Below are 57,671 nucleotides of genomic sequence, written 5' to 3'. Positions count from 1 at the left end.
TGACCGCCGGGCCGGCATCGGCGGCGACGGGCTGCTGCGCGTGGTGCGCTCCGCCGCCGACCCGGCGGCCGCCGGGCAGGCCGACCAGGCCGAGTGGTTCATGGACTACCGCAACTCCGACGGCTCGATCGCCGAGATGTGCGGCAACGGCGTCCGGGTCTTCGCGCGCTACCTGGTGCACGCGGGGCTGGTCGAGCCGGGCCCGATCGCGATCGCGACCCGGGCCGGGGTGCGGCGGGCGGTCATCGCCGAGGACGGCGCCGACGGGACGCCGGGCGCGGTCACCGTGGACATGGGCCGCGCGCTGCTGCCGGGGCCGGACGGGATCGAGGTCTCGGTCGGCGACCGCAGCTGGCCCGCGCGGAACGTGAACATGGGCAATCCGCACGCCGTCGCCTTCGTCGACGACCTCGCGCAGGCGGGCGAACTGCGGACGGCGCCGCGCACCGCACCCGGGAGCGCGTACCCCGAGGGCGTCAACGTCGAGTTCGTGGTGGACCGGGGGCCGCGGCACGTCGCGATGCGGGTGCACGAGAGGGGGTCGGGGGAGACGCTCTCCTGCGGCACCGGAGCCTGCGCCGTCGCGGTCGCCGCGGCACGGCGGGACGGGCTCGACCCGGCGGTCACCGGCGAGGCGGTCTCCTACACCGTGGACCTCCCGGGCGGCAGCCTGGTCATCACCGAGCACCCGGACGGCCGGGTCGAGATGACCGGCCCCGCGGAGATCGTCGCCGCCGGCACCATCGACCCGGCCTGGCTCGGCGCGCTCCCGCTCCGCTGAGAGCGGAGCCCGCTGGTGCGAGCGGTGAGTTCCTTGCGGGTGGTTCCTCCGGGGCGGAGGGCTGCGCGGGTACCCCGGCACCTCCGCAGCTCACCACGGGCCGGAGCGCACCGCCGCAGGGGAACCGAGCGGGACGCCGGGCGGTGGTGTGCCGTGCCCCTGCGGGCGCTTCGCTTTGCCCCGTAGCGGGGTAGCCGAATCCGCCCGATCGGGTGATCTCGGTGACGGGTGGGAAGCAGGGCATCGCGGAACGTGTTGTGCTCGGTAGCATGGACCACCGGGGTCGGGAGCCGCTCCGGTGATCGCTGCCGGAGGTGCAGATGACCATCGACGCAGGCCGACCCCTGATCGGCCCATCCCCGCTCGGCCGGCCCGTCATCGACAGCCACGGCGCGCCCGCGGGGCCGCCCGCCCGGGTTGGCCGGGCCTCGTTCGGCCGTGCCGCGCTCGGCCGGGCCGGCCGGGCCGCCCTGCTGGCCACCGGCCGTACGCCGGTCCCCGACGCGATCGAGCCGATCGTGGAGGCGCACCGCCGTCACCACCCGCACGCCGACCTGACCCTGCTCAGCCGCGCCTACCGCACGGCCGAGGCCAGCCATCGGGGCCAACTCCGCAAGAGCGGTGAGCCGTTCATCACGCATCCGCTCGCGGTGACGATGATCCTCGCCCAACTCGGCGCCGGCACCACCACCTTGGTGGCCTCGCTGCTCCACGACACCGTGGAGGACACCGAGATGACACTCGCCCAGGTCAGTGCCGGGTTCGGCCCTGAGGTGGCGTATCTGGTCGACGGCGTCACCAAGTTGGAGAAGGTGGACTTCGGTGCCGCGGCCGAGGCCGAGACCTTCCGCAAGATGCTGGTGGCCACCGGGGACGACGTCCGGGTCATGGTGATCAAGCTGGCCGACCGGCTGCACAACATGCGGACGATCCGCCACATGAAGCCCGCCAGCCGGATCAGGATCGCCAAGGTCACCAGGGACGTGTTGATCCCGCTGGCCGAGCGGCTCGGGATCCAGGTGCTGAAGGCCGAGTTGGAGGACATCGTCTTCGCCACCCTGCACCCGGAGGAGCACGCCCGCACCCGTGCCCTGGTGGCGGTGCACGAAGCGGAGCCGGACACCGTGCTCCAGCCCTTCGCCCAGGCGCTCACCCGGCAGCTGGCCGAGTCGGGGGTGGCGGCGAGCGTCACCGTCCGGGCCAGGCACTGCGTCTCGGTGCACCGGCTCCTGCTCAAGCGCGCCGCCGCCGCGGGGCCGGGCGGCGGGCCGCAGGGCTTGCGGCCCGCCGACTTCGGGCGGCTGCTGGTGACGGTCGAGGAGAACGCCGACTGCTACGCCGTCCTCGGTGAGCTGCACACCTGCTGGACGCCGCTGCCGGGCGAGTTCAAGGACTTCGTCGCGGCGCCGAAGTTCAACCTCTACCAGTCCCTGCACACCGCCGTGACGCTGGCCGGCGGCGAGGTGGCGGAGGTGCTGGTGCGGACGCGGCAGATGCACCGGGTGGCCGAGTTCGGCGTGGTCGCGCTGGGGGACCCGCCGGTCCCCGGCGGCCAGCCCGGCGAGCCCGAGCGGGCGGAGGGGGCGGATCCGGCCCGCCCGGGCTGGCTGAGCAGACTGCTCGAGTGGCAGCAGGAGACCCCGGACCCGGACACCTTCTGGTCAGCCCTCACCGCCGACCTCTCCGACGACCGCGAGATCACCGCCGTCACCGAGGACGGCCTGACCCTCCAGCTGCCCGCCGGGGCCAGCTGCGTGGACGCCGCGTACCTGCTCGGTGAGGAGACCGGCCACCGCTGTCTCGGTGCCCGGGTGAACGGGCGGCTGGTCGCCCTCTCCACGGTGCTGGGGGACGGCGACGTGGTCGCGGTCCTCACCGAGCAGGCCGGTCCCGGCCCCGGCGCCGAGCCTTCGGGGCCGGCTCCCGGGTGGCTGGAGTGCACCAGAACGCCTGCCGCCCGGCTCGCCATCGAGCGCTGGCTGGCGGAGCATCCGGCCGGCGCCCGCGAGCCCACCCCGGAGCCCGCCCCGGCGGTCGGTCCGCCCCCGGGGCGCCCGCCGGGGTTCCCGCCCGCCCCGGTCACCGCCCGCGGCGAGCGGTCCCCGGTGGCGGTGCCCGGCCGTCCGGGCGCACCGGTGCGGCTCGCCCGGTGCTGCACGCCGGTGCCGCCGGACGCCGTGGTCGGGTACGAGATCAGGGGCGGCGCCTTCGCGGTGCACCGGGTCGGCTGCCCGGCGGGGGAGCGGTTGCGGGAGGCCGGCCGCAGCCCGGTCGTGCCCGACTGGGTGCCGGGGGTCTGTCCGCCCTGCGGCTTCCGGGTCACCCTGGAGGCCCAGGCGCTGAACCGGCCCCGGCTGCTCGCCGACCTGACGGCGGTGATGTCGGCGGAGGGCATCGGCATCGTCTCGGCCGCCGTGGAGCCCCCGCAGGACCTCCGGGTGCGGCACAGCTACACCATCGAGCTGCCGACCCCCGGCACACTGCCGCTGGTGATGCGGGCGATGCTGCGGGTCTCCGGGGTCTACGACGTCTACCGGGCGGGGCTGCCGAGGCTCAGCCCGGCCGGCCGGGGGGAGTGAAGCGGAGGGGCGGGCGCCGCCGGGTGAAATGGGGATGACCCACCCAGGTCGGGCGTGCGACCATTCAGGGGAATTCACGGCCGGTCCACGGCGTTCACCAGTACGCAGTAGTGCCGGTGCGGACCGTGGCCTGCAGGGGTAGCTCATCATCTTCGTCCGGTAGCAGGGGCGGGTTTCTGGGCAGGCTCCGGGGTGCGCAGGGCTGCGCACCGGCCCTCCCGACACGCAAAGGATGAGATGACCTCCACGTTCGACAGCCGCAGCCATTCCGACAAGTCCGCGAGCCGTCTGTACGGCCTGCGGGCCGGAGCCCTCATGGACGAGGACCTCGCGGCGATCGACGAGGACCTCGACCAGCACTTCGACGGCGAGCAGTACGACCGCAGCGAGCGTGCCGCACTCCGCCGTGTCGCCGGTCTCTCCACCGAGCTCCAGGACGTCACCGAGGTCGAGTACCGGCAGCTCCGCCTGGAGCGGGTCGTCCTCGTCGGCGTCTGGACGGACGGCACGGCGGAGGAGGCCGAGAACTCCCTGGCCGAGCTCGCGGCGCTGGCCGAGACGGCCGGTTCCGTGGTTCTGGACGGCGTGATCCAGCGCCGTGACAAGCCGGACGCCGCGACCTACATCGGCTCCGGCAAGGCGCAGGAGCTGCGCGACATCGTCGCCGCCTCCGGCGCCGACACCGTCGTCTGCGACGGTGAGCTCACCCCGGGCCAGCTGATCCACCTAGAGGACGTCGTCAAGGTCAAGGTCGTCGACCGGACGGCCCTGATCCTGGACATCTTCGCCCAGCACGCCAAGTCCCGGGAGGGCAAGGCGCAGGTCTCGCTCGCGCAGATGCAGTACATGCTGCCGCGACTGCGCGGCTGGGGTCAGTCGCTCTCCCGGCAGATGGGTGGTGGTGGCTCAGGCTCCGCCGGCGGTGGTATGGCCACCCGTGGTCCCGGTGAGACCAAGATCGAGACGGACCGCCGCCGGATCCGCGAGAAGATGGCGAAGCTCCGCAGGGAGATCGCCGAGATGAAGAAGGGCCGGGACACCAAGCGTCAGGAGCGCAAGCGTCACCAGGTCCCCTCGGTGGCCATCGCGGGCTACACCAACGCGGGCAAGTCCTCGCTGCTCAACCGGCTCACCGGCGCGGGCGTACTGGTGGAGAACGCGCTGTTCGCCACCCTGGACCCGACCGTGCGCCGGGCGCAGACCCCGAGCGGCCGGATCTACACCCTGGCCGACACCGTCGGCTTCGTCCGGCACCTGCCGCACCACCTGGTCGAGGCCTTCCGCTCGACCATGGAGGAGGTCGCCGACGCGGACCTCATCCTGCACGTGGTGGACGGCTCGCACCCCGAGCCGGAGACCCAGCTGGCCGCCGTCCGCGAGGTGATCGTCTCGGTCGAGGCACAGAACGTGCCGGAGATCGTGGTGATCAACAAGGCCGACGCCGCCGATCCGCTCGTGCTGCAGCGGCTGCTGCGCCGCGAGCCGCACGCCATCGTGGTCTCGGCCCGTACCGGGCAGGGGATGGCGGAGCTGCTGCAGCTGATCGACGACGAGCTGCCGCGCCCCGCGATCGAGGTCCAGGCCCTGGTGCCGTACACCAGGGGCGACCTGGTCTCCCGGGTGCACGCCGAGGGCGAGCTGCTCGACACCGAGCACACGGGTGACGGGACGCTGCTGCGCGCCAAGGTCTCCGCCGAGCTGGCGGCCGAGCTGGAGCGCTTCGCGGTCGTCGCCCAGGGCTGACACCGGCGGGCAGAGACGACGAGGGCCCAGGCCCGTCCGCACTTGGACGGGCCCGGGCCCTCGGTGTCTGTCAGCCCTGCCGCTTGCTGATGAAGTCGAACACCGACTTCGCCTCGTCACCCAGCGAGGGACCGGCCATCCAGGCCGCCGGGCGCGGGCCGATCGAGTTGTTGCTGATCAGCGCGGGCTTGCCGTCCTTCACGACGAACCAGCCGCCACCGCTGGCACCGCCGGTCATGGTGCAGCCGATGTTGTACATGGTCGGGCGGCTGGCGTCGAAGGAGAGCCGGGCCGGCGGGACGCTGGAGTCGCAGTGCTCCAGCTCGCGGCCGTCGAACGGCGCGGCCTGCGGGTAGCCGTACGAGGAGACGGCGCTGATCTGGTTGCGCGGGGCGTTGAACCAGACCGGTATCGAGCCGCCCACGGTCTCCTCCAGCGACTTGCCGCCGCCCTCCTCGTCGTGCACCCGGATGACCCCGAAGTCGTACTGGCTGACCGGACCGCCGTGCTCGCCGCCCTCCTCGGTCCACTGCGGCGAGACGACGGCGTAGTCGGCGTCCCACACGCCGTACGGGACGACCTGCTGCTGGGAGCCGGTCTTGCCGTTGCTGGCGGCGCCGCTGCGGTTGAAGGACGGCATGAAGCTGATCTTCTTGAACCAGTCCTTGCCCTTGCCGCCGTGCAGGCAGTGGGCCGCCGTCCAGACCAGGTTGCTCTTGCCCGGGTGGGCCGGGTCGCTGACCACGGTGCCGGAGCAGACCGCGGCCTCCTGGTCGTCGACCTGCATGTAGATCTTGCCGAGCACGGCGGTGTTGGTGGAGTACGGGTGCGGCTGCGGCTTGGCCTGGATCGGGGTCGGCGCGGGGTCGTTGTCGGACGCCGTCCGGCTGGACTGGACACCGGCCTCCTGGTTCTCCATGCCCTTGGCGGCCTGCATCTTGGCCTGGTCCCAGAAGCCCTTGATCACCTCGGGCTTGAAGCCGTGCTGCTCGGCCCACTTGGCCCAGTCGTCCATGCTCCAGTTCTTGAGGTTCTGCAGGGCCTTGGCCAGGTCGATGCCGCCCTTGCTCGCGGCGGCGGTCGCGGTCACCGACGGCGAGGCGGCGGCCTGCGAGGAACTGTCCTTCTTGTCCGGGCCGCAGGCGCTCGCGGTCAGCACCAGGGCGGTGGCGACGGCGGCGGTCAGCCCGGCGCGGCGGCGCGGGCTTGTGCTGTGCGTAGAGGTGGTGTTCATGAGGTTCCCCGTTTGCCGATGCTGATTCGAGCGGTCAAGTCCCGCTCGTCGGTTACTTCTTGCTGATGTAGTCGAGCGCCTGGCTGGCCACGCCCTCCAGGTAGGGGCCGCTGAGCGAGGTGTGGTCAAAGGCGCCGAGCGAGGTGTTGCTGACCAGGGCCTGGCGGCCGTCCGGCATGGTGGCGAACCAGCCGCCGCCGCTGGCACCGGCGGTCATGGTGCAGCCGATGGTCAGCATCGGCGGCCGCTTCGGGTCGAAGGAGAGCCGGACCGGCTTCCCGCCGTCGCACCGGTCCAGCTCCTGACCGTCGAAGGGCTTCACGGCCGGGTAGCCCCAGGCGGAGACGGACAGTTGGTCACGCGGCGCGTCGAACCAGACCGGCAGCGCGGTGCCCACCGTCTCCTCCAGCGACCTGCCGTCGCCGTCGGGGTTGTGCACCTTCAGCACCGCGAAGTCGTACTGGTTGGCCGCGTTTCCGCCGTGACCGCCCTCGGCCGTCCACTGCGGCGAGGTGATCACGTTGTCCGCCCACCACATGCCGAGCGGCGCCACGTCCTGCGGAGCGGGCTTGTGGCCGGCACTGGCCGCCCCCGAACTGTTGTAGGCCGGGACGAAGACGATGTTCTTGAACCAGTCGCCGCCCTTGCCCTCGTGGACGCAGTGCCCGGCCGTCCAGACCAGGTTGCTCCTGCCCGGGTGGGCCGGGTCCTGGACGACGGTGGCCGAACACTGCCCGGTTCCCCCGCCCGGGGCGGTCGAGAAGACCTTCCCGGAGGCCGCGTACCTGGTGTAGGGGCGGGGCACCGCCACCGCCTGGACCGGAGCCGGCTCGGGGTCGGTCAACTCGGAGTCGGCCGGCGGCTTGGTGGTGACCGGCTCAGGCTGCTGGGGCTGGGCGTTCTTCATCCGGTCCGGGTTCCACAGGTCCCGGATGACCGGATTGTTGAAGACGTGCTTGGAGGCCCAGCGGTCCCAGTCGTCGTACTTCCACTTCTTGAGCTCGTCCCAGCTCTTCGGCAGCCCGTCCAGCAGACCCGAGGGCAGGTCGGACGGCAGGTGCAGCCTGGCGCCGGGGCCCGCGCCCGCCGTGTCGCCCGGCGCGGGCGAGGCGTTCGAGGACCCGTCGCCGCCGCACCCGGCGACCGTGAACAGGGCCGCCGCGGCGAACAGCGCACAGGCCGCACGACGTACCGATGTCATAGCCATTCCCCCCGTGGCTTCTGGACCAGCGGCCCCGGACGCGCCTCGGGCCCTGTGGATTTTCCCACCCCGGAGCATGACGGGCGCGACCACCCCCTGGTTTCCGGCACTGACGAATGGTCATCGATCCGTGACCCGACTGGTCCGTCGGTCAGTCAAGCCCGGCGGCTCACCCCCAGGGATGAGGGTTCCGGTGGTATTCACCGGAACGAGTGAGTGGATCTTGTGATCACCCGTCAGGGATAGGTACCCCTTACCTGTCGCCTGCCGGAAGCGCGCCGCACCACCCCCGCGCACCCCCATGACTCCCCGCGCCCCGACCGCTCGCGTCCGCAGCCCCCATGCGCCCCAAGGAGCAGCCTTGAGCACCGCCCTCACCGGAGCCCCACCCGCCGACGCCCCCCACCGGGTCACCGACAGCGACCCGCTGCTCCACCCCGATCCGGCGGTCGCCGCCGAGCACGCCGCGGTGGAGAGCCTGCTGCGCTGCTGGGCCCGGGAGACCGGGGCGGCGCCCGGGGCGGACGGGCTGCTGCGGATCCCGGTGCTGGGCGGGGCGGCCAGGCTGACCGCGCCCGTACGGTACTGGTCGGCCTGCGGCTGGCACCGCTTCGACCCGGCCACCCTTGAGGGCGGGGCCACCCCCGTCGACGCGGTCACCCTCGCGGCACTGGTCGCCGGCGCCGCCGCCACCCGCCCCGACTCCGGACAGATCGCCGACCTGGCCGCCCGGGTCGCCGACTCCGTGGGCCGCACCGCCGACGTGCTCGCCCACCGCCGCCGGGTCGCCGAGGCCGTCGACTGGCCGTTCCTGCAGGCCGAACAGGCGCTGCTGCTCGGCCACCCCCTGCACCCGACCCCGAAGAGCCGCGACGGCCTGGGCCCGGCCCAGAGCGCGGCCTACTCGCCCGAACTGCACGGCGCCTTCCGGCTGCACTGGTACGCCGTGGACCGCGAACTACTGGCGGCGGACTCGGCCACCGGGCGGCCAGCCGAGGAGCTCACCGCCGAACTGCTCGGCGACGAGCGCCTGTTGCCGCCCGGCACCGCCGCGCTGCCGCTGCACCCCTGGCAGGCCAGGGAGTTGGCGCTGCGCCCCGAGGTGGCCGGGCTGCTGGCCGACGGACTGCTCCACGACCTCGGCGCACACGGCGGGTCGTGGCACCCCACCTCCTCCGTCCGCACCGTCTGCCGCCCGGGTTCGCCCTGGATGCTCAAGCTCTCGCTCGGCCTGCGGATCACCAACTCCCGCCGGGAGAACCTGCGCAAGGAACTGCACCGGGGCGTCGAGGTGCACCGGCTGCTGGAGAGCGGCCTCGGCGCCGAATGGCGCGCCGCGCACCCCGGCTTCGACATCGTCCGCGACCCCGCGTGGATCGGCGTCGACCTCCCCGCGCTCGGCGATCCCAACGGCCTGGACACGGTGCTGCGCAGCCAGCCCTTCGGCCCCGCCGAACGGGTGCTCTGCGTGGCCGGACTGGTCGCCGAGCGCCCGCTCGGCCCGGGCGGAACGCTGCCGTCCCGGCTGGGCGACGTGCTGCGCGGCCTGGCCGCCCGCAGTGGGCGGCCGGTGCAGGCGGTGGCCGCCGAGTGGTTCCTGCGCTACCTGGACACCGTGGTGCTGCCGGTGCTCTGGTTGGACGGCCGAGCGGGCATCGCCCTGGAAGCACACCAGCAGAACAGCCTGGTCCTGCTGGACGAGGACGGCTGGCCGGCCGGCGGCCGCTACCGCGACAACCAGGGCTACTACTACCGTGCCTCGCACGCCGGGAAGCTGGCCGCCCGGTTGCCCGGCATCGGCACGCACAGCGACACCTTCGTCGACGACGGGGTGGTCGACCAGCGTTTCGCCTACTACCTCGGCATCAACCACGTGCTGGGACTGATCGGCGCCATGGGCTCCCAGGGCCTGGCCGAGGAGGACGCCCTGCTGGCCGCCCTGCGCCGCTTCCTCGCCGGAGAGCGGGCCGCGGCCACCGGTTCGGGCCTGCCGCGACTGCTGCTGGACGAGCCCGTCCTGCGGTGCAAGGCCAACCTGCTCACCCGGCTGAACGGCATGGACGAACTGGTCGGCCCGGTGGCCACCCAGTCCGTGTACGTGGGCATCCGCAACCCGGTCGCGAGCCGATGAGGCCCCTGAGTGCGGCCCGTGGCGGGCTTGAGGAGATCCCCTCCCGTGGACCGGTGGCGACCGGTGCCGGGGAGTTCCGGCTCCGCCCGGTCCGGCTGCCGCAGGACCTGCCGCAGCTGACCGCCTGGATGAACGACCCGGAGGTGGCCGACTTCTGGGAACTGGACGGGCCGGCCGAGGTCACCGCGCGGCACCTGCGAGCCCAGCTCGACGGCGACGGCCGCAGCCTCCCCTGCCTGGGCCTGCTGGACGGCCTCCCGATGAGCTACTGGGAGATCTACCGCGCCGACCTCGACCCGCTCGCCGAGCACTACCCCGCCCGGCACCACGACATCGGCATCCACCTGCTGCTCGCCGGCACCGCGCGCGGCCGCGGCCTCGGCAGCGTGTTGCTGGCCGCGCTCGCCGCCCGCATCCTCGACGCCGAGCGCGCCTGCCGGCGGGTCGTGGCCGAACCGGACGTCCGCAACACCAGGTCCGTCCGGGCCTTCACCGGCGCCGGGTTCGAGCTCACCGCCGAACTCGACCTGCCCACCAAACGCGCGGCCCTGATGATCCGCGCCCGCTCCTGACACCCCCTTGGACACCATGGACAACCTGCAGCCCGAGCCGTACGACCTGCTCGGTGTCGGCCTCGGCCCGTTCAACCTGTCCCTGGCCGCGCTGGCCGACCAGGTCAGCGGCCTCAGCTCGCTGTTCTGCGAGGCCAGAGCGGAGTTCAGCTGGCACCCCGGGATGCTGGTGGACGGGGCGCGGATGCAGGTCCCGTTCCTGGCCGACCTGGTCTCGCTGGTCGACCCCACCAACCCCTGGTCCTTCCTCAACTACCTGCGCCAGCAGCAGCGGCTCTTCCCCTTCTACTTCGCCGAACGCTTCCAGCTGACCCGCCGCGAGTACGACCACTACTGCCGGTGGGCCGCCGAACGCCTGCTCAACTGCCGCTTCGGCACCGCCGTCACCGCCCTGCACTGGTCCGCCGAGGAGGAGCTGTTCCGGGTCGAGACCTCGGCCGGCCCCTTCCGGGCCCGAAACGTCGTCCTCGGCGTCGGCACCCGGCCCGTGCACCCCGAGCCGTTCGCCCCGCTGCGCGGCAACCCCCGGATCTGGCACTCCGCCGACTACCTGGCCAAGCGCCACTCACTCGCCGGAGCGCGGGACATCACCGTCGTCGGTTCCGGCCAGTCCGGCGCCGAGGTCTTCCTCGACCTGCTGCGCACCCGGGGAGCCGACGGCACCCGGCTGCGCTGGCTCACCAGGACCAGGGCGCTCGCCCCCATGGAGTACTCCAAGCTGGGCCTGGAGCACTTCACCCCCGACTACACCCGCTACTTCCACACCCTCGCGCCCGCCGTCCGCGACCGCCTGGTCCAGTCCCAGTGGCAGCTGCACAAGGCCGCCAGCGCCGAGACCCTGGCCGAGATCCACGACCGCCTCTACGAGCGCACCATCGGCCGCCCGATCGACGCCGACCCGGTCGAGATCGTCCCCGGCACCGCCGTCACCGAGACCCTGGCCGGCCCGTGCGGCGGCTTCGAGCTGCTCTGCCGCCACCTGGACTCCGGCACCGAGCACACCGTCCGCACCGACGCCGTGGTGCTCGCCACCGGCTACCGCGCCGAACGCCCCGCCGCCCTCGACCCGATCGCCGAACTGATCGACTGGGACGAGCAGGGCCGGTACCGGGTCGACCTCGACCACCGGATCGCCACCAGCCCCCGGCTGAGCGGCGGCCTCTACGTCCAGAACGCCGAGCTCCACACCCACGGCGTCGGCACCCCCGACCTCGGCCTCGGTGCGCACCGCGCCGCCGTCATCCTCAACGCCGTGGCCGGCAAGACGGTGCACCAGCTGCCAGAGCGCGCCGCCTGGACCAGCTTCGCGCCGCCCACCGCCACCACCGTCCTTCCCCGACCCCAGGAGCGGAACCGTGCCGCAACACCAACCCGCTGACCGACCCTCCTCGCCGGACATCGGCCGGGAACACCCGTCCCCCGGCCTCCGGTCGGACGGACCCGTCCCCCAGCCTCCGGCCGGGGGGACCCCCGAGGCCCGGAGGGCGGGGGGCGAGGGGTCCTTGCTCCACCGGCCGGCCGAGCTCACCGAGGAGCACTGGCAGCGGGCCTGCCGGGCGATGCTGGCCAAGATGCTCGGCGAGTTCGCGTACGAGGAACTGATCACTCCGGCGCCGGTCGCGGACGGCTACCGCCTGGAACTCCCCACCGCCGACTACCGCTACACCGCCCGGCGTGGCGCCTACGGCAGCTGGCAGGTCGACCCGGAATCGATCACCTCCACCGCCGGTGTGGACCCGCTGCGCTTCGTCCAGCACGCCCGGCACACCCTCGGGCTCACCGGTGACACCCTCGGCCACCTGCTGCGCGAGCTCACCGCCACGCTGCTCGCCGACACCCGCCAGCTCGCCACCGAACTGACCGCCGCGGAACTCGCCGACCTCGGCCACGCCGAGCTCGAGGGCCGGCAGACCGGCCACCCCTGGATCGTTCCCAACAAGGGTCGGATCGGCCTCTCCGCCGGCGACGTCGCCGAGTGGGCCCCCGAGGCGCGCACCCCCAAGCGGCTGCCCTGGCTGGCCGTCCACCGCAGCCTCGCCCAGTACCGGGGCCCCGCCGACCTCTACCGCAGAGAGCTGGACAACCTGGCGGAGCTCCGGGCGCCGCTCGGCGAGCGGGCCGAGGAGTACCACCTGCTGCCCGTCCACCCCTGGCAGTGGGACGAGGTGATCCTTCCGCTGTTCGCTCCCCAGATCGCCGCCGGACTGATCGTCCCGCTGCCCGGCGACGGCGACCTGCGGCTGCCCCAGCAGTCCATCCGCAGCTTCTTCAACCTCAGCCGCCCCGAGCGCTGCACCGTCAAGCTGCCCCTCTCCATCCTCAACACCCTGGTCTGGCGCGGACTGCCGACCGAGCGCAGCCTCGCCGCCCCCGCGGTCACCGCCTGGATCCACCGCCTGCGCGACAACGACCCCTTCCTGCGCGACGAGTGCCGGGTGATCCTGCTCGGCGAGATCGCCTCGGTCACCGTGGACCATCCGATCTACCGCGAACTGCCCGAAGTCCCCTACCAGTACAAGGAACTGCTCGGTGCGATCTGGCGCGAACCGCTGGGTCCGGGGCTGCGACCCGGCGAGCGGGCCCGCACCCTGGCCGCGCTGCTCTCCATCGGCTCCGACGGCCGCGCCCTGGCCGCCGAACTGGTCGCCCGCTCCGGCCTGCCCGCCCGGGACTGGCTGCGCCGGCTGTTCGCCGTGATGGTGCCGCCGCTGCTGCACTTCCTCTACCAGTACGGCACCGTCTTCTCCCCGCACGGCGAGAACGCCATCGTGGTCTTCGACGATTGCGACCGCCCGGCGCGCCTGGCCGTCAAGGACTTCGTCGACGACGTCAACATCAGCGACCAGGACCTGCCCGAGTTCGCCGACCTCCCGGCCGAGGTGGAGGCCGTACTGCTCCGCCAACCCCCGGAGTACCTCTGCCAGTTCCTGCACTCCGGCCTGTTCATCGGGGTCTACCGCTACCTCGCCCCGATCGCCGAGCACCAGCTGGGCGTCGCCGAGGGCGAGTTCTGGACCCTGCTGAGCGAACGGATCCTGGCCCACCAGCGCCGCTTCCCCGAGCTGGCCGACCGCTTCAAGCTCTTCGACCTCTTCACCCCGCGGATCGACCGGCTCTGCCTCAACCGCAACCGTCTGCTGCTGGACGGTTACCGGGACCGCCCCCAGCGCCCGCACGCCGCCGTGTACGGCCAGGTCGACAACGCCCTGAACCCCGGCGGCCCGAGCGCTCCCGCCTGCCAGCGAGACCGGACTGTCACTCCCGCGCCGTAGGGTTGGAGTGCCATGACCAACGACTCCGCACCCCAGCCCCTGCCCGGCGCATCCGAGGCCCCGGAGCCCGTCTCCCGCGCGCTCGTCCCGCAGCTGCTGCACGCCGCCGTCACCGCCGTCGGCGGTGTCGAGCGCCCCGGCCAGGTCCAGATGGCCGAGGCCGTCGCCGACGCCGTCGAGCACGCCGAGCACCTGCTCGTCCAGGCCGGCACCGGCACCGGTAAGTCCCTCGCCTATCTGGTGCCCGCCCTCGCCCACGGCGACCGGGTGGTGGTCGCCACCGCCACCCTGGCGCTGCAACGCCAGCTGGTGGAGCGTGACTTGCCCCGGACGGTGGAGGCGCTGCACCCGGTGCTGCGCCGCCGGCCGCTGTTCGCGATGCTCAAGGGCCGCTCCAACTACCTCTGCCTGCACCGGGCCAACGAGGGCACCCCGAGCGACGAGGGTGAGGGCCTGTTCGACCCGGTGGAGGCCCTCGGCGGCCCCACCGGCAAGCTCGGCCAGGACGTGCTGCGGCTGCGCGAGTGGGCCGAGGAGACCGAGACGGGGGACCGCGACGACCTCTCGCCCGGTGTCTCGGACAAGGCCTGGGCCCAGCTCTCGGTCACCTCCAAGGAGTGCCTGGGCGCGACCAAGTGCGCCTACGGGCAGGAGTGCTTCGCGGAGAAGGCGCGCGAGCGGGCCAAGCTGGCCGACGTCGTGGTCACCAACCACGCGATGCTGGCGATCGACGCGATCGAGGGCGCGCCGGTGCTGCCCGAACACGCCATGCTGATCGTGGACGAGGCGCACGAGCTGGTGAACCGGGTGACCGGCGCGGCCACCGCCGAGCTGACGGTCGGCGCGGTCAACCGGGCGGTCAAACGGGCCGCCAAGCTGGCCAACGAGAAGGCGGTGGACCAGCTCCAGGCCGCCGCCGAGAACTACCACGGCCTGATGGAGACCGCGCAGGCCGGCCGGGTCGAGGAGCTGCCCGAGTACCTGGTCTACGCGGTCGCGGGGATCCGGGACGCCTGCCGCCAGATCATCACCTCGCTCGGCGAGACCAGGGACAAGGGGCTCACCGACGAGGACGCGGTCCGCAAGCAGGCGATGGCCTCGGCCGAGACGCTGCACGAGACGACCGAACGGCTGCTCGAGGGGTCCTCGTTCGACGTGGTCTGGATCGAGCGCAGCGACCGCTACGGCCTCGGGCCCGCCTCGCTGCGGGTGGCCCCGCTGAGTGTCTCCGGCCTGCTGCGGGAGAACCTCTACAAGGAGCGCTCGGTCGTGCTGACCTCCGCCACCCTCAAGCTGGGCGGCGACTTCAACGGCGTCGCCGCCTCCGTCGGCCTGCCGGCGGAGGGTCGGCTGCCGGACGCCCGCGGCGTGGACGAGCCCGAGCCGGAGCTCGGTGAGGACGCCCCGCCGTACTGGCGCGGCATCGACGTCGGCTCGCCGTTCTCGTACCGCAAGCAGGGCATCCTGTACGTCGCCAAGCACCTGCCGCAGCCCGGACGGGAACCGGACCGGCCGGAGATGCTCGACGAGCTGGCCGAGCTGATCGGTGCGGCCGGCGGCCGGACGCTCGGCCTGTTCTCCTCGATGCGGGCCGCGCAGGCGGCCGCCGAGGCGCTGCGTGGCCGGCTCGACAACCGGATCCTGCTGCAGGGCGAGGACACCCTGGGCGAGCTGATCCGGGAGTTCGCGTCCGACCCGGAGACCTGCCTGTTCGGCACGCTCTCGCTCTGGCAGGGCGTCGACGTACCGGGCTCCGCCTGCCAGCTGGTGGTGATGGACCGCATTCCGTTCCCACGCCCGGACGACCCGCTGATGAGCGCCCGTCAGAAGGCGGTCGAGCAGGCCGGCGGCAACGGCTTCATGGCGGTGGCGGCCACGCATGCCGCGCTGCTGATGGCACAGGGCGCCGGTCGGCTGGTCCGGGCGGCCGACGACCGGGGTGTGGTCGCGGTGCTCGACTCACGGCTGGCCACGGCCCGCTACGGCGGCTTCTTCCGATCCTCGATGCCGGACTTCTGGTACACCACGGACCGCAACCAGGTCCGCCGCTCCCTGGCCGCCATCGACGCCTCGGCGCCGCCGATCCGTCCGGTCGCCAAGCGCGGCGCCTAGGACCTGTTCTGGCGACGGCACGTTTCAAGCAGGGGCGGGGAGAGCCCGGTGCCTCCGGTGGCTCTCCCCGCCCCTGCTGAAAGGGCTTGCGCTGTGGTGCCGGCGGCGCCGTTCAGAGCCGGCGGAGGACTGCGACGACCTTGCCGAGGATGGTGGCGTTGTCCCCGGGGATGGGCTCGTACGCCGGGTTGTGCGGCATCAGCCAGATCCTGCCGTCCTCGCGCTTGAGCCGCTTGACCGTGGCCTCGCCGTCGATCATGGCGGCCACGATGTCCCCGTTCTCGGCGACCGGCTGGCGGCGTACCGTGACCCAGTCGCCGTCGCAGATGGCGGCCTCGATCATCGAGTCACCGCGCACGGTCAGCGCGAACAGCTCGCCGTCGCCGACGAGTTGACGGGGCAGCGGGAAGACGTCCTCGACCGTCTGCTCGGCCAGGATGGGCCCGCCGGCGGCGATCCGGCCGACCAGTGGGACGTACGAGGTGGAGGGCCGGCCGGCGGCCTCGGCGGTGTTGGGCCGGGCGACCTCGACGCCGCGGACCTCGTACGCCCGGGGGCGGTGCGGGTCGCGGCGGAGGAAGCCCTTGCGCTCCAGGGCCATCAGCTGGTGGGCGACGGAGGAGGTGCTGGAGAGGCCGACCGCCTGGCCGATCTCCCGCATGCTCGGCGGGTAGCCGCGCCGCTGGACGGAGTCCCGGATCACCTCGATGACCCGGCGCTGGCGCTCCGTCAGCCCGGCTTCGTCGGTGCGGATGCCGGGCGGCCGGCCGGGGAGCGAGCGGGTGGGGGCCGCGACGCCGAGCTGGGAGTCCGGGGCGGCGGCGTGTTCGATCGGCTGGTCCGGGAGGCGGCCCGATCCGGTCGGACCGGCCAGGGTGGCACCGGCCAGGCGCTGGTCTTCGCTACGGCTCATGCTGACGTCCACGCTCTGCTGGTCCATGGTGCGCTCGGAACGCTCCTGCACCGGGATGGAGTTGCTCTTGGTATCGACGGTGTTCATGGCGGCCCCTCTTCTCGACAGGCGTTCTCCCTCTTGTCCAGCTCAACTGGTGCACCTATCGAAAGGTTGCGCCAAACACACGTTCGAGTGAATTATTTCGAAGTGGGCTGACTCGATCAAGGTTTTGGGTGTACATCGATTAAATGTTCGATGGCGACAGTCTATTTCACTCCCTGTGAAGATCTCGACCCGCAGCGGCGTGGCGAGCGTCCAGACCTAGATCTTGTGGCTAGTGTCCTCGCCTGGGCCCACAAGTTGTGGTTCAGCCTCCTCTATCGCGTACAGTGGTCCAGGTCTGCTGTCACGCCTGGTTGGGAGTCCTCGGGATGCATTGCCCCTTCTGCCGGCACCCGGACAGCCGTGTTGTGGACAGCCGCGCCAGTGACGACGGGAGCTCGATCCGCCGTCGTCGCCAGTGCCCGGACTGCAGCCGCCGCTTCACCACGGTGGAGACGGCCACCCTGATGGTCATCAAGCGCAGCGGTGTCACCGAACCGTTCTCTCGGGAGAAGGTCATCTCCGGCGTCCGCAAGGCGTGCCAGGGCCGACCGGTCACCGAGGACGCGCTGGCCCAGCTCGGCCAGCGGGTCGAGGAGTGCGTCCGGGCCAGTGGCAGTGCCGAGCTCTCGACCCACGACGTGGGTCTGGCCATACTCGGCCCGCTCAAGGAACTGGACGTGGTCGCGTACCTGAGGTTCGCCTCGGTCTACCGCGCCTTCGACGATCTCGAAGACTTCGAGGCCGCCATCGCGGAGCTCCGCGCCGAGCGGCCCTTCGCCACGGACGGCGCCGGAGCCGTGCCGTCCCCCGCTGCCGCGCCCTAGTACGGCCGGTCGGCACCAGTTGGCCCGTCGTGGCCGACGCGCGCCCGAAAACGGTGCGCAGAACAACACAAACCGTGCACAGGCTGCCGACACCTCCGGCTGCCCGCACACCAGGAAAAGCGAGCCAGCGATGCCCGGAAGCATCGGGGCATCCGGGGCGTTTGCCCAGGAGGAGGAGAAAGTGACAGACACGACGAGCGGTTCCGCACGCGGGTCGAAGTCCGAGAAGGCGACCAAGGCGGCCGGCAAGGGCCCCAAGGACGGCCTCCGGATCGAGCGCATCTACACCACCCCTGGCGTCCACCCCTACGACGAGGTCACCTGGGAGCGGCGTGACGTCGTCATGACCAACTGGCGTGACGGCTCGATCAACTTCGAGCAGCGGGGAGTCGAGTTCCCCGACTTCTGGTCGGTCAACGCCGTGAACATCGTCACGTCCAAGTACTTCCGCGGCGCCGTCGGCAGCCCGCAGCGCGAGTGGAGCCTCAAGCAGATCATCGACCGCGTGGTGCTCACCTACCGCGCCGCCGGTGAGAAGCACGGCTACTTCGCCACCTCCGAAGACGCCGAGATCTTCGAGCACGAGCTGACCCACGCCCTCCTCCACCAGGTGTTCAGCTTCAACTCGCCGGTCTGGTTCAACGTCGGCACCAAGCAGCCGCAGCAGGTCAGCGCCTGCTTCATCCTGTCCGTCGACGACTCCATGGAGTCGATCCTCGACTGGTACAAGGAAGAGGGCATGATCTTCAAGGGCGGCTCCGGCGCCGGCCTGAACCTCTCCCGCATCCGCTCCTCCAAGGAGCTGCTCTCCTCCGGCGGCAACGCCTCCGGTCCGGTCTCCTTCATGCGCGGCGCCGACGCCTCGGCCGGCACCATCAAGTCCGGTGGCGCCACCCGCCGGGCGGCCAAGATGGTCGTGCTCGACGTCGACCACCCGGACGTCGAGGCCTTCATCGAGACCAAGGTGAAGGAGGAGGAGAAGATCCGCGCCCTGCGCGACGCCGGTTTCGACATGGACCTCGGCGGCGACGACATCACCTCCGTCCAGTACCAGAACGCCAACAACTCCGTCCGCGTCTCGGACGAGTTCATGACGGCGGTCGAGAACGGCGACACCTTCGGCCTGCGCGCCCGGATGACCGGCGAGGTCATCGAGACCGTCGACGCCAAGAAGCTGTTCCGCAAGATGGCCGAGGCCGCCTGGGCCTGCGCCGACCCGGGCATCCAGTACGACTCGACCATCAACCACTGGCACACCTGCCCGGAGTCCGGCCGCATCAACGCGTCCAACCCCTGCTCCGAGTACATGCACCTGGACAACTCCAGCTGCAACCTGGCCTCGCTGAACCTGATGAAGTTCCTGCGCGAGGACACGGCGTCCAACGGTGTGCAGGGCTTCGACGCCGCCACCTTCGCCAAGGTCGTCGAGCTGGTCATCACCGCGATGGACATCTCCATCTGCTTCGCCGACTTCCCGACCGAGAAGATCGGCGAGACCACCCGCGCCTTCCGCCAGCTCGGCATCGGCTACGCCAACCTCGGCGCCCTGCTGATGGCCACCGGCCACGCCTACGACTCCGAGGGCGGCCGCGCGCTGGCCGGTGCCATCACCTCGCTGATGACCGGTACCGCCTACCGCCGCGGTGCCGAACTCGCCGGTGTGGTGGGCCCGTACGACGGCTACGCCCGCAACGCCGCCCCGCACCAGCGGGTCATGCAGCAGCACGCGGACGCCAACTCCGCCGCCCGCGCCCACGACGACCTGGATGCCCCGGTCTGGGCCGCGGCCAGCGAGACCTGGCAGGACGTGCTGCGCCTCGGTGCGCAGAACGGCTTCCGCAACGCGCAGGCCTCGGTGCTCGCCCCGACCGGCACCATCGGCCTGATGATGGACTGCGACACCACCGGCGTCGAGCCCGACCTGGCCCTGGTCAAGTTCAAGAAGCTGGTCGGTGGCGGCTCGATGCAGATCGTCAACGGCACCGTCCCGCGCGCCCTGAAGCGCCTGGGCTACCAGGACGAGCAGGTCGAGGCGATCGTCGCCCACATCGCCGAGCACGGCAACGTGGTGGACGCCCCCGGGCTGAAGGCCGAGCACTACGAGGTGTTCGACTGCGCGATGGGCGAGCGCTCCATCTCGCCGATGGGCCACGTGCGGATGATGTCGGCGATCCAGCCGTGGATCTCCGGCGCCATCTCCAAGACGGTCAACATGCCGTCCACCGCGACCGTCGAGGACGTCGAGGAGATCTACTTCGAGGCGTGGAAGCTGGGCGTCAAGGCGCTCGCGATCTACCGCGAGAACTCGAAGGTCGGCCAGCCGCTCTCGGCCAAGAAGGCCAAGGAGGAGAAGGCCGCCGAGCCCACGGTCGAGAAGGTGGTCGAGTACCGCCCGGTGCGCAAGCGCCTCCCGAAGGGCCGCCCCGGCATCACCACCTCCTTCACGGTGGGCGGCGCCGAGGGCTACATGACCGCCAACTCCTACCCGGACGACGGCCTGGGCGAGGTCTTCCTGAAGATGTCCAAGCAGGGTTCGACCCTCGCGGGCATGATGGACGCCTTCTCCATCGCGGTCTCGGTCGGCATGCAGTACGGCGTCCCGCTGGAGACGTACGTCTCGAAGTTCACCAACATGCGCTTCGAGCCGGCCGGTCTGACCGACGACCCGGACGTGCGGATGGCGCAGTCCATCGTGGACTACATCTTCCGCCGCCTGGCGCTGGACTTCCTGCCCTTCGAGACCCGCTCCGCGCTCGGCATCCACTCCGTCGAGGAGCGCCAGCGTCACCTGGAGACCGGTTCCTACGAGCCGATCGATCCCGAGGACGTCGACGTGGAGGGCCTGGCCCAGTCCGCGCCGGTCGCGGCCAAGCCCGTCGTCCAGCAGCCGGTGGCCGAGCAGCCGAAGGCCCCCAAGGCCCAGGCCCACAACTCCACCGAGCTGCTGGAGATCCAGCAGGGCCTCAACGCGGACGCACCGCTCTGCTTCTCCTGCGGCACCAAGATGCGCCGGGCCGGAAGCTGCTACCTCTGCGAGGGCTGCGGCTCGACCAGCGGCTGCAGCTGATCACTTCCGGATCCGCTGAGCTGAACCCGTCCTGAGGGGCGGTTCCGAGGGCGGGGCGAGGACTTTCGAGTCCTCGCCCCGCCTTTTCGCGTTCGCCGGCAGGAGATTCGTCAACCTTGGTTGACATAGCGGGTTGTGTCAACCTAGGTTGACGGTATGAGCGACACGAAGCAGCTCGCGGCCGACGCGAGCAGCCGGGATCCGGCCGTGGGCCTGCGGGCGGTGCGGGCACTGCGCGATCTGGCGGACCGGCTGGAGGATCTGCAGGTCGGCAACGCGCGGGGGCTGGCGTGGTCCTGGCAGGAGATCGCGGCCTGCCTCGGGGTCAGCCGGCAGGCGGTGCACAAGAAGTACGCCAAGCGTTTCGGGGCGGGGAGGGACTGAGGATGTTCGAACGGTTCACTGAAGGGGCGCGGCGGACGGTGGTCCTGGCGCGTGAGGAGGCGATGAGGCTGCGGCACGACTTCATCGGGACGGAGCATCTGATGCTCGGAGTCCTCGGTCAGCCGCAGGACCGGGCGGCGGCCGTGCTCGCGAGGGCCGGGTTCGACCTGGTGACCGCGCGCGGAACGGTGACACGGCTGCTGGGCGCCCCGCATCCGGATGTCGACAGTGCGGCGCTGGCCTCAATCGGGGTCGACCTGGATGCGATCAGGGGGGCGGTGGAGGCGAGCTTCGGGCCGGGCGCGCTGGATGCCGCGCCCGTGGCGGCGAAGCAGCGGCGGAGGATCGGTGTGCCCCGGTTCACCGACCGGGCGAAGCGGGCACTCTCGCTCTCACTCCAGGAGGCCGGCCGGGCGGGCGGTGGCCGGATCGAGGCCGGGCACATCCTGGTGGGGCTGCTGCGTGAGGGCGGCGGCGTCGCGGTTCTGGCGATCCGGGAGTACGGCCTGGATCCGGCCGCGGCGGAACAGGAGGTCATCCGGGCGCTCACGGCACAGGCGGCTTGATCCCCCGTCCCCTGGTGGCAAGTCGGGTCCGGCCGGGTTTCGATACGGAGCGCTAGCGAGCGAGACGGTCTGTCAACTGGACGGTTGAGCAAATAGGGTGAATGGATATGATCTGTCGACCGCGTGTATTTGTCGACTGTTCGGAGCCTTCCCCCGTCGGGCCCCGGACAGTGGCGCGCTGTCGTTCGGTCCGCACTGACGCCCGCCCCCGAGGATCAGGTTGATGAGAGCTCGCACGCGCCTCTACCGCGTGGCGCACCCGCACCCGAACGGCAGAACCGCGCTCTGGGCAGCGGCCGGGATCCTGGTGGGAGCGGCCACCGGGGCCGTCGCCGTCGCGGTCGTCCCGGACGCCGAGCGGACCGCGGTCGCCGCGACCGTGGCGGGCGGCATGGTCCTGTGGTCGGCCCTGGTCGTGGTGGCGTGCCGACAGGCCGAGCGCTTCCGCCGGATCCGCGAAGAACTCGCCACCGCCCGTTACGAGCTGACGGACATCCGCTCCCGGTCCACGGCGCTGCAGTCGGAGCTGGCCACCACCCGGGCCTCCGTGACCGCACTGCGCACCAACCTCACCGCAGCGCAGAACGACGCCGAGTCCGTCCGGGCCGAACTCGCCGCAGCCGGCACCGCACTGGCGGACGCCGAGGCGGCGACGGTGGAACTGCGCGAGCGGAGCGAGGTCGAACTCGCGGCGCTGCGCGAGCGGATGGACGAGACGGCGGCCGAACTGCGCGAGCGCACCGAAGCCGACGAGCACGAACGCGCCGAACTGGCCCGGCTCACCGACGAGGTGCTGCCCGAGGTGGTCGCCCGGCTGCGCTCCGGCAGCTCGGTGGACTCCGTACTGGCGCCGCACACCGCCGTCACCCACGCCGGGCTGCTGCGCACGGTGGCCGAGGAGGTCGGCCGCGGCGAACGCCAGCGGGCGGCGGCCCTCGCGGTGTGCGCCACGGCCGCCGGCCGGGTGCAGGCGTTGGCCACCAGCATGCACGCCGAGCTGCGCGAGATGCAGCACCAGCACGGCGAGGACGTCCTCGGTGACCTGCTCAGCCTGGACCACTCCACCGCCCAGGTCGGCCGGATGGCGGACAGCATCGCGGTGCTGACCGGTGCCCGCTCCGGGCGGCGCTGGACCAAGCCGATCGGCGTCGAATCGATTCTGCGCGGTGCGCTCGGCCGGATCGGTGCCTACCAGCGGGTGCGGCTGCACTCCGCCAGCACCGCCGCGGTGGCCGGTTTCGCGGCCGAGGGCGTGATGCACGCGCTGGCCGAACTGCTCGACAACGCCGCCAACTTCTCGGCTCCGCCGGCCGAGGTGCACGTCTACGTCGAGGAGGTCCACTCCGGCCTGGTGATCACCGTCGAGGACGGCGGTCTCGGGCTGAGCGAGAGCTGGCTGCGCCGCGCCGAGCAGGCCGTGTCGGCCGCCCCGCTGGACCTCACGCAGCTTTCCGCCGGTACCCGGCTCGGCCTCGCGGTGGTCGGTTCGCTGGCGCGTAAGCACGGCCTGTCGATCTCCTTCCGGCCGTCCGCCCGGGGCGGGACCGGCGTGGTCATGCTGATCCCCGAGCGGCTGGTCACGCACCCGGGCCCCGCCGCAAGCCGGGCTCTGGCGGCCGCCCGTACCGGTGCGGGAGACGGGCTGCAGAGCCGGGCCGAACACGGCCGCACCGAACGGCCGCGGGCCGAGCAGGTCCGGCCGGAGCGGGTGCGCCCCGCGCTCGAACCGAGCCGTTCGCCCTCCGCCCTCACATCGGGTACCCGCTCCGAGCAGGGGCGGTCCGAGTCGGCGGCCGGTACCACGGCCACCGGTGACCCGGGGACGAGTGACGGCCGGCCCGCCACGGCCGGCAGCCTGCCGCAGCGCCGCCGGGGCCAGACCCTGGCGGCGGCCCAGCCGTCGGCCAAGCCGTCCGCGCCCGCGCTGTCGGCGCAGCCCGTACCAGCCGACTCGGCCGTCTCAGCGGCCCGGTTCGGCGCCTTCCGCAGGGCCCTCCAGCAGGGGCCCGACACCACCGACGCCCTCCCGAAGGATGACTCCCGATGAGCAGCAGCACCGACCGCGACCTCGACTGGCTGTTGGAGAACCTGCTGTCCGGTACGCCCGGCGCCCGGCACGCGCTGGTGCTCTCGGCCGACGGTCTCAAGCTCTGCCACACCTCGGGTCTTGGCGTCGACCAGGCCGACCAGCTGGCGGCGATCGCCTCCGGGATGCAGAGCCTGGCCCACGGGGCGTCGATCGAGTTCGGTGACGGCACCGGCGGGGTCCGGCAGTCGATGACGGAGTTCCACGGCGGGATCCTGTGCATCGTGGCGGCCGGCGAGGGCGCGCACCTGGCCGTGGTCACGGACGACGACGCGGACGTCGGCGTGGTCGGCCACAACATGCACGGTCTGATCGAGCAGATCGGCACGCTGCTGAGCGCGCCGCCCCGGACGGACGTGACCGGGAACGAGGCCGCGGTGTGACCGGGCGGCCTGGACTTCCGGGCCTGCCGGGCCGTGACGAGGACCCGGACCGGCTCTACACCGTCACCCGGGGACGCAGCCGCCCGCCGGAGCACGCCTTCGACCTGGTCACGCTGATCGTCAGCGAGCAGGCGCCGGTTCCAGGCATGCAGTCCGAGCACGTCCGGATCCTTGAACTGTGCCGGACTCCCACGGCCGTGGTGGAGATCGCGGCCGAGCTCGCCCTGCCGGTGAGCATCGTCAAGATCCTGCTGGGGGACCTGCTGGAGACCCACCGGATCACCGCGCGGCACCCCCGGTTCGCGCCGACCAAGGCCCGGCTGCCCGACCTCGACACGCTGAAGCAGGTGCTGCATGGACTCCAACGGCTCTGACACCCACGGCAGAGAGCCGCGCGGCATCACCCCGCTGCGCAGCACGGCGGAGAACGGTCTGAAGATCGTCGTGGTGGGTGGTTTCGGTGTCGGCAAGACCACCCTGGTCGGTTCGGTGAGCGAGATCCGTCCGCTCACCACCGAGGAGACGATGACCAAGGCGGGCGAGGGCATCGACGACCTGTCGGGGATCCAGGGCAAGCGCTCGACCACGGTCGCCTTCGACTTCGGCCGGATCACGCTGAACGACCGGAACGTGCTGTACCTGTTCGGGGCCCCGGGCCAGGAGCGCTTCTGGTTCCTCTGGGACCGCCTGTTCACCGGCGCCCTCGGCGCCGTGGTGCTGGTGGACACCCGGCGGCTGGAGGACTCCTGGTACGCGATCGACCGGCTTGAGCACCACGGCACGCCGTTCATCGTGGCCCGCAACAACTTCACCGGGCCCGAGCACACGCTGCAGGAGGTCCGGGCGGCGCTCGACCTCCCGGACGAGGTGCCGCTGGTGGACTGCGACGCCCGGGACCGGGAGTCCAGCAAGCAGGTGCTGATCGAGCTCGTCCGCCATCTGTACCGCCTGGCGGGTGCCGGAGCCGAGCTGCCCGCTTCGCCCGCGCTGTCGGCCGAGCCTGAGCCGGTGTCCGACCGGCCGGTGGGGCCGTTCGCCGGGACGCCTGCAGAGTTCCCCGCTGATCTGCCCGCCGAGTTCCGCCTAGAGGAGTGCACCCCGTGACCGAGCCCGCGATCACCCCGCCGCCGGGATGCCCGGCGCACGCGAACGCGGCCCCGCTGTACGGTCCCCGTTTCCAGACCGACCCCGGGCAGCTCTACCAGGAGCTGCGCGGGACCCACGGTCCGGTCGCGCCGGTCGAGCTGGCGGGCGGCGTGCCGGCCTGGCTGGTGATCGGGTACCGCGAGCTGCAGCTGGTGACCAGCCAGCCCAAGGTCTTCGGACGGGACTCCACCCGCTGGAACATGTGGTCCAGGATCCCGGCGGACTGGCCTCTGAGGCCGATGATGGAGCCGGCGCCCTCGCTCCTCTACGTCGAGGGCGAGGAACACCAGCGCCGGAAGGCCGCGGTGACGGACGCGCTCGCGGGCGTGGACCCGTACGAGCTGAAGAAGTACTGCGAGGAGATCGCCGACGGCCTGATCGACGAGTTCGCGGGCCGGGGCGAGGCGGACCTGGTCGCGGAGTACGCGCACCGGCTGCCACTGCTGGTGCTCTGCCGTCTCTTCGGGCTGGGTGAGGACGAGGCGCCGAGGCTGATCAGCAGCCTGCTCGCGATGCTGGACGGCGGCGTGGACGCGCTGGCGGCGGCGCAGGAGCTGCTGGACATCATGCTGCGACTGGTGCGGGAGAAGCGCGAGCGTCCGGGAGCGGACGTCACCTCGTGGCTGCTGGCCCACGAGGCCGGGCTGAGCGACGAGGAGGTCATGCGCGACATGCGGGTGATCCTGATCGCCGGCCACCAGCCCAACGCCTACTGGATCGCCAACGCGATGCGGTTGATGCTGACCGACGAGCGCTTCGCCGCCTCGCTCTCCGGCGGCCGACGGAGCGTCAGCCAGGCGCTGGCCGAGGCACTCTGGGAGGACACCCCGACCCAGATCTTCGCGGGCCGCTGGGCGACCAGGGACACCCAGCTGGGCGGTCAGCGGATCGCGGCCGGGGACATGGTTCTGCTCGGCTTCGCCGGAGCCAACGCCGATCCGACCGTCCGGCAGGAGAACGGTGTCCCGGCGGAGGGCAACCGGGCGTACATGAGCTTCAGTTACGGTCCGCACAGCTGCCCCTTCCCGGCGCAGGAGGCGGCCGAGGTGATCGCCGCGACGGCCATCGAGGTGTTGCTGGACCGGCTGCCGGACGTACGGCTGGCAGCGGCCGAGAGCGCCCTGGTCTGGCGGCCCTCCGCCTGGGTACGGGCGCTGGTGGCACTGCCGGTGGCCTTCACCCCGGGGCACGCGCTCGGTTGAGCACGGCCGCCCGCCCGATGCTGTCCGGGGCGGCGTGCTCCGATCCGGGCCGCTGATCCGGCCGACCCGGGTCGGTCCGTCCGAACCACCTCGTCCGATTCCGTCTGTCCACCCGAGGATCGCCTACCTGAGGAGAGGGAGCGGATGACCGCCCCGATAGTGATGGACCCGTTGGCCCGTGACAATGCGGCCGAAGGTGCGCTGCTGCGTGCGGCAGGGCCGGTGGTGCCCGTGGAGTTGATGGGGGTGCGGGGTTGGGCGGTCACCCGGCATGCCGCCGCGCGTGATCTGCTGACGGATCAGCGGCTGGTGAAGAGTGCCGAGCACTGGGCGGCGTATCAGCGTGGGGAGGTGCCGAAGACCTGGCCGCTGATCGGGTTGGCGCTGCCCCGCCGGAGCATGGTGGCCACGGACGGTGCGGAGCACCGTCGGCTGCGTGCGCTGGTCGCGCAGGCGTTCACGCCCCGCCGGGTGGAGCTGATGCGTCCGGCGGTGGAGAAGATCGCTGCCGAACTGCTCGACCGGCTGGCCGATCTGGGGCCGGTGGTCGACCTGAAGACCGCGTTCGCCTTTCCGCTGCCGATGACCGTGATCGGTTCACTGCTCGGCGTGCCGGAGGCGGACCACGCCTATGTGCGCGAGCTGTACGAGCGCTTCTTCAGCAGCGTCAAGGACCCGGTCCAGGTTCAGCAGACGATCACCGCACTCAATGCCTTCGTCGACGATCTGGTCGCCAAGCGCCGGGCGCAGCCGGGCGACGACCTGGCGAGCGCTCTGCTGGCGGCCGACACCGAGGGCGCCCCGGAGGGCGGTGCGCTGAGCGACGAGGAGGCGGCGGCCACCCTGCGGGTGATCATCGCGGCCGGCCACGAGACCACGGTCAACCTGATCACCAACGCGGTGCGCGCCCTGCTCACCCATCCCGATCAGCTGGCACTGGTCCGCTCGGGCGAGGTGGAGTGGACGGCGGTGGTCGAGGAGTCACTCCGCTGGACGCCGCCGACCAGCAACTTCCTGTTCCGCTTCGCGACCGAGGACATAGCGTACGGAGACACGGTGATCCCCGAGGGGGATGCGGTGCTGGTCTCGTACAGCGCGATCGGCCGGGATCCGGCGCAGCACGGTGTCACCGCCGAGATCTTCGACGTCACCCGGGACCCGGCCCGGCACCTCTCCTTCGGGCACGGGCCGCATGTCTGCCCGGGCGCGCAGCTGGCCCGGCTGGAGGCGTCGATCGCGCTCCCGGCCCTGTTCGAGCGTTTCCCCGGCCTGCAACTGGCAGTGGAGGAAAGCGAGTTGCGGCCCACTCCGGCGATGGTCGTGAACAGCCTGCGGGAGCTGCCGGTCCGGTTGTGATCGGACGGTGTGCGGCGGGGCCGGTCGGTGGCGGTCGCCGGCCGGTCCCCAGCACGGCCCGGTCACAAAGCGGGCACCGGCGGATGAAGGTCGAACGCACACCTTGGCGCCGGGTGACCAGTGGGTTAACGTCTTCAAGCCAGCCCAGGCCGGTCGGCCTCTTCCACGCGGCCTTCCGCCCACTCCGCAGCCGATCTCGGATCCGGTCGACCTCAGTCCGCCGCTATCGGGCCCGCCGGCCTCAGGCCCGCCGTTCTCAGGTTCAGCGCAGTCAGGTTCAGTCGATCTCCGGTACAGCGCAGCGTAGTTCTCTCTCACCGCAGGCATCCCAAGCCCTGGCAAGGAGGACCGCCATGACCCTCGCCACGATCGCCACCACAGGCCGCCGATGATCCGGAACCCATGGCCGGCCCTGTCCGCCCGCCGCCGTTCACTCGCCGTACCGGCCGTCCTCGCGCTTGCGCTCGCCGCAGCCTGTTCCAACGGCACGTCCGGTTCGAAGGGCAGTAGCGGTACGCTTCCGACCCTGACCGGCGACTGCGCCAAGTACCAGGCGTACGCGGGGCATTCGGGAACCAAGGTGACGATGTACGCCTCGATTCTCAGCCCGGAGTCGGACTCGTTGGAGAAGTCCTGGGCCGAGTTCAGTACTTGTACGGGCATCAAGATCTCGTACGAGGGCTCCAACGACTTCGAGTCGCAGCTTCAGGTGCGCGTGACCGGCGGAAACGCTCCGGACTTCGCGATCATCCCGCAGCCCGGCCTGCTGGCCCAGATGGTGAAGAGCGGCAAGGTCGTGAAGCCGCCCGCCCAGACGGTGGCCAACGAGGACAAGTGGAATCCGGTCTGGAAGACCTACGGCTCGGTCAACGGCACCTTCTACGCGGCGCCGATGAGCGCCAACATGAAGTCGCTGGTCTGGTACTCGCCCAAGGCGTTCGAGGCTGCGGGTTACCAGGTACCGCAGACCTGGGCCGAGCTGATGGCACTCAGCGACAGGACTGCCAAGGCCGGTGGCGGGAAGCCGTGGTGCGGTGGCATCGGCTCCGGCACCGCGACCGGCTGGCCGGCCACCGACTGGCTGGAGGAGGTGGTGCTCGGTTCGTACGGCGGCGACGTCTACGACCAGTGGGTCAGCCACCGGGTGAAGTTCGGCGACCCGAAGATCATCACAGCCATGCGGACGGTGGCCGGCTGGATGCAGAACCCGGCCTGGGTGAACGGCGGGTTCGGTGACGTGAAGTCGATCGCCACCACCACGTTCCAGGATGCCGGGGCGCCGATCCTCACCAACAAGTGCTGGATGCTGCAGCAGGCTTCGTTCTACCAGGCGCAGTGGCCCAAGGGCACGAAGATCGGCCCGGACGGCGACGTCTTCGCCTTCCGTCTTCCCGCGGTGAACCCGGCGGTGCCCAGCCCGGTCGAGGGTGGTGGCGAGTTCGTCACCGCGTTCTCCAACCGGCCCGAGGTGCAGGCGGTGCAGAACTACCTCTCCAGCTCGGACTGGGCGAGCAGCCGGGTGAAGGTCTCCACGGGCTGGGTCTCGGCCAACCAGGGTGTGGACAAGAGCCTCTACACCGACCCGATCGACAAGCTCTCCGCTGAGGCACTGACCGACCCGACCGCGACGTTCCGCTTCGATGCCTCCGACATGATGCCGCCAGCTGTCGGCGCCGCACAGGAGTGGAAGTCGCTGACCAAGTGGTTCGCCGAGGGACAGGCCATCCCGAAGGTGGCGGCTGACATCGACGCGGCCTGGCCGCAGTAGACAGTCGCCACGGGCGGCGCGGGACCACCCGCCTGCGCCGCCCGTTTCGGACCCTGCCGTTGTTCCATCGGCCGGCTTCGGTGTGTCGTGCGCCCTCACGCCCGTACGCTCGGCCCGCGTGCTCCGCATCCGCACGTCGTGCGGCGGCTGCGCTTCCTGCTGCCCCGTCTCCCGCTCGTGCGGCTTCCGTTCCTGCGATTCCCCGTTCCGCGCCGGCCGGTTGGGCGCCTCCTGGTTCTGCGCCACCCGGATTGCTGCTCCGGCTTCCTGCTCAGGTTCTCTGCTCTCCGCTTCTGTGTTCTCCGCTCCTGCGCTTTTCGCTTCCGTGGGTCTGGGCTTCGAGGAAGGGAGTTCTCTATGCGCGCGGCCCTGCTGGCCGACTCCGCGTGGACCGACGCCACCGTCAAACTCGGGAACAGCATCGGCGCCATCGCCGCCTTCCTGGGCGTCCTGCTGGCGATCTTCTTCGCTGCTGGACGTGCGACGGGCCGGTTGGGGCGTCCACTGGCCGTCCTGGTCTTCCTGGGTCCGGCCGTCATTCTGCTGATCGTCGGTTTGGTCGCCCCGCTGGTCCGCACGATCTACCTCAGCTTCCGCAATGACGACTCCACCCGTTCTGTGGGCGGGAGGAACTACGGCTGGGCGCTGACCACCGATTCCATCCACCAGGTGCTGCTCAATACGGCGCTCTGGCTGGTGATCGCGCCGCTGGCGGCCACCGCGCTGGGGCTGGTGCTGGCGTTGCTGGTCGAGCGGATGAAACGGCAGGCGGTCTACAAGTCGCTGATCTTCATGCCGATGGCGGTCTCACTGGTCGGCGCCGGCATCATCTGGAAGTTCGTCTACGAGGCCCGTGACCCCTCCCAACCGCAGATCGGTCTGCTCAGCCAACTGGCCATCAGTCTGGGCTGGTCGCGTCCGCCGAACTGGATCCTCTCCCATCCGTTGAACAACTTCCTGTTGATGGCGGTGATGGTCTGGGTGCAGACCGGGTTCGCCGTGGTGGTGCTGTCGGCCGCGATCAAGGCGATTCCGGACGAGGTCACCGAGGCGGCCAGGCTGGACGGAGCGCGCGGGCTGCAACTGTTCTGGTTCGTCACGGTGCCGATGATCCGGACCACGGTGGTGGTGGTGCTCACCACCGTCATGATCACCACACTGAAGGCCTTCGACATCATCCGGACCATGACCGGCGGCAACTTCGGTACCCAGGTGCTGGCCAACGAGATGTACTCGCAATCGTTCGAGCAGTACAACCGCGGCCGAGGCAGCACCCTTGCGGTGATCCTCTTCCTCGCTGTCCTTCCGCTGGTGGCCTACAACATCGTTCAGCTGCGCAAGGAGCGTGAGACCCGATGAGCGACGCGGCCGTGCCCGCCTCCGATCCTGCTCCAAAGACCCGGCCCGCTCCGGAGACGCGGCCCATCCCGGATGTGCGACCCACTCCCGGGGCACAGCCTGTGGCGAAGGCGCAGTCGACTTCGGGGAGGAAGGCGACACAACCCGTGCGCCCCGGGGTGAAGGCTGTGCGCAAATCCTTCAGCAGCCCGCTCGCCTCGGTCTTCGTGGTCGCCGTGACGGTGCTCTGGACGCTACCCACCTTCGGTCTGCTGGCCACCTCACTCCGCCCCAAGGAGGCAGTGTCGAGCAGTGGTTGGTGGGAGGTCTTCGTCCACCCCGACCTGATCCTCTCCAACTACCACACCGTGCTGTTCGAGGGCGGGTTCGGCGTCAGCGGTGGCATGATGCCCTATCTGGTCAACTCGCTGGCCATCAGCGTTCCGGCGACCGTCTTCCCGCTGGTGCTGTCCGCGATGGCCGCGTACGCGCTGGCCTGGGTGCGCTTCAAAGGCAGCGACGCCGTCTTCTTCGTGATCTTCGCGCTGCAGGTGGTGCCACTGCAGATGGCGCTGATCCCGTTGCTCCAACTCTTCTCCGGTGGTGCCCATCTGGGCAGCGTGACCATCCTTCCGGCTCTGGACATGGGGGGAACGTACGTACCGGTCTGGCTGGCGCACACCATGTTCGCGCTGCCGCTGGCCACCTTTCTGCTGCACAACTTCATCTCGCGACTGCCCAGAGATCTGATGGAGGCGGCGGTGGTGGACGGGGCATCGCACTTCAAGATCTTCAAGTCGATCGTGCTGCCGCTCTGCACACCGGCCTTGGCCTCGTTCGCGATCTTCGAGTTCCTCTGGGTCTGGAACGACCTGCTGGTCGCGCTCACCTTCGCCGGCGGCACCCCCGAGGCCGCGCCGATGACCGTTCGGCTGGCTCAGCTCTCCGGGTCCTTCGGGGGCCGCTGGGAGCTGTTGACGGCCGGGGCGTTCCTCTCGCTGATCGTTCCGCTGATCGTCTTCTTCAGCTTGCAGCGCTACTTCGTCCGGGGGCTGTTGGCCGGATCGGTCAAGGGCTGAGCGGCTCGGGGGCGGGCCGAGTCGGCCGGGTCCGCGCCCGGCGCCGTCGCACACGGGCAGGCTCTGCGGAGGTGGTGGGGTGGTCGTCACGACCCGTCCCGCCACCCCCTGGCGCCGGTCAGTGCACCGCGGCCACTGCGCCTTCGGTGGGCAGGTCGCCACGCCTGGCCTTGACGACGACCACGGCCACCACCAGGCCACCGCGGTGAGGCACCGACCACGAAGGCTCGGGATGTGCCGTGCGCCAGGATCTCCTTTGGGGCGTCGCCGGGTTCACACCGGCTGGGTCACGGGGTGAGTACCAGCACGTAGGCTGGAGGCGCCCAGGACACAGCTGAAGGACTTCCGATGCCCTACGATCCGCCGACCCACTCGGTCGAACGCTCCCTCCGTCGGGCCGGTGCCCGGTTGGTGGCCGGCCTTGACGAGGTCGGGCGCGGAGCCTGGGCCGGGCCGGTCACGGTCGGGGCGGCGGTGACCGGTCTGCGCAAGCCTCCGGAGGGTCTGACCGACTCCAAACTGCTCACCGAACGCCGCCGCACGGGACTCGCCCCGGTCCTCGCCGACTGGGTCACCGCCTATGCGCTCGGCCACGCCTCGCCGCAGGAGTGCGACGAGCTCGGCATGACCGCGGCCCTGCGCCTCGCCGCCGTGCGCGCGCTGGAGGCACTCCCGGTGCGGCCCGACGCGGTCATCCTCGACGGTAAGCACGACTACCTCGGCGGCCCCTGGCGGGTGCGCACCGTGATCAAGGGTGACCAGTCCTGCATCTGCGTCTCGGCCGCCTCCGTCCTCGCCAAGGTGCACCGGGACGGTCTGATGGCAGAACTCGGCGAGGCGTACCCGGCGTACGGTTTCGCGGAGAACGCGGGCTACCCGTCCCCGGTGCACCGGCTGGCGCTGGAGGAGTACGGGCCCACCGAACACCACCGGCTGTCCTGGGCCTACCTCGATGCGCTGCCCAAGTGGAGCCACCTGAAACGGGGGAGGGCGGCGGAGCCGCAGGACGAGCAGCTTTCGCTGGGATTCTGACGACTTCTGACGAATCATCCCCTGCCCGCGCGGGTGGCCGGTCGCCTGGCGGGTGCCCGACAGGTGGGGCGCCCGTGCGCATCCGACCGGCATTTGATAGACATCCGGGTATGCCTGTCTTCCCCGAGGAGCCGGAGATCCACGAGAGCATTCCGGGCCCCGGCGTTCCCTTCCCCCGCGAGTCGGACGCACACGCCCCCCGTAAGCCAGCCGTCGGCAGTGCGAGCCCTACTGCCGGAGTCGCTCCCGCGTCCGGCGCCGTCGTGCCCGGGCCGCGGCCCGCGGCACCGCGCCCGGCCCCGCCGAGCGGCGGGCCCCGACCGACGCCGCCTCCGGCTCGCACGCCGATTCCCAAGCCGGGGCCCGGTGTTCGCCGCCCCGTGCCCGCGGCCGGCCGCCCGGCCCCGGCCGGGCAGCCCGAGGTGCGCCTGGTTCCGGCCGCCGTGGAGGACGTCATCGAGCGGGCGGACGAGGCTGTGGACCTGCTGCTGGAGTCCGGACGCCGCCCCGGCGACATCCTGGTGCTGACGGTGGGTGAGCCGCACCCGTGGCAGCAGCACGAACTCTCCTTCGGCGCGGACCGGTACTGGGCCCAACTCGCCGAAAGCGGAGATGTCTTCTATGCGGAGGCCGCCGCGACCAATCCGCTCCGGCGTGACGTGGTGGTACTGGTCGTGAACGCGGCCCGGTCCGCACGGGTCGATCAGCTGGCCCGGAAGGCGCTCGGCCACGCCGGGGCGCTGCTGGTGGTCTGCGGCGAGCCCGAGTTGACGGCAGCGGTCTTCCCGGATGCGAACCGGCCGGTCCCGGCCTGAGCCGGCCTGCTCTGACACCGGTCCGCCGCCGCCCGGGTTCAGCTCGAAAGGCCCAACTCGTAACGGCTCGGGCCAAGTGATCGGTTCTGCCGGGCAGTCCCGCCCGGTACGGACCGGTCAGGCTCGCGGCGGGCCGGACCCGGACCGGAGCCGGTCCGCTCGGCCGATCCGCCGGGCGGGGCCTCCCACGTCGGTCTCCTCTCGGATCTGTGAGTCGGCATCTCCTCGCTGACGCAGGCTCACACCGACCGCCTCACGGTGGCCCGGTACTCCGAAGCCGTCCTGCCGGTGCCCTCGGTTCCGCCGAGTCCGTCCGGACCGCGGTCCGGCACGTCACGACGGCCGCTCGAGCAAGACCCTCGACACGCCGGTCAGCGCGCGGCCGTGCGGCGGATGGTCTTGAACGAGGTGACACCGACCGGCCGCCAGGCCCAATCCGGGGCGGACTCCTGGGCGGAACGCGGCGTGAGTTCGCTGACGGTGTGCAGGGGCCCCTCGGCCCAGGAACCCGAGTGAGGTGTGCGGCCGTGACGGCCGTCGCCGAGCGACCGCCAGCCGGTCGGCGTCAGGGCGACGTACGAGCCGCACCGCAGACCGTGCAGAGTGGCCGCGTCGCGCAGCGCCCACATCCAAGGGCCGTCCTGCTCCGTCCAGTCGCCGGAACCCTCGCGGCAGTGCAGCAGGACTGCGGTCCGGGTGGGCCGCGCCAGCCGCAGGTCGTGCGGGGTGATCTGCCGCAGGTGGGCAAGAATCGCGTTCCGGTGGTGCCAGCCGTCCTCGACATGCGGCCGTGCGGCGAACGATGCGGAGGCCGTCACACGGTGCCGGGCGTCCAGCACGGCCACCACGCTGGTGCCCGGCTGCGGCAGGTGCAACCGGTGCAGTTCGGTGACGAGCTCGCGTGGGGCGCGCAGCAACGGGATCCCGGAGTCGGTCCAGGTTTCCAGGTCGACGGACCGTTTCCGGGCGGAGGAAGACCGAGGTCGGTCGATGCGGCTGATCGCGATCCTCCTGACCCGCCCGCCGGGCGTACGAGTACCCGCGTACGCCGGAGGCCGGGTCCACTGGACCGTGAGCGGGGTACGGACCAATTCTCAGGTCAGACCGGTCCGACCGGCAACGACGACTAGAGCTATGCCGCCCGCATTCGGACGATCTGCCATACATATTCCGCAGCCGGACCTGAACCATTCGCCTGACGGCGCAAACGGCGGCCGGAGCCGATGCGCGGCCGGCAGGCCTGCACCGTCAGGACGAGTGGGCGACTTGTCAGGCCTGGACCGCCAGCACGAGTGGCAACACTGCGCTCGCCCCCGCCTGTCGTAGCAGTCGTGCCGCCACCGTGACCGTCCAGCCGGAGTCGACCAGGTCGTCGATCAGCAGCACGGGACCGGGCGTGGCCGCCAGTGCCGAGGAGAGACCGGCCGGTACTACCAGCGTGCCCGCGAGAGTGTTCAGCCGCTGGGCGCTGTTGCTGCGCGGACCGTGCGGCGGTCGGCCGGAGACGTACTCCAACCGGCCCAGCAGCGGTAGCCGTCCGATCGCGGCGAGCTCTGCGGCGAGGCTCTCCACCAGCATCGGCCGGGTGGACGACGCCATGGTGACGACCCCGACCGGCCGTGTGAGCCGGCTGCCGTCGGCTGCCTCCGGGCCGGCCCAGCCACCGGGGCCGCGTGCCCAGTCGGTGAGCACGCTGACCAGCGCGTCCCGTACCTCGGCCGGGACAGGACCGTCGGGGGTCTGCTCCGAGAGCAGCGTGCGCAGCCGGGTGCCCCAACCGATGTCCGAGAGCCGGCCCAGGGCCCGGCCGGTCTCGGCCTGCTCGGTCGCCGGGATCCTCCCCTTGAGCCCCACGCCGAGCGCGTCCATCCCGGTGGGCCAGAGCCGACGCGGCTCGAAGGTGACACCGGGACGTCCGAGCGCGGCCCCGGCCGCCGCCAACGCCTCGGCGGAGACCTCCGAGGAGTGCCGTGCACCCGTGCAGTTGTCGCAACGACCGCACGGCGATGCGGCCTCGTCGTCCAGCTGCCGCCGGAGGAACTCCATCCGGCACCCGGTCGTCGCCGCGTACTCGCGCATCGCCCGCTGCTCTGCCTCGCGGGACTCGGCGACCTTGGCGTAGCGCGCCGCGTCATAGGACCAGGCCGCGCCGGTGGCGGTCCAACCGCCACGCACCCGGCGGACCGCGCCGTCGACGTCGAGCACCTTGAGCATGGTCTCGAGCCGTGCCCGGCGGAGGTCGACCCGCGGCTCCAGAGCGGCAGTGGAGAGCGGCCGCCCGGCCTCGGCGAGGGCGTCGATCGTCCGGCGGACCTGCTCTTCGGCCGGGAAGCCGAGTGAGGCGAAGTACCGCCAGATCGCCTCGTCCTCACGGCCGGGGAGCAGCAGCACCTCGGCCCGCGCCACGCCGCGGCCGGCCCGGCCGACCTGCTGGTAGTAGGCGATCGGCGAACTCGGTGAACCGAGATGCACCACGAAGCCGAGATCCGGCTTGTCGAAGCCCATGCCCAGCGCGGAGGTCGCGACCAGGGCCTTCACCCGGTTGGCCAGCAGATCCGCCTCTGCGGCGCGCCGTTCGGCGTCCTCGGTGCGTCCGGAGTACGAGGCGACCTGGTAGCCGCGGGCCCGCAGAAAGTCCGTGACCTCGTCCGCGGCGGCCACGGTGAGGGTGTAGATGATGCCGGAACCGGGTAGCTCGGCGAGATGGTCGGCCAGCCAGCCGAGCCGGTGTGCGGGGTCGGGCAGCGACAGGACGCCGAGACTGAGGCTTTCCCGGTCGAGCGGACCGCGCAGCACCAGCGCGCGAGTGTCGGCACCCGGCGTACCCGCGGTGCTGGGGGCGGTCGCGTCATCCGGCCCCGTAGCGGAGCGGGTCGTGCTCACCTCGGGCGCACCCGTCCCCAACTGCTCGGCGACATCCGCGGTGACGCGCGCGTTGGCGGTGGCCGTGGTGGCCAGCACCGGCACGCCGGGGGACAGCTCGGCGAGCATGGTCCGCAACCGGCGGTAGTCGGGCCGGAAGTCGTGGCCCCAGTCGGAGATGCAGTGCGCCTCGTCCACCACCAGCAGACCGGTGGCGGCGGCGAGCTTGGGGAGAACCTGGTCGCGGAAGTCGGGGTTGTTCAGCCGCTCCGGGCTGACCAGCAGGACGTCCACCGCACCGGCGGCGATCTCGGCCTGGATCTCGTCCCACTCCTCGGGGTTGGCCGAGTTGATGGTCCGGGCATGGATCCCGGCCCGGCCGGCCGAGTCGACCTGATTGCGCATCAGGGCGAGCAGTGGAGAGACGATCACGGTCGGGCCCGCACCGCGGGCGCGCAGCAGGGCGGTGGCGATGAAGTAGACGGCCGACTTGCCCCAACCGGTGCGCTGGACCACCAGGGCGCGGCGATGGTCGATGACCAGGGCCTCGATAGCGAGCCACTGGTCCTCGCGCAGTGCGGCGCCGGGACCGGCCAGCTCGCGCAGCACGGCCTCCGCCTGGGCCCGGACGGCGGGGCGGTCGGGGGCGGTGTCTTGGGCTTCGATGGGTGCGTGCATGGCTCCATGGATACCGGGTGGGACGGACAAGCAGCGAATGCCGGGAATGGGCAGGGTTCTGAATATCAGAGGACAGTCTGCCAAGTTGGTGCCATTTATCCGGAAATGTTGCCAATTTTAATTCACTCGAATGAGTGAGTTAGTGCTGTAACCCCCGGTTTGTCCACAGGTTGGAGCCGGCCCCGGCCACAGGGTGCCGAGCTGCGGCACGCTTCCCGGCATGAACGAGGACTTCACTTCCGCCGCGCCCTTCGGGCCCGTTCCGCGACGCCTCCCCACCCAGCTGCCCGTCCGGATGCGAGGGCCGGCCGACATGGCCGAAATGCTGCCCTACCTGCTGGGTTTCTTCCCCGACGACAGCATCGTCGCCGTGGGCCTGAGCGGCCCCCACCTCCAGCAGGGCGGGGTGATCAGGCTGGACATCCCCGACGACCCCGCCCGGTGGCGGTCGACGGGGACGGAGACGGCACGACTGCTGGTAGAGCTGTCCGAGCAGCGCGATCGCCGCCCCGAGCAGGTGCTGCTCTACCTCTGTCGAGACCCCGCGAGCGGTGACGGCCGCGGTGTGGTCGCGGAGCTCAAACCGCTGGCGCAGTACCTGGCCCAGGCGTTCGGTGACCTGGACGTCGTGGTGAAGGAGTCACTGTGCGTCTCGGCCGGCCGCTGGTGGTCCTTCCTCTGCGCCGGGACGGGCTGCTGCGACCCCAGCGGCGTACCGGTCCGTACGCCCGGGACGGTGAGCCCGGCCGCTGCGGCGGCCACCTTCGCCGGGCTGGCCCCCAGGGGCAGCCGGAAATCGATCGTCGCGGGGCTGGCGCCGATCGGATCGCCCGACGACGAGCCGCAGCGGGCGGCGATCGAGCGGGAGGGCCCCCAGCTGCTCCGCGAGATGACCAGGCCGGGTGGTCGCCAGGCCGCGGTGGCCCGCACGGTCGAGCTGCTCGACGAGAGCATGGCCGAGTTCCAGGCAGGTGCGCGCCAGATCGCCCCCGAGCGCGCGGCGAGGCTGCTGGTCGGCCTGCAGGACAAGATGGGCAGGGACCGCGCAGCCGAGTACGCGGAGGCGGAGGAACTCGGCTCCGCTCAGCGGCTCTGGCGCTTCCTCGCGCAACGCTGCGTCCCGCCCTTTGAACACCTCGCGGCGGCGCCCCTGACGCTGCTCGCCTGGACGTCCTGGCTCGCGGACGACTCCGCGACGGCACGGGTCGTGCTGGCGAAGGCACTCGATCTCAACCCCGAGTACACGCTGGCACAACTGATCTACGAGTCGCTCAACGGCGGGTTGCTGCCGGACCAACTGCTGGAGAGCGTGCGCCGGGAGCGGGCAGTCCGCCGCGACCCGGAGCTGCCCTCCTCCAGGGCTCCCTCGCCCGCCGATCAGCCGCCTGCTCCGGCCGCCGGGACCGGGCGGGCCGCTGGAACCGGCTCGGTCACCAACACGGCGAAGCCTGAAACACCGGCGCCTCAAACCCCGGCGCCTCAAACCCCGGCGCCTCAAACCCCGGCGCCTGAAACACCGGCGCCTGAAACACCGATCGACGGGACACCCGCCGGTGGATCGCCGTCCGAAGAAGCACCGGCCGCCGCCCCACCGGGCACAGCACGGGCGGGTCGTCGGCTGCCCGACGAACAGGCCACGACAGTGGTGCCCGACGAGGAGGCCGGAGGCAGTGCGAACGTCAGGGAGGGCACTCCGGTTGTCCCGGACCTGGACTGTGCGCCGTCGGCCGCTGCGAGCGGGGTGGCATCTTCCGGCGCCGACGAAGGTCGGGGGCCAGGCGAGGTCCGGGCTCCCGAGGCCGGCTACGGCCGATCGGACCGGGCTGCCGATCGCGGAGACCCGAGCCGCCCCGGCCGAGGCGGCCTACGGAGTCAGGTCCGTCAGGCGGGCCGGCGGCTGTCGGGCAGGCTTCGACCGGTGAGGCCGGGGGCGGCGGCATCTCAGCGCGCTGCCGTCCAGCAGCACGGCGGTGCTCGCCGACGTCGCACTCCCAAGTGGAACAGGAAGCCGGCATGAGCGAGTGCTCGCCCCGGGCGACCTCGCCGGCCCGGGCCGGAGGGGTGGCCACCGCGAAGTGGCAACCGCCCCGGCGCCGATGGGGCCGCGTGCCGTCGACCGGGCGGATCACCCGCCTCAGCCGCTGGCTCGCGGCTCGGCTACAGCTCGCCGCGCGCCATCCTGATCAGCCGGTCCAGCACCGCTCCGCCGCTCACCCGCAGGCCGTCGTGCTCCCATTCGTTGGTCACCCAGGTGCGCAGCCCCCGGACAGCCTGCGCCGTCTCCAGGGAGTCGGCGGTGTCCACGTACATGTCGTCGTGGAAGACCGCCGCGAAGACCGGCACCTGGTTGCCGGCCAGCCGCGCTGGGTCATACAGATCGGGCCAGTTGCCACGCTCGGCGAGGAACTGCGCCGTCTCACGCAGCGGTTGGAGCGCCGGATCGGTCTCGAACAGCGCCGGGAAGATCATCTCGCCGGTGAACAGCACCGGCCGGCCCTCCGCCAGCGCCTGCTCGGCGTCGAACTCCGGGAACTCCTTGCGTACGCCTTCCGCCGCCCACTCCGTCCCGGCCGGGTCCACCGAACGCTGGCCGTAGATCGACTCGTGCAGCACGGCGTACAGCGGCCCATGAGCGAAGGACAGCTGCGCCTGGACACCGGCGAGGAAGGTGTCCGACAACTCCGGGCCGTCCACGCCCTCGACCCAGGCCTCTTCGAGCAGGTAGTGCAGGGTGTGCGAGCCGGTCCCGAATCCGAGCAGCATGCCGAGCCCCTGGAACGCCTCGACGGTCAGCAGGCCGCCGTCCGGAAGCCGGGCCGGTGCCTGGACCAGGTGCGCGGCGATCCGCCGAACGCGTTCCACATCCTGCGGGTAGCGCGCGTAGTGCGCCTCGTTCTTCCTCACCACACGCGGGTAGGCGGCGCGGTAGACGTCCTTCGCCGAGCAGTGCAGCCCCGCCAGCCCGCCGGTCACGAACGCCTCGCGAAGGCCCTCCGGGGCCAGCGACAGGTAGGTGAGCGTGCAGAAGCCGCCGAAGCTCTGGCCGAGCACGGTCCAACGGCCGTCCTCGCCGAGCAGCCGACGGCGGATCACCTCGGCGTCCCGGACGATCGAGTCGGCTCGGAAGTGGGCGAGGAAGTCCGCCTGCTGCTCGGGGGTTCCGCGCCGAGCCAGCGTCTGCCGGTTCGCCGGAGTGGAGCGTCCGGTACCGCGCTGGTCGAGCAGGAGCACCCGGTAGTCGTCCAGGGCCCGGGCCAGCCAGCTGTCCCGGCCCAGCGGGCGTGCGGCCTTGCCACCGGGGCCACCCTGGAGGAACAGCAGCCACGGCAACTCGTCCGATTCCCGTCCGGCGGCCACCACTTCACGGGCGTACACCTCGATCTGCTCACCGCCGGGCAACTGGTGGTCCAACGGCAGCTGGAAGACGTGGTCGGTCGTGACGATCCCGGGCAGTCGGCTTGTGGTGGACATGCAATTCCTCGGTATGAGCTGGTCACGGGTGCGGCACGGCGGATACCAACGAGGATTCCGGTGAGGGGCCCGCCGCCCACGCACCGTACCGTGCCGCCGTACCGGGACTGGGTATGGCGGCCGGTACCGAGGCAGCCGGTCTCGGGGAACAGCTCCGTCCTCCGGACGCATGACCACCGGGAACGGCCGTCGGAACCCAGGGGGCGAATCAGTGCGACAACCCGGCTCGGAGTCGAACGGACTGGCCGCTCGAGACGATTGATCGAACCTTCCCTCGATTGGAGTCGGCTCGGAGCGACACCGGCGGTCCAGCAACAGGGTGTTGGTAGAGCGGTTGTCATCGCTCCGGCGTGACCTGGGGGAGGTGAGCCGCGTTCATCCTGCGGGGTGTCGCCCTGCGGGGTGTTGCCACCGATCGGACTGGTGCCGAGTGCTCGGGAGGCGGAGGTGCACGGGACAGGCTGTCTCGTACCCGTCCTGGGGTGGGTCGTGTCGGTGTTCGCGGAGCCCGGCCCAGGCCGGGACGGGTGAGGAGCGGGCAGGCCGGTTCCTGGGCCTGACCGGCCCGCCGGAGCCCGCCCGCCGCGCAAGGCCGGACAGGCGACGTGAGTGGGTGCCGTCGGGGGAGGCACCGAGTACAGGGCGAAGAGCCCAGTCGTCGGCGGGTGTCCGCCCGCGACGGCGGTAGACATCAGATCGCGATCGAGCACGCTCGCGGCCGACCGGTACGGCCAGCCGTCGGTCGGCCGAGGGAGGAGAGCCAGGTGACCGCCACCAGGCCACCAGAGGCAGTGCCACAGACAGCGCCGCCGACCGCACCACCATCCGCATCGTCAGCTCGGGCCGTTCCCCGCTCAGAAGCGGCGCCGGTTTCCGCGGCAGCGGTGTCGACGTCAGCCGCACCGCCGATGCCACCCGAACCGCTGCCGGCTGTTGCGTCGTTCGAGGAATCGCGATCCGGCCCGCCGCCGACCGGACCAGGCATGGCTATCGCCACCGCCCTCACCGCCGCTCCCGGGGCCGCCCCGGCTGAGGCCCCGGCACGTCCGGCCGTGCATCCCGATCGGCCGGTCAGGGGCCAGGCGCGCCCGGCGCACCAGGCGCGTCCCCAGCAGGCGCCCCTGCACACGGCTGCCCACGCCGGAGTTCTGTGCGTCAACGCCCCGGCGATGGCCGTCTCCGGGACCGATGGCCAGCTCCGCGGTCAGAGCCTCCACGGCTTTTACCGCTCGGGGATCCGAGTACTGGCCCGAATGGAACTCCGGCTTGGCGGATTCGAGCCGCTGCCCCTCCAGGGTGCCCTTACATCGGCGGCCGAGGCGCGCTTCGTCGGCGCGGTCCGCATCCCCGGGGATCCCGACCCGGACCCTGCGCTGACCGTCGAGCGGCTCCGCCACGCCGACGGTCTGGAGGCCATCACCGTACGGAACACGGGAGGCCGTCCGGCCCGCCTTCCGCTGGAGATCGCCCTTGGGACGGACCTGGGGCCGCTGGCCGACATCGCCGCCGGGCGGCGGCTGGCCGACCTCCCGGGCCAAGTCCAGTCAGCCGGGCTGCGGTGGGTCAGGCCGGGCCACAGCACCACCGTTGCAGCACGTCCGTCCCCGCACGCCGTCCTTGCCGGGGCCGGGGTGCTGCGTTGGGACTTGGAACTGCAACCCGGCGCCCGCTGGTCGGTCGAACTGCGGGTCGAGGCCGAGTCCTCGGCGGCCTCCCGCCCGCCGACCGGTCGTGCCCAGGGCGTGCCACTGCCTTGGTCGGAGCCAGGGGTGCGGTGCGACGACCCCCGGGTGGAACTACTCGTCCCACGTTCCCTGGACGCGCTCGGCGGTCTGCTGCTGGCCGATGCCGACCGGCCGACAGACCTCTACACAGCGTCCGGGGCGCCGTGGCGGTTCGGTCTGACCGCGGCCGACGCGGTCTGGGCAGCCAGGCTGATGCTGCCCCTCGGCACACGCCTGGCAGCCGGGACACTGCGTGCCCTGGCACGGCGTCAGCACCACAGATCCAACAACCCGGCTGGTGGAGCAGCCTCCGGCACCACCGCGGGCTCGACGTCCACGGCGGCGGTGCCGGCCGCGTCGACCGTGGCCGGGGCGGTAGGTGCGGCGGGTAGCGGGCCAGGGCCGTGGGCCGGGCCGGAGGGTCTCCTCCCGGGTGGACTGAGACACGGTGGCCCAGAACTGCCGCCGTCCTGCACGGCCACCGAGGCCACACTGCTCTTCGTGACCCTGTTGGCCGAGGCCTGGCGCTGGGGGCTCCCTGAGCAGGAGGTCGCCGAGCTCCTCCCGGCTGCCGAACGTGCTCTCGCCGCCTTGCGCGCCAATGTCAGCGACGAATCGGGGGCCTTCGTGTCCGACGGACCGGGCGGTTTCGTGACGGACCTCGGACGTTCTCCCGAGGAGCGGGCCGTCCGTCCACTGCCGCCGCGCTGTGAGGTGCAGGCACAGGCTTACCGGTGCGCGCTGCAGGGGGCTGAGCTGCTCGACGCCTTCGGCCGTCCCGGCGGTGCGGAGTGGCGGGCGTGGGCGATCAGCCTGCGCGAACGCTTCCGAGAACAGTTCTGGATCGATGACCTGTCAGGCGGTCGTCCAGCAGCGGCACTCGTGGGCCCGGGGCATCCGGTGTCCGCGGTCACGGCCTCTTTCGTGCACCTCCTCGACCGAGGGCTGTCGGCCGATGGCGCGTATCACGAAAGCCTGCTCGACCGAGAACAGACCCGGGCGCTCGCACAGCGTCTGGTCGCCCCCGAGTTCGACTGCGGTTGGGGCCTCCGCACCCTGAGCGCGAAGTCCCCGCGTTTCAACCCGCTCGGGCACCGCAGCGGCGTGGTCCGGGTGCACGAGACCGCGCTCGCCGTCGCGGGTCTGGCCGAGGCCGGGTTCGAACGGGAGGCCGGGGTACTGCTGGAGGGCCTGTTGAGCGCGTCCATGCAGTTCGAGGGCCGGCTGCCCGAGATGTACGCCGGCGAACAGCGGACGACGGGCTGCCCACCGGTGCCGCATCCCGCCGCCTGCCGCCCGGCGGCGGTCTCAGCAGCCGCATCGGTCCACCTGGTGCTGACGCTCGCCGGAGTACGTCCCGATGTCCCAGCAGGCCGGGTGGTGGTGCGCCCCGCCAGCACGGCTCCGCTGGGCGAGCTGGAGCTCACCGGACTGCGCGTGGCGGGGGAGCCGTTTTCGGTCAGGATCAGCCGGATCGGTGTCGCCGTGGTGGAGGAGGCGCCGCCGGCACTTCAGCTGGGTACTCGCTGAGCCGCGCGTCCATGGCCCCGACACGGTGCCGGGCGGACAGGCCGGTGCGGAGGGGAGACCGGGAGAAAAGGAGGGCAGAGACGAGGCAGGACGGCGACGGCGGAAACGGAGATCACGGAGGAAGCGGGTGACTCGATGCTGGAGCGGCGCGAGTCAGTCCGCACCGGAGGAACCGGTGCAGTGATCGACACGGACAGCCTGTCGACGGGCAGGAGCAGCGCGAGGGCGCAGTCCGACAGATCTGCCCCGTCTGTCCCCACGCAACCCTGTGTTTATCGTCAGAAAGACGACTATGATCGTCGCCATGTCGCGTTATGACCGGTCGGCCTTCCCCCCGTTCGCTGTCACGGTCGACTTGGTGGTGCTGACGGTGCGGGAGCACGCGCTGTGTGCACTGCTGGTACGTCGTGGTGAGCCTCCGTTCCAGGGGTACTGGGCGCTGCCCGGGGGCTTCGTCCGTCCGGACGAGGGCCTGGCTGAGGCGGCCTCCCGGGAGCTGGCAGAGGAGACCGGCCTACGCGCGCACTCCACTCCGGGGCACGGCGCGGCCGGTGCCCACCTGGAGCAGCTGGCGACCTACGGTCACCCTCAGCGCGACCCCCGGATGCGAGTGGTCAGCGTGGCGCACCTGGCGCTGGCGCCCGACCTGCCCACCCCGCGCCCCGGCGGGGATGCTCGCAGTGCCCGCTGGGCGCCGGTCGCCGAGTTGCTCGGGCCGGGCCAGACCGAGGGGGTCCCCCTGGCTTTCGACCACGGCGAGATCCTCGCCGACGGTGTGGAGCGGGCCCGGTCCAAGATCGAGTATTCCTCGCTCGCCACCGCGTTCTGCCCGCCGGAGTTCACCGTCGGCGAGCTGCGCCAGGTCTATGAGGCGGTCTGGGGCGTGGCCCTGGACCCGCGCAACTTTCATCGCAAGGTCACCGGCACTCCGGGATTCCTGGTGCCCTCCGGCAGCACGACGACCCGCCAGGGCGGCCGCCCGGCACAGCTCTTCAAGGCGGGCGGAGCGACCGTCCTCAACCCGCCGATGCTTCGTCCCGAGTCCTGACGGGTCGGCCGGCGGCCAAAGCTGGACGCGGGTGATCTGATCACCTTGCGGATCTGTCGCCTGATCGAGTGAGCTGTGCGGCCATGCCGCGCATGATTCATCCGTAATGTCCTGAATTATCTCGCGGTGCGGCCTAGTGTGCTGGCGCGGGTGCGCCCCGGAGACCATCCGTGATGCCCGCAATGATCCGGACCGGCATGGCCCGGGCCGGCATGGCGCGGCACGGCCTACGGTGACCTGGTCGGGCAGGGGGCGGGCAGCGGGTCAGGCGGCCGCCCTGGGGTGACCACCCGTCACGGCAGTCGAAGGGGAGAGATCGAAAAGAGCGGTTTCCGCCTGATAAGAAGTCAATTATCCGGTCAGGGGCGATCACCCTTTCGTGTGCTTTTCACGAGAATTCTCAAGCCGACACCGCCGATCGCCGACAAAGGACGTGTGAGTACCCTTGCGCACCCCACCATGACCGCAGCTCGTTCGGCAGACCCAGTCGGTGCCGGCGAGCTTGACCGCTTCTCGTACGCCGATCGGCCCACTCCACCCCCGCCACGCTGGGAAGGTGCGGAGGCCGATCTCGGCCGGGTCGGCCGGAAGACCACCAGCAGCCGCGGCCGCGGTCTGCACGGCCAGTTGGTCCAGCAGCTCGGCCAGATGATCGTCTCGGGCGACCTCGGCGCAGACCGCCCGCTGGTTCCCGAAGAGATCGGCCAGCGGTTCGAGGTATCCCGCACCGTCGTCCGCGAGTCGCTGCGGGTGCTGGAGGCCAAGGGCCTGGTCAGCGCCCGGCCGAACGTCGGCACCCGGGTCCGCCCGGTCGGCGACTGGAACCTGCTCGACCCCGACATCATCGAGTGGCGGGCCTTCGGCCCGCAGCGGGACGAGCAGCGCCGCGAGCTGTTCGAGCTCCGCTGGGCGATCGAGCCGCTCGCCGCCCGCCTCGCCGCCGGACACGGCCGGGAGGACGTCCAGCAGCGGCTGGTGGAGCTCACCGAGGTGATGGGCCACACCGCGGCCCAGGGTGACCTGGTCAGCTTCGGCCGGGCCGACACCGAGCTGCACGCACTGGTCCTGCAGCTGGCGGGCAACCGGATGCTGGAGCACCTCTCCGGGATCGTGGCCTGTGCCCTGCAGGTCTCCGGCGGCTCGGCGACCACCTGCGAGCGGCCCTCCGATGCCTCGGTCAGCCTCCACGCCCGGCTGGTCGACGCGCTCGGCACCGGCGACGGCACCGCTGCCGAGGCGGCGGTCCGGGCGCTGCTCACCGTCCATCCGGAGATCGAGCCCTCGGTGCCGGGTCCGCGCGAGCACTGATCCGGCCCGGCTTGAACCGGGCTCCGGACCGGGCGCATCCCGGAGAAGCCCGGCGGCCCGCCCGGAGGAGACCGGGCGTCCGTCTGGAGAGGACCGGGTGGCTCCCGGACGCGAGAGCGGGCACCGCCCGGAGACAATGGCATCACGGCCCTTCGGCCGAACCGACCGAGCTCCGCGACCGCCGAAGTCCCCGGACCGCCGCGGTCGCGCGGCTGTCCGGGCCGGCCGGGAGGGCCGTCTCCGTGCCGACGTACCGGTGTGACCGGCGCCACGACGGCCATGCGTAACACTTGAGGGGCGGCAGCGATGTGTACGGAGCGGAAGCAGCTCCGGAATACCAGCCCAGTGTCAGAATGCTGTGTTGGTCTGCGGCGCTGCTGCCGTCCTACAGACCCAGTCCCGGGGCCCCGAGCCAGTCGGAATCGACACCGCGCGTCGTCGCGTGTCACTTCCCGCTCCTCGGGTGGCCAGGTACGGGGTTCGAGTCCACTCATCGTCCGAGAGGTTGTTCGTGTCGGCCAGCACATCCCGTTCGCTTCCCCCCGAGATCGCCGAGTCCGCGGCTCTGCTCGCGCTCATCGAGCGGGGCAAGGCCCAGGGGCAGATCGCCGGTGACGACGTGCGCCAGGCGTTCGAGGCAGACCAGATCCCGGTCACCAAGTGGAAGAACGTCATGCGCAGCCTCAACCAGGTGCTGATTGAGGAAGGGGTGGACCTGATGGTCAGCGCTGCTGAACCTGCCGGGTCCAAGCGCAAGAGCGTTGCCGCCAAGAGCACCACCAAGCGCACCGCGACCAAGGCCGTCACCACTCGGACCCCGACCGCCCCCACCCGGCCCCCGGTACGGATCGCTCCCGCGGCGACCCCGGCCGCCCCGGCCGTTGCCGCGGTGGTCTCCACCACCGAGGTCACGGTGGTGGAGAGCGTCGAGACCGCCGAGCTGAAGGCCGTGGCCAAGAAGGTCGCTGCCCCCGCGAAGAAGGCCGCCGCGAAGAAGGCCGCCGCGCCCGCCAAGAAGACCGCCGCCAAGAAGACCGCCGCCAAGGCGGCCAAGGGCGACGAGGAGCTGCTCGGTGACGAGGAGCTGCTCGACGATGTCGCGCTGCCCGGTGACAAGGCCGAGGGCGACGCTCCGGAGGAGGAGTCGGAGGGCTTCGTCCTCTCCGACGACGACGAGGACGACGCGCCGGCCCAGCAGGTCGCCGTCGCTGGTGCCACCGCCGACCCGGTCAAGGACTACCTGAAGCAGATCGGTAAGGTCCCGCTGCTCAACGCCGAGCAGGAGGTCGAGCTCGCCAAGCGCATCGAGGCCGGTCTGTTCGCCGAGGACAAGCTCAGCGCGGCCGACAAGCTCGCCCCGAAGCTCAAGCGCGAGCTGGAGATCATCGCCGAGGACGGCCGTCGCGCCAAGAACCACCTGCTGGAGGCCAACCTCCGCCTGGTGGTCTCGCTGGCCAAGCGCTACACCGGCCGCGGCATGCTCTTCCTGGACCTGATCCAGGAGGGCAACCTGGGTCTGATCCGTGCGGTCGAGAAGTTCGACTACACCAAGGGCTACAAGTTCTCCACCTACGCCACTTGGTGGATCCGCCAGGCGATCACCCGCGCGATGGCCGACCAGGCCCGCACCATCCGCATCCCGGTGCACATGGTCGAGGTCATCAACAAGCTGGCCCGTGTCCAGCGCCAGATGCTCCAGGACCTGGGCCGCGAGCCCACCCCGGAGGAGCTGGCCAAGGAGCTCGACATGACCCCGGAGAAGGTCATCGAGGTCCAGAAGTACGGCCGCGAGCCCATCTCGCTGCACACCCCGCTGGGTGAGGACGGCGACAGTGAGTTCGGTGACCTGATCGAGGACTCCGAGGCGGTCGTCCCGGCCGACGCGGTCAGCTTCACCCTGCTCCAGGAGCAGCTGCACTCGGTGCTCGACACCCTGAGCGAGCGCGAGGCCGGCGTGGTCTCGATGCGCTTCGGCCTCACCGACGGCCAGCCGAAGACGCTGGACGAGATCGGCAAGGTCTACGGGGTCACCCGTGAGCGCATCCGCCAGATCGAGTCGAAGACCATGTCGAAGCTGCGGCACCCGTCGCGTTCGCAGGTGCTCCGCGACTACCTGGACTGATCCCGGACCGTCCCCGAAGGGCCCGGAGCCTTGCGCTCCGGGCCCTTCGGCCTGTCCGGACACCGACGGCGTAGGGGCGCGCGTCATCCGGCCGTGCGCCGGATCGCTCGTGCGGGTGGTGCGGCGACGGGCGTCGGAACTTTGCGTAGTCGATCACATACGCTGTGCCGGTTGTCCGCTGCCGAACCTGTCTGGAGAAACCGGTGCTGCCCACCCTGGACGTCCATCCGGCCACACTGCCGCCTCGCAGGCGCCGCCGCCGGGTGGTGACGCTGGCACTGCTCGCCGCCCTGCCGGCCTCGCTGATCGCAATGACCGCCGCCGCGCCCGCCGAGGCACAGCGACGCGTGGTGGGCGGCGGGATTGTCACCACCGCCACCCATCCCTGGATGGTGGCGGTGGCCAGCCGCCGGGAGTACGGCAACTCCCGGTCCGGGCAGTTCTGCGGCGGCACCCTGGTGGCGCCGACCAAGGTGGTGACTGCCGCGCACTGCTTCTACGACGAGCACACCGGCCAGCGGGTGGACCGGCCGGGGTTGCGGGTGGTCGTCGGCAGGGACGACCTCACTCGGCGTACCGGTAGGGAGGTCGAGGTCCGCGAGGTGCTAGTCCACCCCGGCTACTCGTACGCGACCAACATGCAGGATGTGGCGGTGCTCACGCTCGCCGAGGCCCAGCCGGTGTCCGCCGCGCTCGACTACGTGGCGCCCGGCGAGACGGAGCCGTACGCGCCGGGCACTCGGGCGCAGGTCTACGGCTGGGGTGACACCAGGGGAGACGGTAGCTACTCCAACACCCTGCACGGTGTCGATGTGCCGATCGTCCCGGACGAGGTCTGCGCACGCGCGTATCCGGGGGGCCCGGAAGGGGCGTTCGACGCCAGGGGAATGGTCTGCGCGGGGGAGGAGCGCGGCGGCAAGGACGCCTGCCAGGGTGACAGTGGCGGTCCGCTGCTGGTGGGTGGACGGCTTGCCGGGCTGGTCTCCTGGGGCACGGGTTGCGCCGACCCCAACCACCCCGGCGTCTACACCCGACTGGCGGCGGTGTCCGACTGGCTGCACTCGGTGATCTGACGACTTCTCTCCGTACTTCCGTACTGACCTTGGGTGTTGGGGCGGGTACGCTCCGACAGCGCGTCAGTTCGGTTACGGGGGCGGGGGCGGGAAATGCCGCAGCCGGACGGCAAACCCCTTACGGGGCCTGCCGTCCGGCTGGTGTCGGCCTGGCTCGACTCAGCTCGCCGGGCGAGCGTCGAGGTCAGCGCTCGTCGTCGGAGGCCGAGGCGGAGGTCGTCGAGAGACGACCCGTCTCGTCCTGTATCTCGACGGCGATCTTCTTGAGCTCGGGCTCGAACTTCCGGCCGTGGTGGGCGCAGAAGAGCAGCTCCCCGCCGCTTGCGAGTACGACGCGCAGGTATGCCTGGGCGCCGCAGCGGTCGCAGCGGTCAGCCGCGGTGAGCGGGCTCGCAGGTGTCAGAACAGTAGTCACGTCGCCTCTTCTCTAGCTCGACGAGCTGTCGTACCAGGGTGAACATCCAACCAGGTCGAAATCGTTCCCGCTCGTGGCTTTTCTTCTCTGAGGATTCTGCTGTGTTGTTGCTGAGGACGTGCCCAGGGCGTCGGTGGTTCATGCGTACCGATTCCCAGGACCCGCCCCGGCCCTCGAACGCCCTGACGAAGCGGGCTCGGGGTCCGCGTAGCATAATCCTCAGCTGGGTTGGAGCATAAGCCCCGTCCCCGGCACCGGTAGCCTGCATCACAGCAGTTCCGCCGCCTGTCGTTGGCGTCTCGGTGCGCCAGGACCCTTGGTGGCAGGTGGAGATGGCGCTCCCGGGTGCCGGGCTCCGGTGCGGGTCTTGTTCGCGCAGCGCGTACAAGCTGCGCGGGCCGAGCCGTCTGTGTCTCAGGCATTGGGAACACTGTGCGAGTCGGCCCGTGGACCGGGCCGGAAGTCAGTCGAGCGTCGGACGGAAGTCGGACGGGTCAGAACTTCAATGAGGAGCACCGCGTGAGCGCTGAAAAAACCGTGGCGTCCGGCTTGTTGGCCGGGGACGACGGTTCCAATTACACCGCTCGGCACCTGCTCGTCCTGGAGGGCCTGGAGGCCGTCCGCAAGCGTCCGGGCATGTACATCGGGTCGACCGACAGTCGCGGTCTGATGCACTGCTTGTGGGAGATCATCGACAACTCGGTGGACGAGGCGCTCGGTGGTTTCTGCGACCGGATCGAGGTACTGCTCCACGAGGACGGCTCGGTCGAGGTGCGCGACAACGGCCGTGGCATCCCGGTCGACGTCGAGCCGAAGACCGGGCTGTCGGGTGTCGAGGTCGTGATGACCAAGCTGCACGCCGGCGGTAAGTTCGGCGGCGGCTCCTACGCCGCCTCCGGTGGCCTGCACGGTGTCGGCGCCTCCGTGGTCAACGCGCTCTCCGCGCGCCTGGACGTCGAGGTGGACCGCGGCGGGCACACCCACGCGATCAGCTTCCGGCGCGGCACCCCCGGCATCTTCACCGAGCTCAGCCCGGACGCGCCGTTCGAGGCGACCGGCGGGCTCACCAAGAAGGGCAAGGCGCCCAGGGGCCGCACCGGTACCCGGGTCCGCTACTGGGCCGACCGGCAGATCTTCCTCAAGGACGCCAGGCTCTCCCTGGAGGGCCTGCACAACCGGGCCCGCCAGACCGCCTTCCTGGTCCCGGGCCTGACGATCGTGGTCCGTGACGAGCGGCTGACGGAGAGCGACAAGGTCGAGGAGACCACCTTCCGTTTCGACGGCGGCATCGGCGAGTTCACCGAGTTCCTGGCTCCCGACCGGGCGGTCTGCGACGTGCTGCGGATGCACGGCGAGGGCAGCTTCAAGGAGACCGTCCCGGTCCTGGACGAGCGCGGGCACATGACGCCGACCGAGGTCACCCGCCACCTCGGGGTGGACATCGCGCTGCGCTGGGGTGCCGGTTACGACTACACCCTGCGCTCCTTCGTCAACATCATCGCCACCCCCAAGGGCGGCACCCACGTCACGGGTTTCGAGCGCTCGCTGGCCAAGACCGTCAACGAGGTGCTGCGGGCAACCAAGTTGCTGCGCGTGGCCGAGGACGACGTCACCAAGGACGACGTCACCGAGGGCCTCACCGCGGTGGTCACCGTCCGGCTCGCCGAGCCGCAGTTCGAGGGCCAGACCAAGGAGGTGCTCGGCACCTCGGCGGCCAACCGGATCGTGGCCGCGGTGGTGGCCAAGGAGCTCAAGGCGTTCCTGAGCTCCACCAAGAAGGAGCAGAAGGTCCAGGCACGGGCCGTGCTGGACAAGGTGGTTGCCGCCGCCCGCACCCGGGTCGCCGCGCGCCAGCACAAGGAGGCGCAGCGCCGGAAGACCGCGCTGGAGACCTCCTCGCTGCCCGCCAAGCTGGCCGACTGCCGCAGCGACGACGTCGACCGCAGCGAACTGTTCATCGTGGAGGGTGATTCGGCGCTCGGCACCGCCAAGCTGGCCCGCAACTCGGAGTTCCAGGCGCTGCTGCCGATCCGCGGCAAGATCCTGAACGTGCAGAAGGCGTCCGTGAGCGACATGCTCAAGAACGCCGAGTGCGCCTCGATCATCCAGGTGATAGGGGCGGGTTCGGGCCGTACCTTCGACATCGACCAGGCCCGCTACGGCAAGGTCATCTTCATGGCTGACGCCGATGTCGACGGTTCGCACATCCGCACCCTGCTGCTGACGCTCTTCCACCGCTACATGCGCCCGATGGTCGAGCAGGGCCGGGTCTTCGCCGCCGTTCCGCCGCTGCACCGGATCGAGCTCACCAACCCCAAGCGCGGCCAGGAGAAGTACCACTACACCTACTCCGACGCCGAACTGCGCAGCACCCTGCTGGAGTTCCAGCGCAAGGGGCAGCGCTGGAAGGAGCCGGTGCAGCGGTACAAGGGCCTCGGTGAGATGGACGCCGACCAGCTGGCCGAGACCACCATGGACCCGCGCCACCGCACCCTGCGCCGGATCAACCTCGGCGACCTGGAGCAGGCCGAGAAGATCTTCGACCTGCTGATGGGCAACGACGTCGCGCCGCGCCGGGAGTTCATCGTGGACTCGGCCGCCACCCTGGACCGCTCGCGCATCGACGCCTGACGGCCGCCGGCAGGAAGGGGCCCTCCACCCACGGGTGGAGGGCCCCTCGCGCTTGTGGATCAACCCTGGCTCCGAGGTCCCGAAGGCCCGCGCTCCGTAGCGTCGGTGGTGTCAGGGAAACACCACCGACCGGTCGGAGAAAGCGATGCCCGCCCTCACCAACATCCTCATCCCCATCGCGGTCGTGGCACTGATGATCGGCCGTCAGCTGCGTGCCCGCAGGATCGACACCGAGCGCCGGTTCTGGATCCTCCCGGTGGTCCTGGCGGGGCTCGGGCTGCGCGATGCCGCGCTGATCGACTCCACCCACCGGGCCGAGTCCGTCGGACTGCTGGCCGCCTCGATCGTCGCGGTGCTCGCGGTGGGCTCGGCATGGGGCTGGACCGTCCGGCTCTGGCGGGAGAGCGACGGCAGTGTGTGGGCCAAGGGCACCATGGCCACCGTCGCCGCCTGGGGTGTCATGATCGCCGTCCGGGCCGGCCTCTACGGCCTCGGCTCGGCACTCCATGTGCACCAGAGCAGCAACGCCCTGCTGCTCAGCGCCGGGGCGCTGCTGCTGGTCCGCGGCCTGGTGCTCAACTGGCGGGCCCGTAGCCTGGAACAGCCCTGCGGTGCCGGTGTCTGAGCCGGCCGTCCCAGCAACGAGAGGACCGTCCGTGCCGCTGGAGGAGTGGACCCGCTGGCCGCCCCGGGAGGGGCTGCGCCGCGAGGAGAGCGTGCCCCGGCGGATCATCTCGTTGGCCACCAGGGCCGTGGTGTTCACGGTGATGATCTGGGGCACCTTCTCACGCGGCGGCTTCGGGTTCTGGACGGGCGCCGCGGTGGTGGCGGAGATCGTGGCGGCGACGGTCCTCACCACCGCCCTGCACCGGTGCAGCCGCGACCAGCGGTTCTGGCCCACCATGGCGGCCACCGCCGGGCTGCTCGTGGTCGGCGCCCTGGCCGAGTGGCAGCACGCCGTGCCGCTCTCGGACGTCATCTGGCTCGGCCTCGGGGTGACCGTACTGGTCCGGCTGCCGCGCGGACCGGCCGTGCTGGCGGCGGCAGTCTCCTTCGGTACGTACACCGCGGTGAGCTGGGCGAGCTGGCTGTCCACCGTCTCCACCGTCGGCGGCCTGGCGCTGCTCGGATGCCTGCTGAGGCTGGACGCCGAGTCCCGGGCCACCGCGCACCGGCTGCTGGTCCAGGAACGGGCCGCGCACAAGGCCGAGGCGGAGAACGCGGCGCTGGCCGAACGGGCCAGGATCGCCCGGGAGATCCACGACGTACTGGCGCACAGTCTCTCCGCACAGCTGGTCCACCTGGAGGCGGCCCGGTTGATGCTGGACACCGGGGCGGAGCGGGAGCAGGTCAGGGAGCGGGTGGTGGCGGCCCGGCGGATGGCGCAGGACGGCCTGGCCGAGACCCGGCAGGCGCTCTCCGCGCTGCGCGGCGAGTTCACGCCGGTGGGGGAGTACCTGGTGGAGCTGACCGGGCAGGAGGGCGCGGAGCTGATCGTGCGCGGCACGGCCAGGCCACTGGCCGCCGAGGCCGGGCTGGCGGTGCGGCGCACCGCCCAGGAGGCGCTCACCAACGTCCGCAAGCACGCGCCCGGCAGCCGGGTCACGGTCCGGCTCGGCTACTTGGAGGGCGGTGTGGAGCTGGAGGTGCGCAACACCCGTCCGCCGCGCGGTGCGGGCTCGGGAGAGCTCGCCGCCAGCGGAAGTGGGTACGGTCTGCTGGGGATGCGTGAACGCGCGGAGCTGCTCGGCGGCGAGTTGCTGGCGGGCCCGGAGGACGGAGGCTGGCGCGTGCTGCTGCGGGTGCCGGCGTGAGTGAGGTGGGGCATGAGTGAGCGGCCGACCAGGGTGGTGGTCGCCGATGACCAGACTGTGGTGCGCGAGGGGATCGTGATGCTGCTGGGGCTCCTACCGGGCATCGAGGTGGTCGGTGCGGCGGCCGACGGCGAGGAGGCCGTCCGGCTGGTGGCCGAGCAGGAGCCGGACGTGGTCCTGATGGACCTGCGGATGCCGCGCTGCGACGGGGTCGAGGCCACCCGCCGGATCCGGGCCGAGTACCCGAACACCGAGGTCGTGGTGCTCACCACCTACGCCGACGACGGCTCGCTCTTCCCCGCCCTGCAGGCCGGTGCCCGCGGGTACCTGACCAAGGACGCCGGCGCGGAGGAGATCGCCCGGGCCATCGCGGACGTCTGCTCCGGCGCGGCGGGGCTCTCACCCCAGGTGCAGCTGCGGCTGCTGGAGCGGCTGTCGCAGCCTCCCGCGCCACCGGCGCCGGGGCAGGACGGGCCGGCTCCGGGGGCGCCGAAGCCACCGGCCCGGCCCGAGTTGCCCGACGGGCTCACCGTCCGGGAGGCCGAGGTGCTGGCGCTGATCGCCGACGGGCTGTCCAACGCGGAGATCGCGCGGGAGCTCTTCGTCAGCCAGGCGACGGTGAAGACGCACATCAACAACCTCTTCGCCAAGACCGCCGTCCGGGACCGCGCGCAGGCGGTGGCGTACGCGTTCACCCATGGGATTAGGCGCAGTTCGTGAGCTGACGTTTCGCTCACCTGATCAGGTGAACGTATCTGCAATCGGCCATAAGGGTGTGCGCAAGGGCTCCATCATGGTCCGGTCAGCGGGCGTGCGGAACCGTTCCGCCACCTGCACCAGCACACCGACGCCCCACCCCCCTCGTGGCGTCCAGGTCCAGGAGCAGCATTGGCACAGCAGGAGAGGTACGACTGGTGGGCGGCGCGACCCATCAGGCGCAAGGCGGTCCTCGGGTCGCCAGCGGGACGCCTCGCACCAAGACGGTCGGCGGTGAGGCCGGCCGTCGAGTCGGCGGTGAGGCCGGCCGTCGAGTCGGCGGTGGAGGCCTCACCGGCGTCCGGGCCGGCCGGGCCGGCTCCGGCGACCGACGCCGCCGAGGTCTACCGGGCGGTGCAGGCCAGCGCGCCGTTCCAGGAGATCCGGCGCGGCTACCGCGGCTTCGTGTTCCCCGCGACCGCGGCCTTCCTGCTCTGGTACCTGCTCTACCTGGCCGCGCAGGCCGTCGCCCCCGGGCTGATGCGCAGCCAGGTGGCCGGTCCGGTGAACGTCGCGTGGCTGCTGGGCCTGTCGCAGTTCGCCTCCACCTTCCTGCTCGCCTGGCTCTACGCCAGGCACGCCCGTGACAAACGGGACCGTGTCGCGCTCGGCCTCCGCTGGGACACCCAGGACCAGCTGCGATGACCCCGGCCCCGAATCCCCGCCTGGCGCCCGCGGCCACCGTCCAGCCGGATGCCTCGTACCTCGCCCCGCACCCGGCACCGCTCACCACCACACCGCCGCAGCCGGCCTCCGCCCCCACGCACACCGGGAGCGGGATGCTGACCGGCGGCGCGCACCACGACCTGGCCATCGTCCTGTTCGCGGTCATCGTCGTGGTCACCCTCGGCATCACGCTCTGGGCCGGGCGTCGCGGCCAGGCCGCCGAGGACTTCTACACCGGCGGGCGCGGCTTCACCTCGCTGCAGAACGGCTTCGCCCTCTCCGGGGACTACCTCTCAGCCGCCTCCTTCCTCGGCGTCACCGGCCTGATCGCGCTGTACGGCTACGACGGCGTGCTCTACAGCATCGGCTTCCTGGTCGCCTGGCTGGCGGTGCTGATGCTGGTCGCCGAACTGGTTCGAAACGCCGGCCGGTACACCCTGGCCGACGTGCTGGCCCTGCGGATGCGCCAACGCCCGGTGCGGGCTGCCGCGGGTACGGCCGGCGTGGTCGTCACCCTGCTCTACCTGATCGCGCAGATGGTGGGCGCGGGCAGCCTGGTCGCCCTGCTGCTCGGTACCGACAGCGGCCTCGCCAAGACGCTGACCATCATCGGGGTCGGCGCACTGATGATCATTTATGTCACGGTCGGCGGGATGCGGGCCACCACCTGGATCCAGATCGTCAAGGCCGGGCTGCTGTTGACCGGCGCGGCGCTGCTCACCGTGCTGGTGCTGGCCCGCTTCCACGGTGACCCGTCGGCGCTGATGCGGGCCGCCGCCCGGAACAGCGGCGTCGGCCGGGCCTACCTGGAGCCGGGGCTCAAGTACGGCGCCGGCGCCGTCAGCCGGTTGGACCTCTTCAGCCTCGGCCTCGCCCTGGTGCTGGGCACGGCCGGTCTGCCGCACATCCTGTCCCGCTTCTACACGGTGCCCACGGCCCGGGCGGCCCGTCGCTCCACGATGTGGGCGATCGGCCTGATCGGCGGCTTCTATCTGATGGCCATCGTGCTCGGCCTAGGTGCCACCGCGGTGATCGGCGCGAAGACCGTACGGGCCGCCAACCCCGCCGGGAACACCGCGGTCCCGCTGCTCGCGCTGGATCTGGGCGGCGGTATGGGCAGTACCGGTGGCGTGGTGCTGTTCGCGCTGATCTCGGCGGTGGCCTTCGCCACCATCCTGGCCGTGGTCGCCGGCCTGACCCTGGCCTCCTCCGCGGCCTTCGCCCACGACCTCTACGCGCGGGCCTGGCGGCGCCCCGGCGGCCGGGAGGTGACGGAGCGCCAGGAGGTGATGGCGGCCCGGGTGGCGGCGGTGGCCATCGGGGCGACGGCGATCGTGCTCAGCCTCTTCGCCCAGCAGTTGAACGTGGCGTTCCTGGTCGGACTCGCCTTCGCGGCGGCCGCCTCGGCCAATCTGCCGACGCTGCTCTACACCCTGTTCTGGCGCCGCTTCACCACCCGCGGTGTGGTCTGGTCGGTGTACGGGGGGCTGGTCCCCGCCGTCCTGCTGGTGGTGTTCTCGCCGGTGGTGTCCGGGACACCGGCGGCGCTCTTCCCCGGGGTGGACTTCCACTGGTTCCCGCTGGAGAACCCCGGTCTGGTCTCGATTCCGATGGGATTCCTGGCGGGCTGGATCGGTACCGTCACCTCTTCCGAGGTCGCGGACGCCGACCGGTACGCCGAGCTGGAGGTCCGGTCGCTGACTGGGGCCGGCGCGGCTTAGACCGTATGAAGTGCACTGCTTGCGGGGTTCTGGCCCGTCCGGCCGCCGGGGGCGGGGGGGGGGGGGGGGGGGGGGGGCCCCCCCCCCCCCCCCCCCCCCCCCCCGAAGCCAAAAAGGACAAAAAGCCAAAAACCCAGACTGGACCAAAACAACACCCCAGCCCCCCCCCCCCCCTCCCCCC

General features: G+C 71.5%; 42 protein-coding genes (1 of these 42 only partly in view). 35 read left to right on the top strand and 7 right to left on the bottom strand.

Annotation, left to right across the window (positions count from 1 at the left end; all coding sequences use genetic code 11):
• From dapF to hflX, 3 genes are all read left to right on the top strand, one after another.
• Positions 1-781 carry the 3' portion of a diaminopimelate epimerase gene (gene dapF / locus ACZ5ON_RS24410; RefSeq protein WP_465596461.1) on the top strand. It extends 122 nt beyond the left edge of the window, so the window shows 781 of its 903 coding nt (coding positions 123-903); its start codon lies off the left edge, out of view; its stop codon occupies positions 779-781.
• Positions 782-1,101: 320 nt separating this feature from the next.
• Entirely contained in the window at positions 1,102-3,360 is a 2,259-nt protein-coding gene (locus tag ACZ5ON_RS24405) for a RelA/SpoT family protein (protein ID WP_465596458.1), read from the top strand.
• 237 nt (positions 3,361-3,597) lie between these two features.
• On the top strand, positions 3,598-5,103 hold the full coding sequence (gene hflX, locus ACZ5ON_RS24400; protein ID WP_465596455.1) for a GTPase HflX: 1,506 nt from the start codon (positions 3,598-3,600) through the stop codon (positions 5,101-5,103).
• A 70-nt stretch (positions 5,104-5,173) separates the two neighbouring features.
• Here the strand turns inward: hflX and ACZ5ON_RS24395 are convergent, their stop codons facing one another.
• Entirely contained in the window at positions 5,174-6,337 is a 1,164-nt protein-coding gene (locus ACZ5ON_RS24395) for a trypsin-like serine peptidase (RefSeq protein WP_465596452.1), read from the bottom strand.
• Positions 6,338-6,389: 52 nt separating this feature from the next.
• Positions 6,390-7,538 carry a trypsin-like serine peptidase gene (locus ACZ5ON_RS24390; RefSeq protein WP_465596449.1) on the bottom strand — a complete coding sequence of 383 codons (1,149 nt, stop codon included), beginning with the start codon at positions 7,536-7,538 and terminating at the stop codon, positions 6,390-6,392.
• A gap of 301 nt (positions 7,539-7,839) precedes the next feature.
• On the opposite strand from ACZ5ON_RS24390, the gene ACZ5ON_RS24385 reads away from it, so the two are divergent.
• The 5 genes from ACZ5ON_RS24385 to ACZ5ON_RS24365 all read left to right on the top strand — a co-directional run bounded on the left by ACZ5ON_RS24385 (position 7,840) and on the right by ACZ5ON_RS24365 (position 15,625).
• Positions 7,840-9,669 (top strand): IucA/IucC family protein, encoded by a 1,830-nt coding sequence (locus tag ACZ5ON_RS24385; RefSeq protein WP_465596446.1) that lies wholly within the window; start codon positions 7,840-7,842, stop codon positions 9,667-9,669.
• Between the two features lie 53 nt (positions 9,670-9,722).
• Positions 9,723-10,241: a GNAT family N-acetyltransferase gene (locus tag ACZ5ON_RS24380; protein ID WP_465596443.1), complete on the top strand. Its 519-nt coding sequence runs from the start codon at positions 9,723-9,725 to the stop codon at positions 10,239-10,241.
• A 16-nt stretch (positions 10,242-10,257) separates the two neighbouring features.
• Positions 10,258-11,619: a lysine N(6)-hydroxylase/L-ornithine N(5)-oxygenase family protein gene (locus ACZ5ON_RS24375; protein ID WP_465596440.1), complete on the top strand. Its 1,362-nt coding sequence runs from the start codon at positions 10,258-10,260 to the stop codon at positions 11,617-11,619.
• 181 nt (positions 11,620-11,800) lie between these two features.
• The gene (locus ACZ5ON_RS24370) at positions 11,801-13,513 is read left to right on the top strand and encodes an IucA/IucC family protein (protein WP_465596563.1); all 1,713 of its coding nucleotides are present in this window, start codon (positions 11,801-11,803) and stop codon (positions 13,511-13,513) included.
• A gap of 12 nt (positions 13,514-13,525) precedes the next feature.
• Positions 13,526-15,625, top strand: a complete 2,100-nt coding sequence (locus ACZ5ON_RS24365) for an ATP-dependent DNA helicase (RefSeq protein WP_465596437.1) — start codon at positions 13,526-13,528, stop codon at positions 15,623-15,625.
• 112 nt (positions 15,626-15,737) lie between these two features.
• Here ACZ5ON_RS24365 and lexA read toward each other — a convergent pair whose 3' ends face one another.
• Positions 15,738-16,625: a transcriptional repressor LexA gene (gene lexA / locus ACZ5ON_RS24360; RefSeq protein WP_465596434.1), complete on the bottom strand. Its 888-nt coding sequence runs from the start codon at positions 16,623-16,625 to the stop codon at positions 15,738-15,740.
• Between the two features lie 326 nt (positions 16,626-16,951).
• Between lexA and nrdR the strand changes: the two genes are divergently transcribed.
• From nrdR to ACZ5ON_RS24285, 15 genes are all read left to right on the top strand, one after another.
• A complete protein-coding gene (gene nrdR / locus ACZ5ON_RS24355; RefSeq protein WP_465596431.1) occupies positions 16,952-17,449 on the top strand; it encodes a transcriptional regulator NrdR in 498 nt (165 codons plus the stop codon).
• Between the two features lie 181 nt (positions 17,450-17,630).
• A complete protein-coding gene (locus tag ACZ5ON_RS24350) occupies positions 17,631-20,516 on the top strand; it encodes a vitamin B12-dependent ribonucleotide reductase (RefSeq protein WP_465596429.1) in 2,886 nt (961 codons plus the stop codon).
• Positions 20,517-20,672: 156 nt separating this feature from the next.
• A complete protein-coding gene (locus tag ACZ5ON_RS24345; RefSeq protein WP_465596426.1) occupies positions 20,673-20,900 on the top strand; it encodes an RNA polymerase subunit sigma-70 in 228 nt (75 codons plus the stop codon).
• Positions 20,901-20,902: 2 nt separating this feature from the next.
• A complete protein-coding gene (locus ACZ5ON_RS24340; protein WP_465596423.1) occupies positions 20,903-21,466 on the top strand; it encodes a Clp protease N-terminal domain-containing protein in 564 nt (187 codons plus the stop codon).
• A 223-nt stretch (positions 21,467-21,689) separates the two neighbouring features.
• Positions 21,690-23,513, top strand: a complete 1,824-nt coding sequence (locus ACZ5ON_RS24335) for a sensor histidine kinase (RefSeq protein ID WP_465596420.1) — start codon at positions 21,690-21,692, stop codon at positions 23,511-23,513.
• Positions 23,510-23,935 carry a roadblock/LC7 domain-containing protein gene (locus tag ACZ5ON_RS24330; protein WP_465596417.1) on the top strand — a complete coding sequence of 142 codons (426 nt, stop codon included), beginning with the start codon at positions 23,510-23,512 and terminating at the stop codon, positions 23,933-23,935. Before ACZ5ON_RS24335 ends, ACZ5ON_RS24330 begins: the two co-directional genes overlap by 4 nt.
• Positions 23,932-24,309 carry a DUF742 domain-containing protein gene (locus ACZ5ON_RS24325; protein WP_344638562.1) on the top strand — a complete coding sequence of 126 codons (378 nt, stop codon included), beginning with the start codon at positions 23,932-23,934 and terminating at the stop codon, positions 24,307-24,309. The genes ACZ5ON_RS24330 and ACZ5ON_RS24325 overlap by 4 nt, the downstream gene beginning before the upstream one ends.
• A complete protein-coding gene (locus ACZ5ON_RS24320) occupies positions 24,290-25,039 on the top strand; it encodes a GTP-binding protein (RefSeq protein ID WP_465596414.1) in 750 nt (249 codons plus the stop codon). The genes ACZ5ON_RS24325 and ACZ5ON_RS24320 overlap by 20 nt, the downstream gene beginning before the upstream one ends.
• A gap of 11 nt (positions 25,040-25,050) precedes the next feature.
• Positions 25,051-26,283 carry a cytochrome P450 gene (locus ACZ5ON_RS24315; protein WP_465596560.1) on the top strand — a complete coding sequence of 411 codons (1,233 nt, stop codon included), beginning with the start codon at positions 25,051-25,053 and terminating at the stop codon, positions 26,281-26,283.
• 144 nt (positions 26,284-26,427) lie between these two features.
• Complete coding sequence (locus ACZ5ON_RS24310; protein ID WP_465596411.1) at positions 26,428-27,639, top strand: cytochrome P450 family protein; 1,212 nt, start codon at positions 26,428-26,430, stop codon at positions 27,637-27,639.
• A 388-nt stretch (positions 27,640-28,027) separates the two neighbouring features.
• Positions 28,028-29,407, top strand: coding sequence for an ABC transporter substrate-binding protein (locus tag ACZ5ON_RS24305; RefSeq protein ID WP_465596408.1), 1,380 nt, complete (start codon positions 28,028-28,030; stop codon positions 29,405-29,407).
• A 357-nt stretch (positions 29,408-29,764) separates the two neighbouring features.
• The gene (locus tag ACZ5ON_RS24300) at positions 29,765-30,766 is read left to right on the top strand and encodes a carbohydrate ABC transporter permease (protein ID WP_465596406.1); all 1,002 of its coding nucleotides are present in this window, start codon (positions 29,765-29,767) and stop codon (positions 30,764-30,766) included.
• Positions 30,767-30,933: 167 nt separating this feature from the next.
• Positions 30,934-31,824 carry a carbohydrate ABC transporter permease gene (locus tag ACZ5ON_RS24295; RefSeq protein ID WP_465596403.1) on the top strand — a complete coding sequence of 297 codons (891 nt, stop codon included), beginning with the start codon at positions 30,934-30,936 and terminating at the stop codon, positions 31,822-31,824.
• Positions 31,825-32,172: 348 nt separating this feature from the next.
• Positions 32,173-32,856, top strand: a complete 684-nt coding sequence (locus tag ACZ5ON_RS24290) for a ribonuclease HII (protein ID WP_465596400.1) — start codon at positions 32,173-32,175, stop codon at positions 32,854-32,856.
• A 380-nt stretch (positions 32,857-33,236) separates the two neighbouring features.
• A complete protein-coding gene (locus ACZ5ON_RS24285; RefSeq protein WP_465596397.1) occupies positions 33,237-33,671 on the top strand; it encodes a hypothetical protein in 435 nt (144 codons plus the stop codon).
• Between the two features lie 371 nt (positions 33,672-34,042).
• Here the strand turns inward: ACZ5ON_RS24285 and ACZ5ON_RS24280 are convergent, their stop codons facing one another.
• Both ACZ5ON_RS24280 and ACZ5ON_RS24275 read right to left on the bottom strand, forming a co-directional pair.
• Positions 34,043-34,663 (bottom strand): hypothetical protein, encoded by a 621-nt coding sequence (locus tag ACZ5ON_RS24280; protein ID WP_465596557.1) that lies wholly within the window; start codon positions 34,661-34,663, stop codon positions 34,043-34,045.
• Positions 34,664-34,940: 277 nt separating this feature from the next.
• Entirely contained in the window at positions 34,941-37,211 is a 2,271-nt protein-coding gene (locus tag ACZ5ON_RS24275) for a DEAD/DEAH box helicase (RefSeq protein WP_465596394.1), read from the bottom strand.
• 220 nt (positions 37,212-37,431) lie between these two features.
• Between ACZ5ON_RS24275 and ACZ5ON_RS24270 the strand changes: the two genes are divergently transcribed.
• The gene (locus tag ACZ5ON_RS24270) at positions 37,432-39,228 is read left to right on the top strand and encodes a DUF4192 domain-containing protein (RefSeq protein WP_465596391.1); all 1,797 of its coding nucleotides are present in this window, start codon (positions 37,432-37,434) and stop codon (positions 39,226-39,228) included.
• A 140-nt stretch (positions 39,229-39,368) separates the two neighbouring features.
• Here ACZ5ON_RS24270 and ACZ5ON_RS24265 read toward each other — a convergent pair whose 3' ends face one another.
• The gene (locus tag ACZ5ON_RS24265) at positions 39,369-40,682 is read right to left on the bottom strand and encodes an alpha/beta fold hydrolase (protein ID WP_465596388.1); all 1,314 of its coding nucleotides are present in this window, start codon (positions 40,680-40,682) and stop codon (positions 39,369-39,371) included.
• A 983-nt stretch (positions 40,683-41,665) separates the two neighbouring features.
• Between ACZ5ON_RS24265 and ACZ5ON_RS24260 the strand changes: the two genes are divergently transcribed.
• The 5 genes from ACZ5ON_RS24260 to ACZ5ON_RS24240 all read left to right on the top strand — a co-directional run bounded on the left by ACZ5ON_RS24260 (position 41,666) and on the right by ACZ5ON_RS24240 (position 49,487).
• Positions 41,666-43,936: an amylo-alpha-1,6-glucosidase gene (locus ACZ5ON_RS24260; protein WP_465596386.1), complete on the top strand. Its 2,271-nt coding sequence runs from the start codon at positions 41,666-41,668 to the stop codon at positions 43,934-43,936.
• A gap of 304 nt (positions 43,937-44,240) precedes the next feature.
• Positions 44,241-44,984 (top strand): NUDIX hydrolase, encoded by a 744-nt coding sequence (locus tag ACZ5ON_RS24255; RefSeq protein WP_465596383.1) that lies wholly within the window; start codon positions 44,241-44,243, stop codon positions 44,982-44,984.
• Between the two features lie 381 nt (positions 44,985-45,365).
• A complete protein-coding gene (locus ACZ5ON_RS24250; RefSeq protein ID WP_465596380.1) occupies positions 45,366-46,292 on the top strand; it encodes a FadR/GntR family transcriptional regulator in 927 nt (308 codons plus the stop codon).
• 505 nt (positions 46,293-46,797) lie between these two features.
• The gene (locus tag ACZ5ON_RS24245; RefSeq protein WP_465596377.1) at positions 46,798-48,414 is read left to right on the top strand and encodes an RNA polymerase sigma factor; all 1,617 of its coding nucleotides are present in this window, start codon (positions 46,798-46,800) and stop codon (positions 48,412-48,414) included.
• Between the two features lie 206 nt (positions 48,415-48,620).
• On the top strand, positions 48,621-49,487 hold the full coding sequence (locus ACZ5ON_RS24240; protein WP_465596555.1) for a S1 family peptidase: 867 nt from the start codon (positions 48,621-48,623) through the stop codon (positions 49,485-49,487).
• A 184-nt stretch (positions 49,488-49,671) separates the two neighbouring features.
• Here the strand turns inward: ACZ5ON_RS24240 and ACZ5ON_RS24235 are convergent, their stop codons facing one another.
• Positions 49,672-49,902 carry a DUF7455 domain-containing protein gene (locus ACZ5ON_RS24235; protein ID WP_344638580.1) on the bottom strand — a complete coding sequence of 77 codons (231 nt, stop codon included), beginning with the start codon at positions 49,900-49,902 and terminating at the stop codon, positions 49,672-49,674.
• A 519-nt stretch (positions 49,903-50,421) separates the two neighbouring features.
• On the opposite strand from ACZ5ON_RS24235, the gene ACZ5ON_RS24230 reads away from it, so the two are divergent.
• The 6 genes from ACZ5ON_RS24230 (at position 50,422) to ACZ5ON_RS24205 (ending at position 57,490) form a co-directional block, all read left to right on the top strand.
• Positions 50,422-52,533 (top strand): DNA gyrase/topoisomerase IV subunit B, encoded by a 2,112-nt coding sequence (locus ACZ5ON_RS24230; protein WP_465596374.1) that lies wholly within the window; start codon positions 50,422-50,424, stop codon positions 52,531-52,533.
• Between the two features lie 145 nt (positions 52,534-52,678).
• On the top strand, positions 52,679-53,158 hold the full coding sequence (locus tag ACZ5ON_RS24225; RefSeq protein ID WP_465596372.1) for a DUF1453 domain-containing protein: 480 nt from the start codon (positions 52,679-52,681) through the stop codon (positions 53,156-53,158).
• A 31-nt stretch (positions 53,159-53,189) separates the two neighbouring features.
• Complete coding sequence (locus ACZ5ON_RS24220) at positions 53,190-54,347, top strand: sensor histidine kinase (RefSeq protein WP_465596369.1); 1,158 nt, start codon at positions 53,190-53,192, stop codon at positions 54,345-54,347.
• Between the two features lie 12 nt (positions 54,348-54,359).
• Positions 54,360-55,067 (top strand): response regulator, encoded by a 708-nt coding sequence (locus tag ACZ5ON_RS24215; protein ID WP_465596366.1) that lies wholly within the window; start codon positions 54,360-54,362, stop codon positions 55,065-55,067.
• A gap of 270 nt (positions 55,068-55,337) precedes the next feature.
• Positions 55,338-55,748, top strand: coding sequence for a DUF485 domain-containing protein (locus tag ACZ5ON_RS24210; protein ID WP_465596363.1), 411 nt, complete (start codon positions 55,338-55,340; stop codon positions 55,746-55,748).
• 134 nt (positions 55,749-55,882) lie between these two features.
• Positions 55,883-57,490 (top strand): solute symporter family protein, encoded by a 1,608-nt coding sequence (locus ACZ5ON_RS24205; protein WP_465596552.1) that lies wholly within the window; start codon positions 55,883-55,885, stop codon positions 57,488-57,490.
• Positions 57,491-57,671: the final 181 nt, after the last annotated feature.

The organism is Kitasatospora sp. NPDC032150 (genome assembly GCF_055579945.1).
The sequence above is the reverse complement of the archived record's forward strand: the minus strand, read 5'-3'. Positions and strand labels throughout refer to the sequence as shown.

Bases quoted from the DNA above. Each gene is read 5' to 3' on its own strand.
- ACZ5ON_RS24330 (WP_465596417.1), top strand. From the start codon at position 23,510: ATGAGCAGCAGCACCGACCGCGACCTCGACTGGCTGTTGGAGAACCTG.
- ACZ5ON_RS24260 (WP_465596386.1), top strand. From the start codon at position 41,666: ATGGCTATCGCCACCGCCCTCACCGCCGCTCCCGGGGCCGCCCCGGCT.
- ACZ5ON_RS24225 (WP_465596372.1), top strand. From the start codon at position 52,679: ATGCCCGCCCTCACCAACATCCTCATCCCCATCGCGGTCGTGGCACTG.
- ACZ5ON_RS24205 (WP_465596552.1), top strand. From the start codon at position 55,883: ATGCTGACCGGCGGCGCGCACCACGACCTGGCCATCGTCCTGTTCGCG.
- ACZ5ON_RS24255 (WP_465596383.1), top strand. From the start codon at position 44,241: ATGTCGCGTTATGACCGGTCGGCCTTCCCCCCGTTCGCTGTCACGGTC.
- ACZ5ON_RS24320 (WP_465596414.1), top strand. From the start codon at position 24,290: ATGGACTCCAACGGCTCTGACACCCACGGCAGAGAGCCGCGCGGCATC.
- ACZ5ON_RS24215 (WP_465596366.1), top strand. From the start codon at position 54,360: ATGAGTGAGCGGCCGACCAGGGTGGTGGTCGCCGATGACCAGACTGTG.
- ACZ5ON_RS24390 (WP_465596449.1), bottom strand. From the start codon at position 7,538: ATGACATCGGTACGTCGTGCGGCCTGTGCGCTGTTCGCCGCGGCGGCC.
- nrdR (WP_465596431.1), top strand. From the start codon at position 16,952: ATGCATTGCCCCTTCTGCCGGCACCCGGACAGCCGTGTTGTGGACAGC.
- ACZ5ON_RS24375 (WP_465596440.1), top strand. From the start codon at position 10,258: ATGGACAACCTGCAGCCCGAGCCGTACGACCTGCTCGGTGTCGGCCTC.
- ACZ5ON_RS24275 (WP_465596394.1), bottom strand. From the start codon at position 37,211: ATGCACGCACCCATCGAAGCCCAAGACACCGCCCCCGACCGCCCCGCC.
- ACZ5ON_RS24405 (WP_465596458.1), top strand. From the start codon at position 1,102: ATGACCATCGACGCAGGCCGACCCCTGATCGGCCCATCCCCGCTCGGC.
- ACZ5ON_RS24305 (WP_465596408.1), top strand. From the start codon at position 28,028: ATGATCCGGAACCCATGGCCGGCCCTGTCCGCCCGCCGCCGTTCACTC.
- ACZ5ON_RS24300 (WP_465596406.1), top strand. From the start codon at position 29,765: ATGCGCGCGGCCCTGCTGGCCGACTCCGCGTGGACCGACGCCACCGTC.
- ACZ5ON_RS24340 (WP_465596423.1), top strand. From the start codon at position 20,903: ATGTTCGAACGGTTCACTGAAGGGGCGCGGCGGACGGTGGTCCTGGCG.
- ACZ5ON_RS24395 (WP_465596452.1), bottom strand. From the start codon at position 6,337: ATGAACACCACCTCTACGCACAGCACAAGCCCGCGCCGCCGCGCCGGG.
- ACZ5ON_RS24335 (WP_465596420.1), top strand. From the start codon at position 21,690: ATGAGAGCTCGCACGCGCCTCTACCGCGTGGCGCACCCGCACCCGAAC.
- ACZ5ON_RS24365 (WP_465596437.1), top strand. From the start codon at position 13,526: ATGACCAACGACTCCGCACCCCAGCCCCTGCCCGGCGCATCCGAGGCC.
- ACZ5ON_RS24270 (WP_465596391.1), top strand. From the start codon at position 37,432: ATGAACGAGGACTTCACTTCCGCCGCGCCCTTCGGGCCCGTTCCGCGA.
- ACZ5ON_RS24265 (WP_465596388.1), bottom strand. From the start codon at position 40,682: ATGTCCACCACAAGCCGACTGCCCGGGATCGTCACGACCGACCACGTC.
- ACZ5ON_RS24370 (WP_465596563.1), top strand. From the start codon at position 11,801: ATGCTGGCCAAGATGCTCGGCGAGTTCGCGTACGAGGAACTGATCACT.
- ACZ5ON_RS24290 (WP_465596400.1), top strand. From the start codon at position 32,173: ATGCCCTACGATCCGCCGACCCACTCGGTCGAACGCTCCCTCCGTCGG.
- ACZ5ON_RS24385 (WP_465596446.1), top strand. From the start codon at position 7,840: ATGACTCCCCGCGCCCCGACCGCTCGCGTCCGCAGCCCCCATGCGCCC.
- ACZ5ON_RS24310 (WP_465596411.1), top strand. From the start codon at position 26,428: ATGACCGCCCCGATAGTGATGGACCCGTTGGCCCGTGACAATGCGGCC.
- lexA (WP_465596434.1), bottom strand. From the start codon at position 16,625: ATGAACACCGTCGATACCAAGAGCAACTCCATCCCGGTGCAGGAGCGT.
- hflX (WP_465596455.1), top strand. From the start codon at position 3,598: ATGACCTCCACGTTCGACAGCCGCAGCCATTCCGACAAGTCCGCGAGC.
- ACZ5ON_RS24345 (WP_465596426.1), top strand. From the start codon at position 20,673: ATGAGCGACACGAAGCAGCTCGCGGCCGACGCGAGCAGCCGGGATCCG.